Source organism: Hymenobacter sp. UV11 (assembly GCF_004684095.1).
Taxonomy (GTDB): Bacteria; Bacteroidota; Bacteroidia; order Cytophagales; family Hymenobacteraceae; genus Hymenobacter.
This window is the reverse complement of the sequence record NZ_SRII01000009.1, coordinates 1-56314: the sequence shown is the minus strand read 5'-3', so window position 1 is coordinate 56314 and position 56314 is coordinate 1. Positions and strand designations below refer to the sequence as shown.

The 56314-nt window shown below is 60.6% G+C and carries 56 protein-coding genes and 1 tRNA gene (1 of these 57 cut by a window edge); 28 read left to right on the top strand and 29 right to left on the bottom strand.

The annotated features are described in order from the left end of the window. The 6 genes from E4631_RS17660 to E4631_RS17635 all read left to right on the top strand — a co-directional run. Positions 1-912, top strand: partial view of a glycosyltransferase gene (locus tag E4631_RS17660; protein WP_133655592.1) — the 3' portion only. The gene continues 213 nt to the left of window position 1, outside the view; the window shows 912 of its 1125 coding nt (coding positions 214-1125); the start codon falls outside the window, past its left edge; its stop codon occupies positions 910-912. A 3-nt stretch (positions 913-915) separates the two neighbouring features. Continuing rightward, positions 916-1344 (top strand): GNAT family N-acetyltransferase, encoded by a 429-nt coding sequence (locus E4631_RS17655; protein ID WP_133655591.1) that lies wholly within the window; start codon positions 916-918, stop codon positions 1342-1344. 18 nt (positions 1345-1362) lie between these two features. Continuing rightward, entirely contained in the window at positions 1363-2130 is a 768-nt protein-coding gene (locus E4631_RS17650; protein WP_133655590.1) for a TatD family hydrolase, read from the top strand. Then, on the top strand, positions 2130-3227 hold the full coding sequence (locus E4631_RS17645; RefSeq protein WP_133655589.1) for an asparaginase: 1098 nt from the start codon (positions 2130-2132) through the stop codon (positions 3225-3227). Before E4631_RS17650 ends, E4631_RS17645 begins: the two co-directional genes overlap by 1 nt. Before the next feature lie 128 nt (positions 3228-3355). Continuing rightward, positions 3356-3443 (top strand) — tRNA-Ser (locus tag E4631_RS17640). Positions 3444-3821: 378 nt separating this feature from the next. Next, positions 3822-4436 carry a BLUF domain-containing protein gene (locus E4631_RS17635; RefSeq protein WP_133655588.1) on the top strand — a complete coding sequence of 205 codons (615 nt, stop codon included), beginning with the start codon at positions 3822-3824 and terminating at the stop codon, positions 4434-4436. 124 nt (positions 4437-4560) lie between these two features. Here the strand turns inward: E4631_RS17635 and E4631_RS17630 are convergent, their stop codons facing one another. The 6 genes from E4631_RS17630 to E4631_RS17605 all read right to left on the bottom strand — a co-directional run bounded on the left by E4631_RS17630 (position 4561) and on the right by E4631_RS17605 (position 9927). Next, positions 4561-5145, bottom strand: coding sequence for a TetR/AcrR family transcriptional regulator (locus E4631_RS17630; protein ID WP_133655587.1), 585 nt, complete (start codon positions 5143-5145; stop codon positions 4561-4563). A 73-nt stretch (positions 5146-5218) separates the two neighbouring features. Further along, positions 5219-5896 carry a cytochrome b/b6 domain-containing protein gene (locus E4631_RS17625; protein ID WP_133655586.1) on the bottom strand — a complete coding sequence of 226 codons (678 nt, stop codon included), beginning with the start codon at positions 5894-5896 and terminating at the stop codon, positions 5219-5221. Positions 5897-5957: 61 nt separating this feature from the next. Continuing rightward, positions 5958-7199, bottom strand: coding sequence for a pyridoxal phosphate-dependent aminotransferase (locus tag E4631_RS17620; RefSeq protein ID WP_133655585.1), 1242 nt, complete (start codon positions 7197-7199; stop codon positions 5958-5960). A gap of 82 nt (positions 7200-7281) precedes the next feature. Next, positions 7282-7911: a bifunctional nuclease family protein gene (locus tag E4631_RS17615; RefSeq protein WP_133655584.1), complete on the bottom strand. Its 630-nt coding sequence runs from the start codon at positions 7909-7911 to the stop codon at positions 7282-7284. Between the two features lie 191 nt (positions 7912-8102). Next, the gene (locus E4631_RS17610; RefSeq protein WP_133655583.1) at positions 8103-9080 is read right to left on the bottom strand and encodes an electron transfer flavoprotein subunit alpha/FixB family protein; all 978 of its coding nucleotides are present in this window, start codon (positions 9078-9080) and stop codon (positions 8103-8105) included. A 106-nt stretch (positions 9081-9186) separates the two neighbouring features. Next, the gene (locus E4631_RS17605) at positions 9187-9927 is read right to left on the bottom strand and encodes an electron transfer flavoprotein subunit beta/FixA family protein (protein ID WP_133655582.1); all 741 of its coding nucleotides are present in this window, start codon (positions 9925-9927) and stop codon (positions 9187-9189) included. Positions 9928-10075: 148 nt separating this feature from the next. Between E4631_RS17605 and E4631_RS17600 the strand changes: the two genes are divergently transcribed. Continuing rightward, on the top strand, positions 10076-10411 hold the full coding sequence (locus tag E4631_RS17600; protein WP_133655581.1) for a tetratricopeptide repeat protein: 336 nt from the start codon (positions 10076-10078) through the stop codon (positions 10409-10411). A gap of 67 nt (positions 10412-10478) precedes the next feature. Here E4631_RS17600 and E4631_RS17595 read toward each other — a convergent pair whose 3' ends face one another. Next, positions 10479-11174, bottom strand: coding sequence for a DUF4369 domain-containing protein (locus E4631_RS17595; RefSeq protein WP_133655580.1), 696 nt, complete (start codon positions 11172-11174; stop codon positions 10479-10481). 114 nt (positions 11175-11288) lie between these two features. Here E4631_RS17595 and E4631_RS17590 point away from each other — a divergent pair, with 114 nt between their 5' ends. From E4631_RS17590 to E4631_RS17570, 5 genes are all read left to right on the top strand, one after another. Further along, entirely contained in the window at positions 11289-11972 is a 684-nt protein-coding gene (locus E4631_RS17590) for a response regulator transcription factor (RefSeq protein WP_133655579.1), read from the top strand. Between the two features lie 59 nt (positions 11973-12031). Further along, positions 12032-13411, top strand: coding sequence for a HAMP domain-containing sensor histidine kinase (locus tag E4631_RS17585; protein WP_133655578.1), 1380 nt, complete (start codon positions 12032-12034; stop codon positions 13409-13411). A gap of 739 nt (positions 13412-14150) precedes the next feature. Then, positions 14151-15449: a TolC family protein gene (locus E4631_RS17580; RefSeq protein ID WP_166647925.1), complete on the top strand. Its 1299-nt coding sequence runs from the start codon at positions 14151-14153 to the stop codon at positions 15447-15449. An 81-nt stretch (positions 15450-15530) separates the two neighbouring features. Beyond that, positions 15531-16634 carry an efflux RND transporter periplasmic adaptor subunit gene (locus E4631_RS17575; protein WP_133655576.1) on the top strand — a complete coding sequence of 368 codons (1104 nt, stop codon included), beginning with the start codon at positions 15531-15533 and terminating at the stop codon, positions 16632-16634. A 166-nt stretch (positions 16635-16800) separates the two neighbouring features. Continuing rightward, complete coding sequence (locus E4631_RS17570; protein ID WP_133655575.1) at positions 16801-19953, top strand: efflux RND transporter permease subunit; 3153 nt, start codon at positions 16801-16803, stop codon at positions 19951-19953. 133 nt (positions 19954-20086) lie between these two features. On the opposite strand, the gene E4631_RS17565 is transcribed toward E4631_RS17570, so the two are convergent. From E4631_RS17565 to E4631_RS17540, 6 genes are all read right to left on the bottom strand, one after another. Next, positions 20087-21025, bottom strand: a complete 939-nt coding sequence (locus E4631_RS17565) for an alpha/beta hydrolase (RefSeq protein ID WP_133655574.1) — start codon at positions 21023-21025, stop codon at positions 20087-20089. Continuing rightward, on the bottom strand, positions 21025-21684 hold the full coding sequence (locus E4631_RS17560) for a pseudouridine synthase (RefSeq protein WP_133655573.1): 660 nt from the start codon (positions 21682-21684) through the stop codon (positions 21025-21027). Before E4631_RS17560 ends, E4631_RS17565 begins: the two co-directional genes overlap by 1 nt. Positions 21685-21693: 9 nt before the next feature. Beyond that, on the bottom strand, positions 21694-22059 hold the full coding sequence (locus E4631_RS17555) for a hypothetical protein (RefSeq protein WP_133655572.1): 366 nt from the start codon (positions 22057-22059) through the stop codon (positions 21694-21696). Positions 22060-22341: 282 nt separating this feature from the next. Beyond that, entirely contained in the window at positions 22342-24420 is a 2079-nt protein-coding gene (locus E4631_RS17550) for a VWA domain-containing protein (RefSeq protein WP_240735030.1), read from the bottom strand. Positions 24421-24639: 219 nt separating this feature from the next. Beyond that, the gene (locus E4631_RS26285) at positions 24640-24867 is read right to left on the bottom strand and encodes a winged helix-turn-helix domain-containing protein (RefSeq protein WP_205704260.1); all 228 of its coding nucleotides are present in this window, start codon (positions 24865-24867) and stop codon (positions 24640-24642) included. A gap of 131 nt (positions 24868-24998) precedes the next feature. Continuing rightward, complete coding sequence (locus E4631_RS17540; protein WP_133657082.1) at positions 24999-25538, bottom strand: YiiX family permuted papain-like enzyme; 540 nt, start codon at positions 25536-25538, stop codon at positions 24999-25001. 155 nt (positions 25539-25693) lie between these two features. Here E4631_RS17540 and E4631_RS17535 point away from each other — a divergent pair, with 155 nt between their 5' ends. Continuing rightward, positions 25694-26173, top strand: a complete 480-nt coding sequence (locus E4631_RS17535) for a hypothetical protein (protein WP_133657083.1) — start codon at positions 25694-25696, stop codon at positions 26171-26173. Positions 26174-26199: 26 nt separating this feature from the next. Here E4631_RS17535 and fabG read toward each other — a convergent pair whose 3' ends face one another. Next, entirely contained in the window at positions 26200-26949 is a 750-nt protein-coding gene (fabG, locus tag E4631_RS17530) for a 3-oxoacyl-[acyl-carrier-protein] reductase (RefSeq protein ID WP_133657084.1), read from the bottom strand. A gap of 97 nt (positions 26950-27046) precedes the next feature. On the opposite strand from fabG, the gene E4631_RS17525 reads away from it, so the two are divergent. Next, complete coding sequence (locus E4631_RS17525) at positions 27047-28300, top strand: geranylgeranyl reductase family protein (protein WP_133657085.1); 1254 nt, start codon at positions 27047-27049, stop codon at positions 28298-28300. 34 nt (positions 28301-28334) lie between these two features. Here the strand turns inward: E4631_RS17525 and E4631_RS17520 are convergent, their stop codons facing one another. Both E4631_RS17520 and E4631_RS17515 read right to left on the bottom strand, forming a co-directional pair. Next, positions 28335-29147 carry an ABC transporter ATP-binding protein gene (locus E4631_RS17520; RefSeq protein WP_133657086.1) on the bottom strand — a complete coding sequence of 271 codons (813 nt, stop codon included), beginning with the start codon at positions 29145-29147 and terminating at the stop codon, positions 28335-28337. A 69-nt stretch (positions 29148-29216) separates the two neighbouring features. Next, on the bottom strand, positions 29217-29948 hold the full coding sequence (locus E4631_RS17515; protein WP_133657087.1) for an ABC transporter permease: 732 nt from the start codon (positions 29946-29948) through the stop codon (positions 29217-29219). Between the two features lie 97 nt (positions 29949-30045). Between E4631_RS17515 and E4631_RS17510 the strand changes: the two genes are divergently transcribed. Further along, positions 30046-30756: an SDR family oxidoreductase gene (locus E4631_RS17510; RefSeq protein ID WP_133657088.1), complete on the top strand. Its 711-nt coding sequence runs from the start codon at positions 30046-30048 to the stop codon at positions 30754-30756. Positions 30757-30837: 81 nt separating this feature from the next. Here E4631_RS17510 and E4631_RS17505 read toward each other — a convergent pair whose 3' ends face one another. Continuing rightward, entirely contained in the window at positions 30838-31605 is a 768-nt protein-coding gene (locus E4631_RS17505) for a DUF2807 domain-containing protein (RefSeq protein ID WP_166648039.1), read from the bottom strand. Positions 31606-31639: 34 nt separating this feature from the next. On the opposite strand from E4631_RS17505, the gene E4631_RS17500 reads away from it, so the two are divergent. The 5 genes from E4631_RS17500 to E4631_RS17480 all read left to right on the top strand — a co-directional run bounded on the left by E4631_RS17500 (position 31640) and on the right by E4631_RS17480 (position 36951). Further along, entirely contained in the window at positions 31640-32335 is a 696-nt protein-coding gene (locus E4631_RS17500) for an SDR family oxidoreductase (RefSeq protein WP_133657090.1), read from the top strand. A gap of 128 nt (positions 32336-32463) precedes the next feature. Then, entirely contained in the window at positions 32464-33399 is a 936-nt protein-coding gene (gene gldA, locus E4631_RS17495) for a gliding motility-associated ABC transporter ATP-binding subunit GldA (RefSeq protein ID WP_240735026.1), read from the top strand. A gap of 117 nt (positions 33400-33516) precedes the next feature. Next, positions 33517-34242, top strand: a complete 726-nt coding sequence (gene gldF / locus E4631_RS17490) for a gliding motility-associated ABC transporter permease subunit GldF (RefSeq protein WP_133657091.1) — start codon at positions 33517-33519, stop codon at positions 34240-34242. Between the two features lie 2 nt (positions 34243-34244). Beyond that, complete coding sequence (gldG, locus tag E4631_RS17485; protein ID WP_133657092.1) at positions 34245-35969, top strand: gliding motility-associated ABC transporter substrate-binding protein GldG; 1725 nt, start codon at positions 34245-34247, stop codon at positions 35967-35969. A 73-nt stretch (positions 35970-36042) separates the two neighbouring features. Continuing rightward, the gene (locus tag E4631_RS17480; RefSeq protein ID WP_135318619.1) at positions 36043-36951 is read left to right on the top strand and encodes a hypothetical protein; all 909 of its coding nucleotides are present in this window, start codon (positions 36043-36045) and stop codon (positions 36949-36951) included. A 77-nt stretch (positions 36952-37028) separates the two neighbouring features. On the opposite strand, the gene E4631_RS17475 is transcribed toward E4631_RS17480, so the two are convergent. Both E4631_RS17475 and E4631_RS17470 read right to left on the bottom strand, forming a co-directional pair. Continuing rightward, the gene (locus E4631_RS17475; RefSeq protein ID WP_133657094.1) at positions 37029-38450 is read right to left on the bottom strand and encodes a M48 family metalloprotease; all 1422 of its coding nucleotides are present in this window, start codon (positions 38448-38450) and stop codon (positions 37029-37031) included. Positions 38451-38655: 205 nt separating this feature from the next. After that, positions 38656-39939: a redoxin family protein gene (locus E4631_RS17470; protein ID WP_133657095.1), complete on the bottom strand. Its 1284-nt coding sequence runs from the start codon at positions 39937-39939 to the stop codon at positions 38656-38658. Positions 39940-40165: 226 nt separating this feature from the next. Between E4631_RS17470 and E4631_RS17465 the strand changes: the two genes are divergently transcribed. The 5 genes from E4631_RS17465 (at position 40166) to E4631_RS17445 (ending at position 45956) form a co-directional block, all read left to right on the top strand. Continuing rightward, complete coding sequence (locus E4631_RS17465; RefSeq protein ID WP_133657096.1) at positions 40166-42445, top strand: aconitate hydratase; 2280 nt, start codon at positions 40166-40168, stop codon at positions 42443-42445. 280 nt (positions 42446-42725) lie between these two features. Then, positions 42726-43022, top strand: a complete 297-nt coding sequence (locus E4631_RS17460; protein ID WP_133657097.1) for a hypothetical protein — start codon at positions 42726-42728, stop codon at positions 43020-43022. A gap of 70 nt (positions 43023-43092) precedes the next feature. Then, entirely contained in the window at positions 43093-44028 is a 936-nt protein-coding gene (locus E4631_RS17455; protein WP_133657098.1) for a DMT family transporter, read from the top strand. Between the two features lie 121 nt (positions 44029-44149). After that, positions 44150-45139, top strand: a complete 990-nt coding sequence (locus E4631_RS17450; protein WP_133657099.1) for an aldo/keto reductase — start codon at positions 44150-44152, stop codon at positions 45137-45139. 91 nt (positions 45140-45230) lie between these two features. After that, a complete protein-coding gene (locus E4631_RS17445; RefSeq protein WP_133657100.1) occupies positions 45231-45956 on the top strand; it encodes a bifunctional 2-polyprenyl-6-hydroxyphenol methylase/3-demethylubiquinol 3-O-methyltransferase UbiG in 726 nt (241 codons plus the stop codon). 43 nt (positions 45957-45999) lie between these two features. On the opposite strand, the gene E4631_RS17440 is transcribed toward E4631_RS17445, so the two are convergent. After that, positions 46000-46410, bottom strand: a complete 411-nt coding sequence (locus E4631_RS17440; protein WP_205704259.1) for a hypothetical protein — start codon at positions 46408-46410, stop codon at positions 46000-46002. Between the two features lie 72 nt (positions 46411-46482). Here E4631_RS17440 and E4631_RS17435 point away from each other — a divergent pair, with 72 nt between their 5' ends. Then, a complete protein-coding gene (locus E4631_RS17435) occupies positions 46483-47178 on the top strand; it encodes a TIGR02117 family protein (RefSeq protein ID WP_133657101.1) in 696 nt (231 codons plus the stop codon). Between the two features lie 178 nt (positions 47179-47356). Here E4631_RS17435 and E4631_RS17430 read toward each other — a convergent pair whose 3' ends face one another. The 3 genes from E4631_RS17430 to E4631_RS17420 form a co-directional block, all read right to left on the bottom strand. Then, the gene (locus E4631_RS17430; RefSeq protein WP_133657102.1) at positions 47357-48055 is read right to left on the bottom strand and encodes an NAD-dependent deacylase; all 699 of its coding nucleotides are present in this window, start codon (positions 48053-48055) and stop codon (positions 47357-47359) included. A 158-nt stretch (positions 48056-48213) separates the two neighbouring features. After that, complete coding sequence (locus tag E4631_RS25980) at positions 48214-49059, bottom strand: hypothetical protein (RefSeq protein WP_166648040.1); 846 nt, start codon at positions 49057-49059, stop codon at positions 48214-48216. Between the two features lie 144 nt (positions 49060-49203). Then, complete coding sequence (locus E4631_RS17420; RefSeq protein ID WP_133657103.1) at positions 49204-50115, bottom strand: DUF58 domain-containing protein; 912 nt, start codon at positions 50113-50115, stop codon at positions 49204-49206. Between the two features lie 50 nt (positions 50116-50165). Here E4631_RS17420 and E4631_RS17415 point away from each other — a divergent pair, with 50 nt between their 5' ends. Beyond that, positions 50166-50549, top strand: coding sequence for a DUF4296 domain-containing protein (locus tag E4631_RS17415; RefSeq protein WP_166648041.1), 384 nt, complete (start codon positions 50166-50168; stop codon positions 50547-50549). A 10-nt stretch (positions 50550-50559) separates the two neighbouring features. On the opposite strand, the gene E4631_RS17410 is transcribed toward E4631_RS17415, so the two are convergent. From E4631_RS17410 to E4631_RS17385, 6 genes are all read right to left on the bottom strand, one after another. Continuing rightward, complete coding sequence (locus E4631_RS17410; RefSeq protein WP_133657105.1) at positions 50560-50892, bottom strand: tRNA-binding protein; 333 nt, start codon at positions 50890-50892, stop codon at positions 50560-50562. A 20-nt stretch (positions 50893-50912) separates the two neighbouring features. Next, positions 50913-51479 carry a DUF922 domain-containing protein gene (locus E4631_RS17405; protein WP_166648042.1) on the bottom strand — a complete coding sequence of 189 codons (567 nt, stop codon included), beginning with the start codon at positions 51477-51479 and terminating at the stop codon, positions 50913-50915. 103 nt (positions 51480-51582) lie between these two features. After that, positions 51583-52989 (bottom strand): MATE family efflux transporter, encoded by a 1407-nt coding sequence (locus tag E4631_RS17400; RefSeq protein WP_240735024.1) that lies wholly within the window; start codon positions 52987-52989, stop codon positions 51583-51585. Positions 52990-53153: 164 nt separating this feature from the next. Then, entirely contained in the window at positions 53154-54110 is a 957-nt protein-coding gene (gene egtD, locus E4631_RS17395) for an L-histidine N(alpha)-methyltransferase (RefSeq protein ID WP_133657108.1), read from the bottom strand. Between the two features lie 76 nt (positions 54111-54186). Beyond that, the gene (locus E4631_RS17390) at positions 54187-55137 is read right to left on the bottom strand and encodes a TerC family protein (RefSeq protein ID WP_133657109.1); all 951 of its coding nucleotides are present in this window, start codon (positions 55135-55137) and stop codon (positions 54187-54189) included. Positions 55138-55284: 147 nt separating this feature from the next. Further along, positions 55285-56058 (bottom strand): polyprenol monophosphomannose synthase, encoded by a 774-nt coding sequence (locus tag E4631_RS17385; protein WP_205704266.1) that lies wholly within the window; start codon positions 56056-56058, stop codon positions 55285-55287. 105 nt (positions 56059-56163) lie between these two features. Here E4631_RS17385 and E4631_RS27065 point away from each other — a divergent pair. Beyond that, the coding region (locus tag E4631_RS27065; protein WP_135318615.1) for a transposase family protein at positions 56164-56314 on the top strand (151 nt) is incomplete at its 3' end.

The following is a 56314-nucleotide window of genomic DNA, read 5'->3' as shown; positions in this document are numbered from 1 at the left end:
CCCCCCCAGTTGCTCGAAGTGCTGCTCGGCGACGACGCCAGCACCGACGCCACCCGCGCCGTAGCCGAGGCCGCCATGCTGGGGTTTGGGGGTGCTTTCCAGATAATTCCCATCACTGATACACTGGGTGCGGCGCGGGGCAAGGCCAATGTGCTAGCCCACCTGGCCCGCCGTGCCACTACTGATTATCTGCTCATTACCGACGCCGACATTGCCCTACCCCCCACCTGGGTGCCGAGTATGCTGGCCCATGCCGCGCCGGGCGTGGGTACCGTCACGGGCCTCACGGTGGTGCAGGGGCCGGGCTGGCTGGCTCGCTGCCAGGGCCTCGACTGGCTGCTCTCGCTGGCTTCCATGCAGGTGGCTACCGACGCGGGCCAGCCCATTACGGCGATGGGCAACAACATGCTCGTGACCCGCGCTGCCTACCGCGCCACCGGCGGCTACGAGGCGCTGCCCTTCTCTATCACCGAAGATTTTGCCTTGTTTGAAGCCGTGAACGCGCAGGGTTATGGCTTTCGGCAGCTGTTTGAGCCGGCCGTGCGGGCGGCCTCGCTGCCGGCCGGCTCGTGGGCGGCGCTGCTGCGACAGCGTCTGCGTTGGATGCGCGGCGCTGCGGCGCTGCCCCGCAAGGTGCAGGTGAGCTTGGTGCTGTTTAGCGGCTACTGGCTGGCGGTGGTGGGCCTGCTGTTGGCCAGCCGCCCAGCCTGGGCGCTGGGCGCGATGGCCCTCAAAATAGCCGCCCAGGGCCTTATGGCCGGGGTAGCCGCGCGCCGCGCCGGCCTACCCCCCCCGGCCGGGCTGGTGGTGGTTGGCTACGAATTTTTTTCGTTAGCGCTCCTCACCGACCTCACCCTCCGGCGCATGTTTGGGCCCAAAAGGGTTGATTGGAAAGGACGGGTTTATCAATAAGCCATGAATAATGAGCAAGTAATAAGTGCTATTCAGCCCATTTCTGCCGCGCAGACCTACGCCCTTCGCCACGCGGTGCTGTGGCCCGATAAGCCGCCGGCCTACGTGCAGCTACCCGATGATGCGGCCGGCCAGCACTTCGGCGCCTTCGTGGCGGGCGAGCTGCGGGCGGTAATTTCGCTATTTGTAACCCCTGCGGGGGAGGCGCGCTTCCGCAAGTTTGCCACCGACCCGGCCTGGCAGGGTAGGGGTCTGGGCACGGCGCTGCTACGCCACACAATGCAGGCGGCGCGGGCGCAGGGCGCGGTCATGATTTGGTGCGACGCCCGCCAGAATACCCTGCCGTTTTATCAGCGCTTTGGCCTAGCGCCCGAGGGCGACGTTTTTTACAAAGGCGACATTCCGTATCTACGTCTGCGCTGCTCGCTTTGAGGAGATAATTTGCTTATTATGAAGTTAATAGAAACCCACGCGCATCTGTATTCCGAGCAGTTCCGGCCCGACCAAGCCGAGGCGCTGCACCGCGCCGTGGCGGCGGGCGTCGGCACCATCTTAATGCCCAACGTGGACCACTCGACCATCGACGCCATGCTGGAGTTGGAGGCCAATGCCCCCGCCACCTGCCACGCCATGATGGGCCTGCACCCCTGCTCGGTGGGGCCAACGTTTGAAAAGGACCTGCAGGAAGTGTCCGACTGGCTAGCGCGGCGGCCCTTCGTGGCGGTGGGCGAATGCGGCATCGACCTCTACTGGGACAAGACCTACCTGCCGCAGCAGCAGGAAGCCCTGCGCGAGCAGCTGCGCTTGGCCAAGCAGTACAGGTTGCCCATCGTGCTGCACACCCGCAGCGCCTTCGAAGAGGCCTATGAGCTGGTGGCCGAAGCTCAGGACGGCACCCTGAGCGGCGTGTTCCACTGCTTCTCCGACGGCCTGGCCGAGGCCGAGCGCATCATCGCCCTGGGCTTTAAGCTAGGAATAGGGGGGGTAGCCACTTTCAAAAACGGCGGGCTGGACAAGGTGCTGCCGCACGTGGGCCTCGAGCACCTGGTGCTCGAAACCGACTGCCCCTACCTGGCCCCGGTGCCCTACCGCGGCAAGCGCAACGAGCCCGCCTACCTGCCGCTGGTGCTGCACCGCCTGGCCGCTCTGCTGGGCCAGGCGCCCGAGGCCGTGGCCGACGCCACCACGCGCACCGCCAACGCGTTATTCAACCTCTGATGCTTGACGCCCTACCCCTGCTCACGCTGCCCACCGCCGCCGAAGCTACCGACGCGGCGGCCCCGCGCCTGCTCATTCTGTACACCGGCGGCACGGTGGGCATGGCCGTGAATCGGCGGCAGGAGCTGGTGCCTATGCACTTCAGCAAGTTGGGCAAGCGCATGCCCGAGCTGCGCCAGCTGCCCTACCGCCTGGAGTTGCTGGCCTTTCCGCAGCCCATCGACAGCAGCAACGTCACGCCCGCCGACTGGCTCTGGCTAGCCGAGCTCATCGGCCTGCACTATGCTGATTTTGACGGCTTTATTATTCTGCACGGCACCGATACCATGGCCTATTCGGCCGCTGCGCTAAGCTTTTTGCTCGAATCCCTGGGCAAGCCTGTCATCTTTACCGGCGCGCAGGTGCCCGTGGGCCGCACCCGCACCGATGCCACCCGCAACCTGCTCACGGCCTTGGAGATAGCCGCCGCCCGCCACCCGCACGCCCACACCGTGCGCCTGCCCGAGGTGGGCGTATTTTTCAACGACGTACTCATTCGGGGTACCCGCGCCAAAAAGGTCGAAAGCCAGCAATTTGCCGCCTTCAAAAGCGAAAATTATCCGCCGCTGGTCCGCGCAGGCATCAACCTCGATTTCAACGACACTAATATCCGCCTGCTGCCCGCCGCCCGCCTCAAAGTCCACCAAAAGCTGGAGGAAAAAGTGGCCGTGCTGCGGCTGTTTCCGGGCATTACGGAGGGGGTAGTGGAGGCCGTGCTGAGCGTACCTGGCCTGCGCGGCTGCGTGCTCGAAACCTACGGCTCGGGTAACGCGCCCACCGCGCCGTGGTTTCTGGCCTGCCTCGAACGGGCCTATGCCCGAGGCGTTTACCTGCTCAACGTGAGCCAATGCGAGGAGGGTAGGGTAGTGCAAGGCCACTACGAAACCAGCGCCCGCCTCGCCGGCCTGGGCGTTATCGGCGGCGACGACATCACTACCGAAGCCGCCATCACCAAGCTCATGTTTGTGCTCGGCCTGGGCCTGAGCGAGGTCGAAACCCGGCAGCTGCTCAGCCACGACCTGCGCGGCGAGATTACGCTGAAAACAAGCGTAGGATAAACTCGCAGCTTGTCATTTTACCAGCTGCGAGTTTATCGGCGGCCGGCTAAAGCCTAACCTACTCAAGCAACGGCAAGCTAAAGCTTACCCTACACTGCGCTTTCTTCCCTATCTTTGCAGCCCCATTCAGAGAGGTGTCCGAGTGGTCGAAGGAGCACGCCTGGAAAGTGTGTATAGCCCAAAAGGTTATCGTGGGTTCGAATCCCATCCTCTCTGCTAAAAGCCCCGTTTCCGAGCTGGAAGCGGGGCTTTTGATTTGTCAGCGGACGGTTTAAGAGACAATCATTGCCTGTCTCACTCACGTGACCCTCACTAAATGCAAACTCTTATCCTCCGAGTGCCAGCTTTTGGCTGTGGCAGGCCGGAGTGCGTTCCTCAAGCGCTGCGAACAGTAAAATGAACGAATCGGTACCTGAATTAGGCCGATTTGATGGATTGCTAAATGCATTTATTCTGGTAGCTTTACGATTAAAAGCAATTAGTGAAAATATTTTTGCTGGTTTGCGTATCTACTCTCTCAAGAGAGGGGTAGTAATTACGTAAGTGATATGCCTGGGTAAAGCATGTTGCGCAGTTCAGCTGACCGTGGATAGTATGAAAGCTTTTGACAGCGATAGTCAGACCGAGCGCAGCCGTATTGTGGCGCGCGCCGTGGCCGTAACGGCCAACACGGCCCTGGCTCCCCAGCGCTACGAACGGCAGTTGCTAGACCGCTACCAACGGGGTGAACTCACTATTGACCAAGTTATTAGCTTGCTGGATGCTAGTACCTATCAGGTGCTTTATCATAGTGTGGCCGCGCAGCCGTTTGATGAAGCGCAATTGCAGGCCTTGCTTGAGCGTTCTCGTAACTTCAATGGGCGGCATAGCATAACGGGAATTCTGCTCTACAGTGACGGCCGGTTTGTGCAGCTGCTGGAAGGCGACGAGCAGCAGGTGCGCCAGCTCTACGCCCGCATTCAGCAAGACCCGCGGCATACCCAGGTGGTAACCGTGAGCGAAGGCCCCGGCCCGGCCCGCCGCTTTGCCGACTGGAGCATGGGCTTTGGGCGAGTGGCAGGGCTCGAAGTAGCCGAAGCCCTCGATTTGGTGGTGAGCCAGGAAACACTACCAGCACCGGAAGTAGCCGAGCCCTATTTGCTGGCGCTGCTCCAAGCCTTTGGCATTACTCCGGCCGCCACGCAGCTTGGGCAAGCAGAGAAGGGGTAGGGCGGCGGTTTAGCAGGACATTTCCGCGCTAGCAGAAAACCAATGAGCAGTTGCTGCAAAGCTGATTGGTTGCCATTGGATTGCCTTTAAACCGCTGTGCAGCAAGGGGGTAGGGGTAATAGTTTTACGGCTTTTCCAGCCCGCCAAGCAGCACCGTGATGATGTTGCTTTCGAGCTCTTCGGCCGTCAGGCCGCGGCCGGGGCGATACCACAGCTCTACCCAGCGCACCGCCGACAGCACCGTAAACAGCGCCACCGATACGTTTACCGGACGAAACTCGCCCGCCGCGATGCCCGCCTCAATCAGCGCGGCAAACCCCTTTTCGTAAGCCTTGCGCGCCTGCTTAAATTCGGTGAGGCGCGGCTCGGGCAGGTATTTCCAGTCGTGGTTGGCCACCGATACCGCCGCGCTATCCTCCACCATCAGGCGAATGTGCAGCTGCACTAGCGCTTTTATTTTTTCTCCGTACGGAATAGCCTGTGCGGCAGTATCTTGCAGCTGCGAGATGTACGTGTCCGAAATGCGAAAGCAGATGGTATCCAGCAGCTCGTCCTTCGACTTGATGTGGTTGTACATGCTCGCTGCCTCCATGCCCACCTGCCCGGCCAGGTCGCGCATCGACGTGCCACTGTAGCCCCGGTCTTTAAAAAGCTTGGCCGCTTCAGTCAAGATAAGCTCGCGCTTAACCGATTTTTTTATTTTGAGCATGGCGGGTGGGAAGAGAGAGGGGTAGCAACCACAAAGCTACTTCCTCGCACGCCAACCTAACTACCGTTCGTTACTAGTCTTGGGGACTTTGTTTGTCTGCCGGGCCACTTACCATGCGCGATACCAGCCCGTGGTCCTCGGTTATCTCTGCCCATACTACCCCTACCACGTGCAGTACAATGTAGCCGATAATCAGATACATCGTCACGTTGTGCGTTTCCTCTGCCGTGTGCTTGATGCTATTCAGAAAGGGAACGTCATCGGCAAAAATTAATATCAAACCGGTGACGACCATGATGGTGATAAACAGGTAAAAAGCCGCGTAGGTGAGCTTAGCCAGCAGGGCGTGGCGGGCGTCGGCGTGCTCGGCGGGGGCGGCTAGCTTATAGCGCCGGGCCGCCGCCATTAGCCGCGCTCCAAAGCGCCGGCCGGCCGGGTCGAGCGCCTGCATCACCGTCCAAAACAGCCAGAACGCTGCCAGCGTCACGCCCATCCACACGTGCCAGGTCCAGATGCGCTCGCTTATCACGTGCGCCACGGCGCGGCCCTGCTGCTGCGTCAGGCTACCCCCGCCCTTGGTAATGGCCTCCTGAAACTCCGGCACCGCGCTCCGGGCATTGACAATAACTTTCTGAAAAAGAATGGTCAGGAGCTGGCCCGATACCAGCGTAGCGTTGGCCCAGTGCCAAATGCGCATGCCTTTAGAGTAATCGTGGGTGGCAGTGGCGGGAGGAACAGCGATGGCTTGCATAAAAAAAGTGAGTGAGCGTAGTCAGACGTAATTCCCGCGGCTACTGTTACTTAAGAATAGCTTAAGAAAGCATTGCGGCGGTTTCCTGCACGGCAGCGGGCGCCAGGGTGCGGCCGGGGTAGGCCAGCAGGGCGTGCTCCAGGCAGGTGAGGGCCGCGTCAAGGTCGCGCAGGTTCAGGATGTAGGCCAGGCGCACTTGCTGCGTGCCCAAGCCGGGCGTTTGGTAGAAGCCATTGGCCGGCGAGAGCATCAGCGTTTCGTTCTGGTAGCTGAAATCGGTGAGCAGCCACTCGCCAAAGCGCTCGGCATCGTCTACGGGCAGCTCGGCCATCACGTAGAACGCGCCACCCGGCACGGGGCATTGCACGCCCGGCATAGCTTGCAGGCGGCGCACCGTGAGGTCGCGGCGGGCTTGGTACTCGGCCCGGTTCTCGTCGAAGTAGCTCTCGGGCAGCTCTACGGCGGCCTCGCCCAGCAGCATGCCCAGGCCGGGCGGGCTGATGCGCATCTGGGCAAAGCGGAAGGCCGTCTGAAATACATCCGCGTTGCGCGTCACCAGCGAGCCTACCCGCGCCCCGCAAGCGCTGTAGCGCTTCGAAATCGTATCCAGCACCACTACGTAGTCTTCGCCGCCCACTAGGTTGAGCGCGCTCGTAGCACGCGCGCCATCGTAGCAATATTCACGGTACGCCTCATCCGAAAGCAGAAAAAGCTGGTGGCGCTGGCACAGGCTTAGCAGCGCTTCCAGTTCGGCGCGGGTGTACACGTGGCCGGTAGGGTTGCTGGGGTTGCAGAGCAAGATAGCCTTGGTGCGCGGCGTAATTACGGCCTCGAAGTCCGCGAGGGGGGGTAGGGCAAAACCGTTGTCAATCGTGGCCGTTACGGGCACGATAGTTACGCCCGCCGCGATGGCAAAGGCCGAGTAGGTGCCATAAAACGGCTCCGGCACCACCAGCTCATCGCCGGGGTTCAGGCAGGTGAGCAGCGCAAACAGGATGGCCTCGCTGCCGGCCGTCGTCACCAATATCTCTTCCGTATCAACCTCAATGCCCGCGCGGTGGTAGTAGGCCTGGAGCTTCTGGCGGTAGCTGTCGGTGCCCGCCCCGTGGCTGTAGGCCAGCACCCGGATATCGGCTTTGCGCACGGCTTCAAACAAGCTGGGGGGGGTAGCGATATCGGGCTGGCCAATATTGAGGTGGTACACGTGCTTGCCCTGCTCCTTGGCAGTTTCAGCAAAGGGAGCTAGCTTACGAAAGGGTGAGGCGGGCATATCCTGCCCGCGTTGCGATACGGATAATGACATAACTTACAGAAAGTTGTAAAAATAGCGTAAGAAAAAGTCCCGGTCGAATAATCGGCCGGGACAGTTGCGGAGAGCGAGAAAATTAGCCGTTACGCTTATTTAGCTCGTCTCGAATCTTGGCGGCTTTTTCGTAGTCTTCTTTTTCGAGCGCCTGGGCAAGCATCTTGGTCAGCTCATCGAGCGATACCTGCCCGCTGGGCTCGGCGGCGGCGCGGGGTGCGGGGCGGGCCGCCTCGTCGGTGTCCTCGTCGTCGTCATCGCGGTCGTCATCATCTTCTTCCTCCTCGCCAGCCTCATCGAGGTCCGTCAGAATAATGCCCGCCTCACTCAGCACACTTTCTACCGTGAAAATGGGCACGCCAAAGCGTAGGCCAATGGCAATGGCATCGGAAGGACGAGCATCAATCTCAAACGTGGTAGCCCCGTCGGAGCACACGATGCGCGAGTAAAAGACGCCTTCTTTAAGGTCGGAGATAATCACTTCCAGAATGGCCACGTGCACGTGCTCGGCAAAAGCCTTGAACAGGTCGTGCGTGAGGGGCCGGTTGGGACTGATTTTTTCAATCTGAATGGCAATACTCTGCGCTTCAAACATGCCGATAATAATAGGCAGACGGCGGTTGCCATGCTTTTCGCCCAGAATAAGGGCAAACGAGCCGGACTGTGATTGCGAAGAGGAGAGGCCCAGAATTTCGAGCGGGATTTTTTTCAAGGGTCGCGGGGGCGTTTCGGGTCCTGGAAACGGATAATGGGTAGTCTTTACGACAAATAAAGCAACAACGGCCGGAAATAGCTTACTAAATGCGTCGTGATTGGTCGGAAATTCACAAAAAAACGTCATGCGACGCCTGCCGCATGACGTTGATAGTGAGAATAGTAACTGGCAGCGGCGCCAGCGCTCACCTAGCCGAGTTCTTTTACGGCCGCCGTCAGCTTGGGCAGCACGTCAAACACGTCGCCCACAATGCCGTAGTCGGCTGCCTTAAAGAACGGCGCCTCCGGGTCTTTGTTAATCACCACAATCACCTTCGACGAGTTGACGCCCGCCAAGTGCTGAATGGCGCCCGAAATGCCGCAGGCAATGTATAGGTTGGGCGAAACCGTGATGCCTGTTTGGCCCACGTGCTCGTGGTGAGGGCGCCAGTCCACATCGCTCACCGGCTTCGAGCAGGCCGTGGCCGCGCCCAGTGCCTTGGCCAGGTCCTCGATGAGGTTCCAGTTTTCGGGGCCTTTCATGCCCCTACCCCCCGATACCACCAGCGCCGCCTCGGGCAGCAAAATGCCGCCGGCCTGGTCCTGCATTACCACCTGCTTGGGTGCATCGGCAAAGTCGGCATCGCTAAGCTGAGCCGCAAAGGCCACTACCTCGGCCGTTTTGCCGGCTTCGTGCTGAGCCTCAATAGAGTTTTTCTTCACGGCGATAATCTTACGCTCGCCGTTCAGCACCACGTCCGAAAACGCCTTGCCCGAAAACGCGCCGCGCTTCACCGTAAACTGGCCGCCCTCGGTTTTGGGCAGCTCCACCACGTTGGTAGCCAGCGAAGCTTGCAGCCGGATGGACAAGCGCGAGCCCACAGCCGCACCGATGTTGCTGTTGGCCAGCACAATCACCTTGGCATCTTCCTGCTGGGCAGCGGTGGCAATGAGCTTGGTGTAGGCATTATTCACGAAGTCCTTGAGGCGCGGCTCCTTATCATAGAGCACCTTCGTGATGCCCTGCTCGCCAAGCTTGGCAAGGCTGGCGTCGGAGGCTTCGCCCACGGCCACGGCCGTAGCGCTGGTACCGAGCTGCGCGGCAAGCTGCGCACCGTAGGTAGCCACTTCGAGCGAAGATTTTTTCACTTCGCCCTTATCGCATTCAACTACTACTAAAACAGACATCTCTTTTAAGTTATGAGTTAAAAGTTATGAGTTATGAGTTGCCGGCTTGAGCTTGAGGTAGGCTGTTTGCCAACTCATAACTCACAACTTTTAACTCATAACTCCCTTAAATGACTTTGGCTTCGTTGCGGAGCAGCTTAATCAGGTCGCCAGCGTTGGCGGCGTCAATGAGCTTCACGCCCTGCTTCTTGGGGGGTAGGGCGAATTCCTTCACCTCGGTGCGGGGGGCGTCGCCGGTGGCGGGCACTACTTTCAGGGGCTTGGTGCGGGCCGTCATAATACCGCGCATGTTGGGGATGCGGGGCTCGCACATGGGCTGCTGGCACGAGGCCACGAAGGGGGTAGCAACCTGCACAATCTCCTTGCCGCCCTCAATTTCGCGCTCCAGCGTGGCGGTGTTGCCGCTCATATCCAGCTTCATAGCCGGCGCCACGGTCGGGATGCCGAGCAGCTCGCCTACCATGCCGTGCACCTGGAAGCCGTTGTAGTCAATGCTTTCCTTGCCCATCAAAATCACGTCGTAGCTGCCCTCTTTGGCGATGGCCGCAATCTGCTCGGCCACGAAAAAGGCATCTTTCGGCGCGGCGTTCACCCGGATGGCGTCGTCGGCTCCGATGGCCAGCGCCTTGCGAATATTAGGCTCCGTGTCGGCCTCGCCCACGTTGAGCACCGTCACGGTGCTGCCCACGTTGGCTTCCTTCAGTTCGATGGCGCGGGTGAGGGCATATTCGTCCCAGGGGTTAATCACGAACTGCACCCCGGCCTTATTAAACTCCTTGTTATCAGGGGTAAAGGTTATCTTGGTGGTCGTGTCGGGCACGTTAGAAATGCAAACTAGAAACTTCATGTAAGCAAGGGTAGGGTGAGAGGAGAATGCAAAAGTAGTCGGCTTGCATAACAGTTGCCAGGCCAAAAAAGGTCTTTCGACCCCGCTTACAACCAGAATGCGGCCTGAAAGTCGCAATTTTGCTTCAAAGATAGCCCAAACCCCGCCCATGGATGCCCCCAGCCGCTTACAACAATTGGTAGCTTTTTACGAAGCCGACCCCACCGACCCCTTCACGATTTACGCCCTGGCCACCGAGTACCGCGCGGCCGAGCCCCTGCGCGCCTGGGGATTTTACGAGAAGCTGCTGGCCGAGCACCCCGACTACGTAGGCACCTACTACCACGCCGGCAAGCTGCTCGAAGGCTTCGGCAAGAAGGATGAAGCCGAGCAGGTTTATCGCAAAGGCTTGGTAGTAAGCCGAAAAGCCGGCCAGCTGCACGCCGCCAGCGAGATTCAGCAGGCCCTCAACAGCTGCCTGGGCCTGGACTACGAGGACGAATAGAGGGTAGGGCACTGCTTACCGATAGCCGGCCCGCGGAAGGGATTTGTGCTAAATGAAGCTGGGCACCTCAGTTCTGATGGCCGTTTGCCTTGAGGCCTTGCAGTAGTTCGCCGTAAAACCGGCCGGGCGGGCTGTTCTTCAGCTCAGGGCTGAAAGCCCTATAGAGCGGCGCTACCTCTTCGTAGCGAGGTGGCGTTGTCATTCTAAGTTGGCCCAGTATTTCGAGGCTCGCCCAAGAAGTTGGGTTGGCTTTGATGAAGGCAAAAGCCATTTGGGTATATTCTTTATCAAGCACGGCATACTCGGTTTGAGTAGCCTTTTGCTGCCCTGCCACCTTTATTTTTTGATAAACAGGTTCCGTAGAGGCCAGCAATCGCTGGTAGGCCGCCAGCTGAGCACCGCCCGCAAGGTGGGCCTTCGGCAGCGAGTCGGGGCTGGTTACTGTTACCGGTTCGGGGCTGATAAATAAGGAAACACGCTCGGGTGACGAACGGGTGTATATATTATTTCGCATTCCTTCCCGCAAATGACCCTGGCGCTCCAGTACCAATTCGGCCGAGTGAGGCCAGCCATTGGAGCCCCGCAACTCAAACTGGCCGTTTTTCAGCGTGGCCGAATCCAGTACCTGCGGGCCGTATACCAGATAGATTTTGGCCGGGGCGCTGAGCTGGCCTACCTGGCCTTTTACTACGTAGGGGGTAGGGGCCTGGGCAAAAGCCAGCGTGGGAGCCAGCAGTAGTAAGCCGAGTACGTACTTTTTCATGGAGATGGAGTAAGATACGGGTAGGGGAAAGTAAGCAGCTAACGCCAGTGCCGGCAATATAGTATTGCACCGATAAATATAAGTCTGTGTGACCCCGCCGTTACTTTGTGGCCTATGTCAACCAAGATTTTACTAGTTGAGGATGAGCCTAAGGTCTCGGCTTTCATCCGGCGCGGGCTGGAAGAGGAGGGCTACGAGGTGGAGGTAGCCTACGACGGCACCTTTGGCCAGCGGCTGGCGCTGGGGAAAGAGTTCGACCTGGTTATCCTGGACGTTATCCTACCCGGCCAAAGCGGCTTGGAGGTGCTCAAAGCCGTGCGCGCTCAGGACCAGGAGCTACCCATTCTCATGCTCACCGCGCTGGGCACTACTCAAGACAAGCTTCTGGGCTTCGACGGTGGGGCCGACGACTACCTCATCAAGCCCTTCGATTTTGTGGAGCTGCTGGCGCGGGTGCGGGCGCTCACGCGCCGCCGCGACCGCCGCTCCACCAAAGGCAACCAGCTGAGCCTGGCCGACCTAACGGTAGATACTGCCGCCAAAACCGTGACCCGCGCCGGCCAGCCCATCAAGCTCACAGCCCGCGAGTTCAACCTGTTGGAGCTGCTGCTGCGCCACCAGGGCCGCGTGCTGAGCCGGGGCGAAATTGCGGAGCACACCTGGGAAGATTCCTTCGATACGGGCTCCAACGTGATTGACGTGTACGTGAATTACCTGCGCAATAAAGTGGACAAGGGATTTAGTAAAAAGCTGATTCATACGGTAGTAGGGATGGGCTACGTGCTGCGGGAAGAGTAGTCCTGCTGCCTCCTTCGCTGAGCTATGACTTTACCCGCTACTACTCGTTTTCTATTCGCGTGACTATTCGCAATCGGCTGACCTGGCTATTTTTGGGCGTAGTGGCCGTGTTGCTGTTTGCGGTGCTGGCCATTGTGTTTGTGTTGCAGTTCACCTCCTCGCAACGGGAATTTCAGCAGCGGCTGCGCGAGCGGGCGCAGGTAACGGGCTACATCTACCTCGAAAAAGACGAAATGCGCGCTAGTGCCTTTCGGGACTTCGAGAAAAAATACCTTCAGGCGCTCAGCAACGAGATTTTACAGGTCTACGACGCTACCGGCCAGGTGCGCTTCGTGGCCGAAGATGAGCGTGTGCGGCTACCCGATGCCATCCTGGCGCGCATCGTAACCAATAAGGAGTACTATTTTGAGCTGGGCCAGCGGCAGGCAGTCGGCATATTCTACCAAGATAATCAGGGCGATTATACCATCGTGGCCGCCGCCGAAAACGTGTATGGTCACCGCCGCCTGCAAAGCTTAGCCACCATTATGGCCGCGATTTTTGTGGTGAGCCTGCTCGTTATCTATGGGGTAGGGCGGGGCTTTGCGGGCCGGGCGCTGGCGCCCATCGCCGCCCTCAACGACCAGGTAGACCGCATCACGGCCCAGGACCTGCACCAGCGCGTAAACGAAGGCTTTTTGCGCACCAGCGAGCGCGACGACCTCACGCGCCTGGCCCGCACTTTCAATCGGCTGCTGGGCCGCCTCGAAGCTAGCTTCGAGGGGCAGCGCACGTTTGTGCGCAACGCCTCGCACGAGCTGCGCACGCCCCTCACGGCCAGCATTGGCGAGCTACAGGTGCTGCTGGCCCGCGAGCGCTCGGTGCAGGACCTGCGCGAAAGCGCAGCCTCGGTGCTGGGGGAGTTGCAGCAGCTCAAGAGCCTGATTAATAATTTGCTGGATATGGCGCAAGCCGAAGGTAATGTGCCCCTCGCCGACGAGGTACGCCTCGACGAGCTGCTGTGGGAAGTGCGCGAGGGCGTGGTGCCGGCCCAGCGCGCACGGGTGCAGGTAGACCTGGGCGACCTAGCTGAGCTGCCCGCCGACCCGGCCGCCTTTATAGTGCCCGGCCACCGCACCCTGCTGGTGCGGGCCCTGGGCAACCTGGTCGATAATGCCCTTAAGTACTCAGCCGCCGACCAAAAGGTGCTCCTGAGCCTGCGCTGCCAGCCGGGCGGGGGCTGCCTGGTGCGCGTGGCCGACGCGGGGGTAGGCATCACCCCCGAAGATTTGGCGCAGGTATTTCAGCCCTTCTTTCGGTCGGCGGCGGTGCGGGGGGTAGGGGGGCACGGGGTAGGGCTGCCGCTGGCCCAGCGCATTGCCAACCTGCACGGCGGCACGCTCACGCTGCGCTCGGAGCTCGGCCGGGGCACGGTAGCTGAGTTGACCTTCGGTAGCTAAGACGAAAAAAAGGAGGTTTTTTCAAAAAATTCATCTTTCTAATTCGTTTCTAATTAGCCTCTAATAAGGGCCTAATGTGGGTAGGAGAGCTTTGTAGTATCCTTTCATCGCTGCATTTGCCAGTCGCCACGCAGCTTCCTGCGGTGCTACGGCCGGCAGTTCTACCCCTTATGTCGTTTCCGAATTTTGCCTTTCAAACCCTGGCCGTAGCCGAGGAGCTGCGGTTAACCAGCGTGGCTACGCCTGGTGATGATGACCCTTTTGACCGTACTTGAATTTTTGCTGGATACTGTCGAGCACAGATTGCTTCCGAGCCGCAGAAGCCGCGGGCTATGGTGGTTACCCGTAGTGTCGGCATAGTCACACTGCTTTCGCGGCAGGTTTTACCGGCCGTGTCGGAGTGGGCGCGTAACAGTAAGCTGGCGCGGGAGTAGCACAAGTAACGCGTTATTTATGAGTCGTTAAGTAAACCCTCGCTTCCCATGGGCTGAGGCTTTCTAATGTGTTTCTAATGCGTCTCTAATCTGTTTCTAATTTCTTATAAATGAGGGTGTAATGAATATGCAGATAGGGTGAATGAAGTCCGCTTTCTTCCTGTTAGCTTTGCTCAAGTGCCTAGCGAGATTTTTAAAATAAAAAAGTGATTTCACAAAGATTTTTTGGTGCCATTCGTCGCTATCTGGTATCCTTTTCGGCGGCGGCCCCACTGGCCAGCCCAGGGCAAATTGTAAGAGCCGGTGTGTTGCTGGCAGGGTTAGGATTAGGTTTCGCACCGGCGGCCTCCGCGCAGCTATCGCCAGCTGATGCAAGCGCACTGCCCGTCGATACGGTACGCCTGACCCTACCCGATGCTGAGCAGCGCTTCGTGCAGAACAACCTGCAAGTGCTGGCCCAGCGCTACAACATCACGGCGGCCCAGGCGCTGGCTGTGCAGGCCCGCCTCATCGACAATCCCACCATCTTGCTGGACCAGAATGCCCTGCTGCAAGCCGTGCACCGGCGCACGCTCGACGATGGCAGTGGCACGGCCGGCAACCAGTTTGCTTTTCAGGCCCAGCAACTATTTGCGCTGGCCGGGCGGCGGCGGGCGGCGGGCAAGGCGGCCCAGCAAGCGGCCGTGGTCGAAACCTTTAACCTGGAAGACCTGGTGCGCAACCTGCGCTTTCAGCTGCGCACTACCTATTACGACGTCTATTTCCGGCAGCAGACGCTGCGCGTGTACGACAACGAGATTCCGTCGCTGCGCCACACCGTGGACCTCTACCAAAGCCAGTTTGAAAAAGGCAACATCGCGCTCAAGGAAGTTATTCGCTTGAAAGCCTTTTTGTTTACCCTGGAAAGTGAGCGCCTGGGCCTCGTGACCGAGCAGGCCAGTGCCCAGGCCGACCTGCATATTCTGCTGCGCGACTCGACGCGCTCGGCCTACCGGCCCGTGGTAAGACCCGGCCGGGTGCGGGACCTGTCGCTGGCCCCGTTTCCTGAGGCCCAGCTGACCGATACGGCGCTGGTGCGGCGCGCCGACCTGCTGGCCCGCCGCGCCGAGGTGCAACGCCAGAATCTGAACCTGAACCTGCAGCGCGCCGTGGCAACGCCTGACCTGGCCGTGGGCTACAACTACGACCGGTTTGGTTCTTATATCAATAATTACCAGTCCGTCACGCTGGGCTTGGCAGTGCCGATTTTTAACCGTAACCAGGGTAATATTCAGGCAGCTAAAGCCCAGATTAGCAATGCCCAGGCCCAGGCTGCCCAGCAGCAGCTGGTAGTGCGCCGTGAGGTGCACGAGGCCTACCAGGTAGCCCAGCGCCAGGATGAGCTGTACCAGCACACCAGCCGCGATACTACCCCCTTCGCCCGCCTCATCGACAACATCGAGCAGAGCTACACCAAGCGCCTGATAAGCGTGGTCGAATACCTGGACTTTTACGAAGCCTACAAAAACAACGTTATTCAGCTCAACACCTTGCGTGCCAACCGTATGCGTGCCTTTGAAAATGTTAACCTGGCCACTGGCCGTACGCTTTTACGGGCCGAATAAATCAGTCAGCAAGTATCCCACAGCGGGATAGCTGCTGACTGGTAATGGAGCACTGATAACTAGTATTTGCTAATCGAAAAAATGAACCGTCTTCCTTATTTTTTGCTGTTAACCCTGGGCCTGGGTGCCTGCTCCAAATCGCCGGAAACGGCTAATGCGGAGGAAACCAAAACCGCCAAGAAATTCTCGCTTTCAGACCAAACCCTGAAAGAGCTGGCCTTCGATACCGTGCGCCTGGAGCCGGTGCGCAGCGAGCAGTCGTTCTCGGGCCAGGTCGTTACCAACGGCGACAAGACCGCCAAGATATTTCCCCTGGTAGGAGGAATAGTAGAGAAGCTCAATGTGGAGCTGGGCGACCACGTCACCAAGGGCCAGGTGCTGGCCGTGGTGCGCTCGGGCGAAATCGCCGACGTGCAAAACCAGAACAGCACCGCCGGCACCGACGTGGCCATTGCCAGCAAAAACCTGAGCGTGGCCGAAGACCAGTTTAAAGCCGGCCTGGCGGCCGAGCGCGACGTGGTGCTGGCCCGCGAGGAGCTGCGCAAAGCCCAGAGCAACCTGGGCAAGACCAACAAGCAGCTCGGTATATACGGCGTGTCAAAAGACGGCTATTATACCATTAATGCGCCGATTTCGGGCTTCATCACCGATAAGAACGTGACGCAGGGCATGCAGTACACCAACGCCAACACCGACGCCGATGGGTTTTTTACCATCGCCGACCTCGACCAAGTGTGGGTGCTGGCCAACGTGTTTGAGGCCGACATTGCCAACGTGAAGCTGGGCTACCAGGCCGATATTACTACGCTTTCCTACCCCGATAAACATTTCAAAGGGGTAGTAGACAAGGTTTTCAACGTGCTCGACCCCGACAGCAAGGCCCTGAAAGTGCGCGTTCGCCTTCAAAACCCCGGCTACCTGCTCAAGCCCCAGATGTACGCCCAGGTACACATCCTCAACACCGAAAACCAGAAGGAGCTGGCCGTACCCGCCAACTCCGTGATTTTTGACAAAGACCAGCATTTTGTGCTCGTGTACAAGAGCCGCACTGAGGTGAATACCCGCCCCGTAACCGTGACCAAAACCGTGGGCGATATTAGCTACGTGAGTGGCCCCAGCCTGAAGGCCGGCGACGTTATCGTGACCAAAAACCAGCTGCTCGTGTACGACGAGCTGAATGATTGATTTTGAGGCCGTTTGTCATTGCGAGCGCAACGAAGTGAAGCGCGGCAATCTTTCCTGGTCGTTCACTTCATCAGGTTAATAATGCTAACGTGGAGAAAGGATTGCCGCGCTCCACTTCGTTGCGCTCGCAATGACGAACAATTGTAATTAACTCAGCAGTAGAGAAGTGAATAAATTCATCCAAGGCATTATTGCCTTTTCGCTCAAGAACCGGGGGTTTATCTTCCTGCTCACGCTGGCGGCGGTTATCGCCGGGGTAGTGAGCTACCGAAACACGCCCATCGAGGCGTTTCCGGACGTGACGAACACCGAAATCACCATCATCACGCAGTGGCCCGGCCGCTCGGCTGAGGAGATTGAGAAGTTCGTGACCGCGCCCATCGAAATAGCGCTCAACCCCGTGCAGAAGAAGACCAGCGTGCGCTCGACCACGCTCTTCGGCCTGTCGGTGGTGAAGGTGATTTTCGACGACGGCGTGGACGATGCCTTTGCCCGCGTGCAGGTCAACAACCTGCTGGCCGGGGCCGACCTTCCCGACGGCGCCGAGCCCGAGGTACAGCCGCCCTACGGCCCTACCGGCGAAATTTTTCGCTACACGCTGGCCAGCAAGGACAAAAGCACCCGCGAACTCAAAACCATTCAGGACTGGGTGGTGGAGCGCAACCTGAAGGCCGTGCCCGGCGTGGCCGACGTGAATAGCTTCGGCGGCGAGGTGAAAGCCTACGAAATATCGGTGGACCCCAGCAAGCTGCAGGACTTCGGCCTCACGCCGCTGGACCTCTACACCGCCGTGCAGCGCTCGAACATCAACGTGGGCGGCGACGTGATAAACGAAGGCCAGCAGAACTACGTGGTGCGCGGCATTGGCCTGCTGAATAATATTTCCGACATCAATAACACGGTGGTGAAAACCGTGAACGGCGCGCCCATCCTGGTGAAGGACGTGGCGCAGGTGCACGAGTCGGCTTTGCCCCGCTTGGGCAGGGTAGGGCGCGGCCTGAACGACGACATGGTCGAAGGCATCGTGGTGATGCGCAAGGGCGAAAACCCGTCCGAAGTCATCAAGCTGCTGCAAGCCAAAGTGGAGCTGCTGAACGACAAGATTCTGCCGCCCGACGTTAAAATCAGCACCTTCTACAACCGCCAGAACCTGATTGACTTCTCGACCGAAACGGTAATTCACAACCTCACCGAGGGCATGATTTTCGTGACGGTGATTGTGTTCCTGTTTATGGCCGATTGGCGCACTACGCTGATTGTGAGCATTATCATCCCGCTGGCGCTGCTATTTGCCTTCATTTGCCTGCGCCTGAAGGGCATGAGCGCCAACCTGCTCAGCATGGGTGCCATCGACTTCGGTATCATCATCGACGGCGCTGTGGTGATGGTAGAAGGACTCTTTGTGGCGCTCGACCACAAGGCCCACGAGGTGGGCATGGAGCGCTTCAACAAGCTCGCCAAGCTGGGCATCATCAAGAAAACCGGCCGCGACATGGGCAAGTCGATTTTCTTCGCCAAAGCTATCATTATCACCGCCTTGCTGCCGATTTTCTCCTTTGAGAAAGTGGAAGGCAAAGTATTCTCGCCGCTGGCCTGGACGCTGGGCTTTGCTCTGCTCGGCGCCTTGATTTTTACGCTGACGCTGGTGCCCGTTTTGGCTTCGATTCTGCTGCGCAAAAACGTGCGGGAGAAAGAAAACTTCCTGCTGCGCGCTATTAATAAGGGCGCCCGCAAGGTGTTTGTGTTCACCTACGCCCGCAAAACGGCCAGCCTCATCGTGGCCGCGGCCATCGTGGTGGCCGGCATCGGAATGTACCAGTTTTTGGGTACCGAGTTCCTGCCTGAGCTGAACGAAGGCTCGATTTACGTGCGGGCGCAGCTGCCGCTGAGCATCTCGCTCGACGCCTCCAACAAGCTCTGTAATGAGATGCGGCGCGTATTTATCAGCTTCCCCGAAGTGAGCGACGTGGTGAGCCAGACCGGCCGCCCCAACGATGGTACCGACCCCACGGGTTTCTACAACAACGAGTTCCTCGTCCAAATCAAGCACACCGATGAGGTGCAGAAAAACATGAAGCACAAGGAGTACCGCGAGGCCCTCATTGAGCGCATGAAGGAAAAGCTGGACCGCTTTCCGGGAGTAGATTTCAACTTCTCGCAGCCCATCACCGACAACGTGGAAGAAGCTGCCTCGGGTGTGAAGGGTAGTATCGCAGTCAAAATCTACGGCACCGACCTTAAACTAATGGAGGGCAAAGCCCGCCAGGTGTTCGAGGTGCTGCAGCACGTAGACGGCATCGACGACCTGGGCCTGCTGCGCAACATCGGCCAGCCCGAGCTGCACGCCGACCTCGACGAGCGCCGCATGGCCAGCTACGGCGTGAGTAAGAGCGACGCCAACGCCGTGCTCGAAATGGCCGTAGGTGGCAAGCAGGCCAGCCAGATGTACGAGGGCGAGCGCAAATTCCCCATCCGGGTGCGCTACGAGTCGCAGTTCCGGCAGAGCCCAACCGAAATTGCTGCCCTCATGGTGCCAACCCAGAGCGGCAAAACGGTGCCCCTGAGCGAAATAGCTGACATCAAGCAAGTAACCGGCCCCAGCCTGATTTACCGCGACGACAACACGCGCTTCTCGGCCGTCAAGTTCTCGGTGCGGGGTAGGGACCTGGGCTCGGCCATTGCCGAGGCGCAGGAAAAAGTGAACAAAGTAGTGGTGCTACCCAAAGGCTACTCCATGAAGTGGACCGGCGACTTCGAGAACCAGCGCCGCGCCTCGCAGCGCCTGGCGCAGGTGGTGCCCATTTCGCTGGCACTTATCTTCTTCATCCTGTTTATCCTGTTTGGCAACCTGAAAGATGCCGGCCTGGTGCTGCTCAACGTGCCGTTTGCCCTCATTGGCGGCATTGCGATGCTGCTCATCACGCACACCAACTTCTCGATTTCGGCCGGTATCGGCTTCATCGCGCTGTTTGGTATCTGTATCCAAAACGGCGTAATTCTCATCAGCGTGTTCAAGCAAAATATGCTGGCCAAGATGAGCCTCGACCGCAGCCTGGCCGAGGGGGTAGCCTCCCGCGTGCGCCCGGTAGTGATGACGGCCCTCATGGCCATTATCGGCCTCATGCCAGCCGCCCTCAGCACCGGCATCGGCTCAGAGACTTCGAAGCCGCTGGCCATCGTGGTTATCGGCGGCCTGCTCACCGGTACCATCCTGACGCTGTTCATCTTCCCCTTGATTTTCGAGCGCACCTACCGCGCCGAGCACACCCACTACACCGACGACCGGGCTACCCCGCCGGCGGCCGTGCTGGTGCACTAACGCCGAATTTTTGAGCATGACAGTCTAACAGAACGTCATGCTGAACAAAGTGCAGCATCTCGCTCGTGGTCGCCAAGGTTCGTAACCTGACGATTCGAGCGAGATGCTCCATTTGTTCAGCATGACGTTTTACCTAAGGTAGCGTAGCCAGAAACCGTCCCACTACCCCCTGCCACTGGCGCGGGTGCCTGTGCCAGTACGGCTCGTGCCCCGAGCCCACGAAGTCAACCCGCTGCTTGGGGCCGGCCAGGTGGGCAAAAATGGTATCGGTTTCGGCGCGCGTCACGCGCGGGTCGGCGGTGCCCCAGAGCAATAGGGTGGGGGTAGGCACGCGCCGGGCGTACTCCCCCGCATTCAGGCCAAAGGCCCAGTAGCCATTCTCCACACTGCCCCAGAATACCAGCAGGTTGGCCAGCGGGAAGGGGGGTAGGCGCATGGACACAAAGCGGTTGCGGGCCGTTTGGAGCATGCTGCCGTAGGGGCACTCCACGATGCTGGCGGCGGGGCGCAGGCCCAGCTCGCTCTCGGCCCGCAGGATGGCTACCGCGCCCATGCTCACGCCATAAAGCACCACCGGCGCGCCCGGCTGCCGGGCCTGCGTCCAGCGAAAAGCCGCCACCACATCGTCGGCCTCGCGGTAGCCGATGGTGGTCTGATAGCCCTCCGAGGCGCCGTTGCCGCTAAAGTCGAGCAGCAGCACCGCGTAGCCGAGCTGCCGAAAATACCCCGCCTCGGGCCGCAGCCGCGACCGGTCGCTAGTGTAGCCGTGGCAGAGAATGACCGTGCCGCGCGCGCCTGGCACCGGCCCGAACCAGGCAGCCAGCTGCCCGTTGGGGCTGCGCAAGGCCACGTCTTCATAAGGAAAGGCGGGCGTCGCCAGGTTAAGGGGCTTCGGGTTTTGCAAGCCCATGAGCATAATTCTAATTTTCTCGCTGGTGGACAGCTTTTCGGGGTTGCGAGTGCGCGGCCCGGCGTCGGTGGTGAAGTGCGTGAAGCGCCAGGCGTGGAGTGCCACCACCACATTAAGCACCACGAACACCAGGGCCAGCACCCATAGCAGCCGGCGCAGCACTAGGGGCGCTGCCGGCGCGGGCCGGGCCGGTAAGTGGGGGGTAGGGAAGTGGGCCGCGCTGGGCGCGGGTGGCGCACGTCGGCGCCGGCCAGCCCGCGCAGGTCGGCCACTTCTTCGGCCGTGAGGTCACGCCACTCGCCGGGCGCCAACCCGCTCAGCGACAAGCTGCCCAGGGCCTGGCGCACCAGGCGTAGGCAGGGCAGGCCCACGGCGGCGCACATCTTGCGCACCTGCCGGTTCATGCCCTGCGAGATGCTGATTTCGACCCAGCTCGTGGGGATGCTGGCCCGGTAGCGGATGGGCGGGTTGCGCGGCCACAGGTCGGCGGTGGCGTCCTCAGGCAGGGCGCGCGCCTCGGCGGGTAGCGTAAAGCCTTCCTTTATCTGCACGCCCTCGCGCAGCTGCTGCAGCGCCGCCTCAGTGGGGTAGCCCTCCACCTGCGCCCAGTAGGTTTTGGGCACCTTGTAGCGCGGGTCGCTGAGGCGGTGCTGCAGCTGCTTGTCGTCGGTGAGCAGCAGCAGGCCCTCGCTGTCAAAATCGAGCCGGCCCACCGGATACACGTTGGGCACCGCCACGAAGTCCTTAAGCGTGGTGCGGCCGTGCTCATCCGTAAACTGCGTGAGGACTTCGTAAGGCTTGTTGAGGAGGAGATAGCGCATATTTGAAACTTAGGTAGCTGATATTGAACGCGTTAATCGGATTTGGATGATGGCAACCCAATCCATATCTTGAGGGTCAATTTGAATTACGGAGAAATTAAAGCGTTGGCCTTCTAGCTCAACTCCCCGCGAATCATCAATCAATACATCAATACCAAAAGTCGGTGGGTGCTTGGTGCTCCTAACCCGAACATGCTTTGTGTGGTGGGTTTGATTGATGATGCCGTCTGGATGCAGCCCATATACCCAGAGCATCTTGCGAATGTGGAACGAGCTGCGGTAGGAGGTCGTGTAAATCCACACTTCCCATTTCTGTTGTCGGCAGAAAGCAACTAGTTCGCGTACGCCTTGCCGAAGCGGTTCAGTTTGAAACAAACTCTGAAAAAATGACTTGCTAACCCAAGTTGCAGACCAGCTTGCTGCGGGGGAAAGTTTCAGTTGGAGAGGCCGCCTGGCCGGTCCGCCGGCGCGAGCCGGCCGACCGGTTATCGTTGACAGCTGCGGCCCACGCAACGACAACCGGTCGGCCGGCTCGCGCCGGCGGACCGGGGAGCATACCTCGCAACTTGGGTTTGCTAGATGTTGCGAGTGGGAAGTCAAAATCATTGCGAACTAGTGTATTGTCCAAGTCAAAGGCCACGCGCATAGCTTTCTTACTTAAATACCGCCCTGGTACTTGCGCGTAGCCCACTCGGCCGCCAGCAGCGCCACCAGCGCGAAGAACAGCCACTTTAGATTTACTAAATCCTTCAAATCTTCCTCGCTGCTTAGCACCGGCTTAAAATCAGCTTTCTCAATATCCTGCGCCAGCTTATCCAGTTGCGAGGGGTAGTAGAGCTGCCCGCCGCTGCGGCGACTGAGCTGGGCCAGCAGGCGGTGGTCAGCCTTCGATTCCTGCGCTTCTAGAGGCTGATTTTGTACCAATAATTCGCCGCTGGCCTGCTGAGCCTGGCCGCCGAGCGTGGCCCGCGCCTGGTAGCGATAGAGGCCGGCCGGCAGCGGCCCCAGGTGCAGCGGCGAGCCATCGGCCGCGTTGGCAAACGTGACGGTGCGCGCCTTGCGGGCCGAATCGGTGAGCTTAAGGGTGATTTTCTGGTCGTAGATGCGCTCAAATACCGCGTTGTACGTCTCCGCGCCCAGCGTCACATCGTCTTGGGTGCCAAAAACATCTTGCGTGGGGTACACATCGAGACGCTTCTTATTAGCATTTTGGGTCAGCAGCTGCAGTGTGCGGCTGATGAGGCGGTCGTAGGCCTCAGGGTGGTCGTCGTGGGCAATGGCCTCGGCCAGGCGCCACTGCCAGGTGTTTTCGGCCAGCAGCGTGGCGGCGCGCGGGGTGGCACCGGCGCTGCCGAATACCAGCAGCGGCTTCTGGGTGGGCAGGCGGCCCACCTGCTGCCACAGCGCGGCCTCGGCCCCGGCACCCAGCCGCAGGTCGCCGAAAGGCACCGATACCGGCGGGTACTGTCCGAAGCGCCGGCGGCTCTCCTCATCGAGCGGCAGGCGCGCAAAGCCGGGGTTGGGCAGCGGCGTCACCTCATCGGTCTGCGCGCCGCGCGGCTGTACGCTCAGGCCGGCATTCAGCTGGTTATAGGCGTTGTAATCGGACTGCGCGCCCAGCACGTAGAGCACGGGCACCTTGGCGGCGCGCACCCGCGCCAGCAGTTCCTGGCCCAGGCCGCCGCGGGCCGGCAGCTGGTGCAGCACCGCCACGTCGAAGCTCGCCGAGGGGGGTAGGGGCTGGCCCACGCCGGCCACGGCCAGCGTCAAATCAAAGTTATTATTGGCCAGAATGGCGGCCCGCAGCGCCTTGAGGTCGGGGTGCGGTGCGGCGCCGGCCAGCAGCACACGCAGCTTGCCCTTCACGACTTCAATAAACGCCGTGCGCGTATTATTCAGGGCCGTAAACTCGCCGGCCTGGGGTAGCACGCGCACCTCGTAGCGGCGCTTGCCGGGCGCGGGCGCCGTGACCTGAAACGTGGTGCGTACCCGCCGCCGGCCGGGGGGTAGGGCCACCCGGCGGCTTTCCAGCACGCGGCCGCCCTCGCGCACCTCCACGGTGGCCGTGCCGCCAGCGTAGCCCTCGTAGCCGATTTCGGTTTCCAGGGGAAATTTATTGCCGCTGAAGGCTACCCGGTTGTACACCAGGTCGGTGAGGCGTAGGTCTTTTTTGGCAATGGTATCGCCGAGGGCCACGCTGAAAATCGGGAAATTGAACTCCGAGAACTGCGGCTCCTGGCCCTGGTTTACGAGGCCGTCGCTCACGAGCACCACGCCTGCCAGGTTGTGGTCGGCGTTGGCCTCTCGGCTATCGGCGAGCAGCTGGTTGAGGTCGGTGCGGCTGGCCGTGAAGCGCAGCGAATCGGGGTTGGCGCCGGGCCGGGTGAGCGTGCGGGTTTCTACCCGAAAGCCTTTGTCGCGCAAAGTCGCCGCCAGCCGGGGCAGGCCAGTGGTGAGTTGGTTAAGCGTCGCATTAGGCGTGAATAAACTGATGGATTGCGAATTATCCACGGCCAAAACTACCGTCGGCGCCTCGGTATGGGTAGTAGTCGTTTTGATAAACGGCGAGAGCAGCAGAAAGCACAGGAAGCTCACCACTACGAAGCGCAGCCCCGCCAGCGCGTAGTTGACGGCCCGGCTCCACGGCGAACGTGCCGAGTAGAGCAGCGCCGCGTAGCCCGCGCCCACAGCTAGGCACAGCAAAATAAACCAGGGAGAATAAGCAGTAGACAGCAAGAGCAGAAGCGCGCCTAGTAGCCAGCGCGAAGCAAGAAACGAAAAAAGCCCGCCAACCAGCACGCGCCCGCAAAGATGCGCGCCAGCCGCAGTAGCTGCGTGCTAACGGCCGCCGGCCCGTGTCGCGTTCGAAGTAGCGCGAACTTTGTCGTTCACGCCCCCGCGCCGTTACAACGATTGTCGTTCTGGGCCGCGAACTACAAAGTTCGCGCTACGGGGCTACGTAATCAGCTTAAATCCCACGCCGCGAATGTTGAGAATTTCCAGGCTGGGGTCTTGGGCCAGGCGCTTGCGCAGGCGCGACACGTACACGTCCATCGAGCGGGCGGCGAAAAAATCATCATTTCCCCAAAGCTGGCGCAGGCAGGCGCGGCGGTCGAGCACGCCGTTGCGGTGCTGGGCCAGCAGCAGCAGCAGGTCGTTTTCGCGGGCCGACAGCTGGGCCACGGCACTGCCCGGCCAGCCATAGCTCCTGCCGCAGCGGCCGAAACTCGTACTGGCCCAGCCCGGTGACTTCGGCGGCCGGGGCGGGGGTAGGGGGCTCTTGGCGGCGCAATGATTCGCGCTACTCTCCCGCCTCAACGACTCACAATAGTCACCAGCTCCGCGCTATTAAACACGCTAGCCGGCGAGATAACCGGCTCATCCAGCGGCAGCTGCCGGCCGTAGCGCTCGCGCAGCTTGGCATGTACGGCGGGATTGCGCAAGTCAAAGTCGCGCAGGTGCTGGAGCTGCCCCAGCTGCCGATGCAGCCCCCGGTCGTACACTTTCCAAATCAGCTCGGAGCAATAAATCTGCTTATCCGACCAGTTGAAGGCCAGGTCATAATCGCGCCCCAGCAGCGGCTGGCCGGCCGCCCGCAGCCGCGTCAGCATGGCCGGCGTGAGAGCCGTGGCCGCGTCGCGCAGCCGCTTCACCACGAAGTGCCCGCCCTGCCCCCGTGCCACCCAGCTACGGAGCGGCGTCAGCTTCACCGGCTGCACGGCTTCGAACACCTGCCACTCACCGTCCTTTTTATACAGCAGCCCGCAGTGGCTGTAGGGTGAGTGCGTAGCCAGCTGAATGGCCTGGCTTTGCGCCGATTGGGAGGTGTGAAAGATAAGGTCGCCTTCGTGCAGGGTAGTGACTAGTGGTGCAACGGCGGCCTTAGCTTAGCTCAATGATTGCCAGCGGTATAGTTTAGCGATTAAACGCGGATAAACAAATGGCGTAGCTACTAGCAGTAGTAGACCAAAAAGAGAGATGATTCGCCCAGGCATAGGTCACGTAGCAAATGTTCTTTTCGCAGGCTAAAGACAATTTAAGCACTTCAAAGGGCATAGCGTTGCTTTCGACCTTGTTTGGCTTGAACGCTATTTCACGGTTGCTTTGGCCAAGCAGTGCAGTAGCAGGGCCATCAAAGGGCTTACCTGATTACAGCATAATAGGAATCGAATTGTTGGTCAGTTTGGCCGGACTATTCTTGTTTCGCTGGCTGCATCGTAGAGTGCGCCGCGTTGCAACCAGCGAAGTGGGATTACAAATGCTAGATGGACCAGCTAAATCAGTGGCATGGTCGGATGTTTCTTCAGTACAGAAAAAGCTGTCTAACCTTCTAAGCGGCTTTTATTTAATAAGCTTATCAGATGGCAGCGATTTTTACACGCCTGTCGAGCGCGAGCCACCCAGCTTTTCTGCGCTCGGCCAATGGTTATCTGACGCACCGACTATGCTTGAACAGTTGAGTAGAAAGCACGGCGTTTGGGTTGACTAGGCCCAAACATCGCACTGGGTAATTTCTTATGTCAGCATGCCGCCATCCACCTGCAGCACCTGGCCGGTGATGTAAGCCGAATCATCCGAGGCCAGAAACGCCGTGGCCTTGGCCACGTCCTCGGGCGAGCCGCCGCGCTTGAGCGGGATAGCTTTGCGCCACTCGTCTACCTGCTTTTGATCGAGAGCGTTGGTCATCTCGGTTTCGATGAAGCCGGGGGCGATGGCGTTGCAGCGGATATTGCGCGAGCCTAGCTCCAGGGCCACCGACTTGGTGAAGCCGATGATGCCGGCCTTGCTGGCGGCGTAGTTGGCCTGCCCGGCGTTGCCCTTGATACCCACCACACTAGTCATGTTGATGATGCTGCCGGCCTTGGCGCGCATCATGGGCTTGGTGGCGGCTTTGGTAAGGTTGAAAACGGATTTGAGGTTAACGTTGAGCACGTTGTCCCACTGCGCCTCGCTCATGCGCATGAGCAGGCCGTCCTGGGTAATGCCCGCATTGTTTACCACAATATCGAGCTTGCCGAACTCGGCCACTACATCATCGACCAGCTTTTCGGCCTGGGTAAAGTCGGAGGCGTCGGAGCGGTAGCCCTTCACCTTAGTGCCGTGGGCGGCCAGCTCGGTTTCCAGCGCCTGGCCCTTCTCGACCGACGACAAATACGTGAACGCTACCTGCGCGCCCTGCTGAGCAAACAATGTGGCAATGGCGCGGCCAATGCCCTTCGAGGCCCCCGTGATGAGGGCTACTTTTCCGGCGAGAGTCTGATTCATGGGGCGAAAGTAGCGTAGGGTAAGGGTTAGCTTGCCGTTCTTTGAGCCGAAACAAGAGTTTTGCTGGATATACCGGCAAGCGAAAGCTTACCCTACAATGCCCGATATCTGTATTCTGGGCGCGGGACCGGGCGGGGCCCTGGCGGCGCTGCACCTGGCGCGCGCCGGCCAGCCCTGCCTGCTGCTGGACAAGGCAACCTTTCCGCGCGATAAAATTTGTGGCGATGCCCTCAGCGGCAAAGTGCTGGCCGAGCTGCGCCACCTGGGTGGCCCGCTCATGGGCCGCCTCGCTGCTGCCTCCCTGCCCAATGCCAGCAATGGCATCGATTTTTTCGCGCCCAACGGCCGGCAGCTCCACATTCCCTTCAAGCCGCAGCGCGACCCGGCCAGCCCGCCCGATGGCTACGTAGTCAAGCGCCTCGACTTCGACAACCTGCTCGTTGAAGAAGTGCGTCAGCAGCCGCTCATCGACTTTCGCGAGAACTGCGAGGTGGCCCGTACCGAGCGCACCGCCACCGGCTGGCTGCTCTTCGATAAGGAGGGTAAGGAGCTGGCGCAGTGCAGATTATTGCTCGTGGCCAACGGTGCGCAGTCGGCCTTTGTGCGGCAGGTGGTGGGCCGTGGCCTGGAGCCCGCCCACTACTGCGCCGGGCTGCGCGCCTACTACCGCGGCGTGGCTGGCCTCGACCCCAGCAACTTCGTAGAGCTGCACTTTCTGCCCGAATTGCTGCCCGGCTACCTCTGGATTTTCCCGCTGCCCAATGGCGAGGCCAACGTGGGGGTAGGCATGCTGAGCAAAGACGTGGCCCGCGGCCACGTCAACCTGCGCGAAAAATTTCTGCACCTACTGGCTACGCATCCGGCCTTCCGCGAGCGCTTTGCCCAGGCCGAGGGGGTAGGGCCGCTGCGTGGCTGGGGCCTGCCGCTGGGCTCCAAGCGCCGCGTTATTTCCGGCGACAACTACCTGCTGCTCGGCGATGCGGCCTCGCTCATCGACCCCTTCAGCGGCGAGGGCATCAGCCACGCCATGGTGAGTGGGCGCCACGCCGCCGACTGGGCCGGCCGGGCACTGGCGGCCGATGATTGCTCAGCCAAATTCCTGCAAGGCTACGATACCGCCGTGTACCGCCGCCTGGGCCAGGAGCTGCGTCTGAGCACCATTTTGCAGCGCCTGGTGCGCTGGCCCAGCATCTTCAACTTCGTGGCCAACCGCGCCATTCATAACCCCACGCTGGCCGAAACGCTGTCGCAGATGTTTCTGGATATTGACCTGCGGGAGCGCCTCAAGCAGCCCAAATTTTACGTACAGCTGCTGTTCGGTGGCCAAAAAAGAACCCCGCTCAAGTCCTGAGTGGGGTTCAATTAAAAAGGGGGGGTAGGGCCGGCTACAGGTCGGAGAGCGGCTCGGCGGCTAGGTGCTCCAGGCCGTGGGGGCCGTCTTCTTGCTCGACGCGCTTGGCGGCCCGCACCAGCGATGAGCTGAAGATAAACTCGCGCAGCTCAGGTACTTCGGCATTCAAAATCTCATCCTTGTTGCCGTCCCACAGCTTCTTGCCCTGGTGCAGGAAAATAATGTGGTCGCCAATGCCCACCACCGAGTTCATGTCGTGGGTGATGATGGCGGTGGTGATATTGTACTCGTGGGTGATTTCCGAAATCAATTCGTCAATCTTGATGCTCGTGGCCGGGTCGAGGCCCGAGTTAGGCTCGTCGCAAAACAGGTACTTGCAATTCGGCGCAATGGCGCGGGCAATGCCCACGCGCTTCTTCATACCGCCCGAAATCTCGGAGGGCATTTTGTTGGCCGCATTTTCGAGGCCCACGCGCTTGAGGCAAAACTCTACGCGGTCGCGGCGCTCTTCCTCGGTCATGTCGGGCGTCAGCATTTGCAGCGGAAACTCCACGTTTTTGGCCACCGTCATCGAGTCAAACAGCGCCGAGCCCTGAAACAGCATCCCGATTTTGCGCCGGATTTCCTGTCGAATGTCCACCTTGTTGTTCGTGTACACCGTGCCGTCAAACGTGATGGAGCCGATATCGGGCTTCATCAAACCCACAATGCACGAGAGTAGCACGCTTTTGCCCGTGCCCGAGCCGCCCAGCAGCAAGTTGCACTTGCCCGTTTCGAGCGTGCAGCTAATGCCTTTCAGCACCTGGTTGCCGTCGAATGATTTTTCGATGTTAGATATTTCAATCATTGCTTTTCGTTTTTTGCTTTCGCTAATTTCAAGTAGTACGCCCAATAAGCCTAACCCGAAAAACGAAATTTATAGGAGCACCGCAGCCAGCGCGTAGTCGGCCAGCAAGATGGCGATAATGGAATTGGTAACGGCGGCCGTGCTGGCAGCACCAACTTCCAGCGCGCCGCCTTCGGTGTAGAAGCCTTTATAGGCCGAAATGCCCGCTACTAGAAAGGCAAACACCACGGCCTTAATGAGCGCAAAAAAGATGTTATAGGGAATAAAATCGGTGCGAATGCCCTCAATATAATCTTGCGGAGCCATTACGCCCGATAGCGTGCCCGCCAGATAGCCGCCCAAAATGCTCAGCGCCATGGCCAGAATAACCAGGAGCGGAAACATGAACATGGCCGCCAGAATGCGGGGTAGGACGAGGTAAGAAGTGGAGTTGATTCCCATTACCTCCAGCGCCGAAATCTGCTCTGTGATGCGCATGGTGCCCAGGCCGCCCGCAATGGCCGAGCCCACCTTGCCCGCCAGCACAATGCTGGTGATGGTGGGCGCCAGTTCCAGAATCGTCATCTCGCGCACCATATAGCCGATGGTAGACTTCGGAATGAGCGGGTTGGTGAGGTTGTAGGCAATCTGAATGCAGGTTACGGCCCCGATAAAGGCCGACACAATGCCCACAATAAAGATAGAATTGACGCCGATAAGCGTTGCTTCCTCAAAAAAGCGCTTCCACAGTGTTTTAAACCGCTCGGCGCGGGCCACCATGTTGTAGAGAAATAGTACGAATGAGCCGAAAGTTTTTAGCATATAGGAAGTAAAAAAGAACGCCGAAAACCGGCCGGACCAGCCACAACCAGCTACGGCCGGGCATCTTTGCGCGTCTTACGTATAAAATCATAAAAGAGTGGCCTCAACAACGGAGTTAATTGTAATAACGGGGGGTAGCCAGGGTATCGGGCGCGCCTTGGTGCTGAGTTTTTTAGACGCCGGGTTTAACGTAGCTACCTGCGCCCGCCGGCCCGAAGATTTAGCAGCCCTGGCCGTCGAGTGTGCTAGTCCGGACCTATACACCCTGCCCGCCGACCTCAGCCAGCCCGCCGACTGCCAGCGCTTTGCCGCGTTTGTGTTGGCGCTGGGCCAGCCGCTGGGCGCGCTCATCAACAATGCCGGCGCTTACGTGCCCGGCCGCTTCCAGGACGAGCCCGCCGATGGCTCACGGCTGCGTGAGATGCTGAATGTGAACCTGCTAAGTGCCTACGACGTCACGCGCGCGCTGCTGCCCACGCTGCTGGGGCAGGGGAGGGGCCACATTTTCACCATCTGCTCCACGGCCAGCATCATGCCCTACCCCAACGGCGGCTCCTATGGCGTGGCCAAGTTTGCCCTGCTCGGCTACACCAAAACCCTGCGCGAGGAAGTGAAAGCCCAGGGCCTGCGCGTGACGGCCGTGCTGCCCGGCGCCACCCTCACCCGCAGCTGGGACGGGGTGGGCCTACCCCCCGAGCGCTTCATCGACCCCGCCGACGTGGCCCAGGCCGTGTTGGGCGCCTACCAGCTCTCGCCCCACGCCGTAGTTGAAGAGCTGCTAATCCGCCCGCAATTAGGTGATATTTAAGCAATGGGTGAATGGCGGAATGGGTGAATGAATGGTTGTGCTATTCACCCATTCCGCCATTCACTCATTCACCCATTGCCCCTACTCCTTCACTAAGTGGCTGGGGTTCTTACCCTGCGAATCGATATAGCTGGGGTTGCCGGAATAATAAAACGTGCCCGTGCCATCGAGAATGCCGCCCAGGTTTTGGTTGGCCCGCACATGGGCGTCGCCAATCCAGGAGGGGTAGGTGCGGTAGTAGCAGAAGCGCGTGATGAGGGCGCTGGCGAACAGAAACCCGTTGCTGCCCAGGTTGGGGTGAAAGTCCTCGGCGGTGCCCTGCAAGGTCATGTCGCCCGCGTCGTAAATGTCAATAAATAAATACACGCAGTTGACGTTCAGGTTGACGTCGCCGGTGCCCGACGAGTGCACAAACAGCGTATCCTGCCGAAACTGCCCGTCGGTGGTGACCAGGCCGTAGCCGCGCTGCTCCACGTCCTTGAGGTAGGGCAGGTGCAGGCGCACCTCGCGCGGCGTACTGTAGCTGCGCACCCAATTGCAGCGGCTGGTGTTGCGAATGAGCAGGCGCTTGGGGCCCTGGTATTCGAAGGTGATGTCGTCAATCACGTTTTCGCCGGCCCGCACCTCGGCGTAGGTCGCCGTGTCGGGCACAATGGTCACGTCCACGTTGTCATACAGCACCACATCGGTAAGGCCGCGCGTGATGGCGCGGCGCTGGGTGGTCACGGGGCCGTTGCTTTTGAGGCAGTCTGTGTTGTGGCCGGCGCCGCAGGCGGCCAGCGCCAGGCCGCCGGCCAGCAGGGCCGCTGCCCGGCGCAGCCCCGCCAGCGCGTTACTTTGTAGCAGCATTCGCAGTCGCATGCGTCAATTTTTACTTGAAAGTATGAACCTGAGTGGGAAAGTTGCCATCGTAACGGGCGTGAGCAGCGGCATCGGCCGCGCCACCGCCGAGGCTTTGCTGGCGCGCGGGGCCGCCGTGGCCGGCTGGGGCCGCACCGCGCCCGAGGGCCTGGACCACGACCGTTTCCAGTTCTTCGCCTGCGACGTGCGCGACGAGCACGCCGTGGCCGAAGCCTTCACCAACACCCAGCGCGAGCTGGGTCCCGGCATCCACATCCTGGTCAATAATGCGGGGGTAGGGCTGTTTGGTACTATCGACGGGTTCAAGTCGGAAGACTGGCACGCCATGTTCGATACCAACGTCAACGGCCTATTTTACTGCACCCGCGCCGTGCTGCCGGCTATGAAAAAGCAGCAGGAAGGCCACCTCATCAACGTAGCCTCGCTGGCCGCCACGGCCGGCACCGCCAACCTGGCCGGCTACTGCGCCACCAAATACGCCGTGCGCGGCTTCTCCGACGCGCTCTTCAAGGAGCTGCGGCCCGACGGTATCCGCGTCACCTGCGTGATGCCCGGCTCGGTCGAAACGCATTTCAACGGCGCTACCCCCGGCCAGGAGCCCGACCCGCACAAGATGCAGCCCGAAGACATTGCCGCCGCCATTGTGCACGCCCTGGAGGCGCCGGAGGCCACGATGGTATCGGAGATTCAGATGCGCCCGGCGAACGTGAAAAAGTAAGTCAACTCGTTTGTCATTGCGAGCGCAACGAAGTGGAGCGCGGCAATCTTTCCTTCACGAAAGGGGTAGTAATCCAGCAATGCGAACGATAAGGAAAGATTGCCGCGCTCCACTTCGTCGCGCTCGCAATGACAGACGATTTTGAAAGCCAAAAAATGGTTGAAGTAGAACACCTCATCAAAACCTACGGCGCCCAAAACGCCGTCGATGATATCAGCTTTCGGGCTGATAAGGGCGAAATCGTGGGCTTCCTCGGCCCAAACGGTGCGGGCAAGAGCACGACTATGAAAATCGCGCTTGGCTACCTGCCGCCCACGGCCGGTACGGTGCGCATCGGCGGCTTCGACGTGCAGCAGGACCCCCTGGCCGTGCGCCGCCGCGTGGGCTACCTGCCCGAGCACAATCCGCTCTACCTCGATATGTACGTGCACGAGTACCTCGAATTTATCGGCTCGGTGCACGGGCTGGGGGGTAGGGAACTGCGCCAGCGTGTGGCCCAGCTGGTGCAAAAAGTCGGCCTCACCCGCGAGCAGAACAAGCAAATTGGCGCGCTCAGCAAGGGCTACCGCCAGCGCGTGGGCCTGGCGCAGGCGCTGGTGCACGACCCCGAAGTGCTCATATTGGACGAGCCTACCACCGGCCTCGACCCCAACCAGATTGGCGAAATCCGCCAGCTCATCCGCGAGCTGGGCGCCGATAAAACGGTCATTTTCAGCACCCACATTTTGCCCGAAGTCACGGCGCTGTGCTCCCGCGTGGTCATCATCAGCCGCGGCAAGCTGGTAGCCGACGCCCCCGTGGCCGAGCTGGCCGCCCGCGCCGCCGGCGAAACCGTGCTCCGCGCCGAGTTTGAAGGCCCCGTAACCACTGCCCCGCTGGCCGCCCTACCCGGCGTCCGCGCCGTGGAGGCGGCCGGGCCGGGCGTGGTGCTCATCCGCACCGCGCCGGGCCGCGACGTGCGCGCCGCCGTGTCGCGCCTAGCCGTGGAGCAGGGCTGGCTGCTGCTGGGCCTACGGCAGGAGCAGCAGAGCCTGGAAACGGTGTTTGGGGAATTGACGAAATAAACCGTTTGTCATGCTGACGAAGGAAGCATCTTATCACCGCTGCCTGCGTCAGAATTAGTACACACGAGTGAAGCGAACGTGATAAGATGCTTCGCGAGCTCAGCATGACAGGAGTTAATGCTTACCATTCTCAGAAAAGAATTCAACGCCTTCCTTAACTCGCCGGTGGCCTACGTCGTCATCGGCGTGTTTTTGGTGGCGACCGGGCTGTTCGTGTGGGTCTTCCCCAACAGCAGCGTGCTCGACTACGGCTACGCCGACCTACAATCGCTGTTCAACCTGGCGCCGTGGCTGTTTTTGCTGCTGATTCCAGCCATCACCATGCGCACGTTTGCCGAGGAGAAGAAAGCCGGTACGATGGAGCTGCTGCTCACGCGCCCACTCACCGATGGGCAACTAGTGGGGGGTAAGTACCTGGCCTGCTTGCTGCTGGCGCTCTTTGCCCTGATACCCACGCTGATCTACTACTTCTCGGTGTATAAGCTGGGCTCGCCGCCCGGCAACATCGACTCGGCGGCCACGGTGGGCTCGTACCTGGGGCTGGCGCTGCTGGCGGCCGTGTTTGCGGCGCTGGGCGTGCTGGCCTCGGCCCTCACCCGCGACCAGATTATTGCCTTCGTGCTGGCCGTAGTGGCGTGCTTTCTGGTGTACACCGGCTTCGATTCGCTGGCCTCCATCCTGGAAGGCGCGCCGGCCTACTACGTGAGCCAGCTCGGCATCGCGGCGCACTACCGCGACCTCAGCAAGGGGCTCATCGACTCGCGCGACGTGCTCTATTTTCTCACCGTCATTGCCGTGGCCCTGCTGGGCACGCGGTTGGCCCTCCGCAGCCGGAACTGGTAAGCATGGAACCGACTTCAACCGCTCTCCCTACCCCCGCCACCTCGCGCAAGAGCCAGGATTTGCTGCGCTTTGCGCTGATTGTGGGCGCGCTATTCGTGCTCAATTTCGTGGCGCAGCGCTTCTTTTTTCGGCTCGACTTGACGGAAGAAAAGCGCTACACCATGTCGCCGGCCACCAAGGATTTGCTGGGTAATCTCAAGAAGCCCGTCACCATTACGGTGTACCTGGCCGGCGATTTTCCGCCCACGTTCCGCCGCCTGGAGCAGGGCGTGCGCGAAACGCTGACCGAGATGCAGGTGTACGCGGGCGGCAACCTCAACTTTGTCTTTATCGACCCCAGCGCGGCGCCCACCGAGGCGGGCCGCAACAAATTCTACGAGATTCTCTTCAAAAAAGGCCTGAAGCCGACCAACCTCGGCGCTAATGAAAACGGCAAGCGGGTCGAGAAAATCATCTTCCCCTGGGCCGTGGTGGAGGCCGGCGGCCAGAGCCGCAACGTGCTGCTGCTACGAGGTAGTCAGGTGGCCGCCCCTGAAGAGCGCCTCAACCAGAGCATTGAGGGCCTGGAGTATGAGCTGGCCAGCACCATTCGGCAGGTGGCGCCGCCCGGCGGGGCCAAGCGCCGGCTGGGCATCATCACGGGCCACGGCGAGCTGGCTAATGCCGACATGGCCGACATCCTCACCTCGTGGAGCCAGAACTACGACGTGTTTCGGGTGGACCTGAACCAGGTGAAGGACCTGCGCGGCAACCTCGATGCCGTGGTGGTGGCCAAGCCCACGGGGCCGTACTCGGAACTGGAAAAATTTCGACTCGACCAGTTTATCACCCACGGCGGGCGCGCCATGTTCTTCGTGGATGCCCTGCGCGTGGACCTCGACAGCGTGAGCCGCAACGGCGCCGCCCTGGCCACGCCCTACAACCTCAACCTCGACGACCTGCTGTTCCGCTACGGCGTGCGCCTGAATCCCGACCTATTGCTCGACCTCAACAGTGGCCAGATTCCGCTGGTAACGGGCATGACCGGCAACAAGCCCAAGATTGAGCCGCTGCCCTGGCAGCTCTACCCCCTCATCAACCGCTTTAGCCCCAGCCCGATAACGCGCAACCTCGACGCGGTGTACATGAAGTTTGTGGGCAACATCGACACGGTGAAGGCGGCCGGCGTGCGCAAAACCTCGCTCATGACCACCTCGCGCTATACCCGCGTGCTGCCCGCGCCGGTGCCCATCAACTTCAACGACGCGCGCCTGGAGCCCAACCCCAAGCTATACCAGAATAGCTACCAATCAGTGGGTTACCTGCTTGAAGGCAAGTTCCGCTCGCTCTTCGCCAACCGCGCTGTGCCGGGCACCACCACCTACCAGCCCGACCAAAACCCCAACGCCCAGCCCAGCAAAATCCTGGTGATTTCGGACGGCGACTTTCTGCGCAACGACGTGGACCCCAAGAGTGGCCGGCCGATGCGCCTGGGCTACGACCGCCTCTCCAGCACCGAGTTTGCCAACCGCGAGCTGATTCTGAACGCCACCGATTACATGCTCGACGAAACCGGCCTTATCGCCGTGCGCGGCAAGCAAATCACGCTACGCCCCCTCGACAAGGTGCAGCTCGCCGACAAGCGCCAGCAGTGGCAGTTGCTGAACCTAGGCGCGCCGCTGGTGCTGCTGGTCGCCTTTGGCGCGGTGCGGGCCTGGCGCCGCAAGCGCCGCTACGCGCGGTTTTAGCGTCAGCGCTGTGCGGTTCATCGCCCGCTAAGGGCTGCCGCGTAGCTTTGTGCTTTCTCCTACCCCCTTCGTTATGCGCCTGTCTCCGTCCTTGCTCCTTCTGCTTCCCGCCGCGTACCTAACGGCCTGTGCCTCCTCTCAGCCGGCCGCGCAGGGCGATGCCAGCAAGCAGACCGTGCTGGCTACCAACGCCACCAGCCACTACCTGGCCACGCCGCCCACCATCGACGGCTCGGCCAGCGAATGGACCGACTCGCTGCAGTACGACGCCAACAGCCACCTGCAGTACCAGGTGCTCAACGACGACCGCATGGTGTACGTGCGCCTCAAGGCCAACGACGCGCCTACCCAGGCCAAGCTCGTGTACCTGGGCACGGTGGTGTGGCTCGACTCGACGGGCCGCAACCAGCAGCAACTGGGCATTCGCTTTCCGCTGGCGGTTGATTTAAATTCCTTTAAGCCCTCGGCCGAGCGGCCGGCCGGCGCCATGGGCCCCACCGCCGCCGAGCGCCAGGCCGAGCACGTGGAGCGGCTGCGCACGGCCATCGCCGGCGACCACGAGATGGAGCTGCTCAACTACCGCGGCAGCAAGGAGCCCGTGCTCACCGATTCTGAGTCGAAGCTCGGTGTGAAGGCCGCCATTGGCCTCGACAGCCGCAACAACATCATCTATGAGTTGGCCGTGCCGCTGCGCCTCGTGTACCGGCGGGTGCCGGCGCTGGCCACCGGCCAGTCGGCCGCCATCGGCGTCTGGATTGCCGGCCAGAAGCCCAAACTGCCCGCCGGCAGCCAGTCGCAATCCGACATGAGCGTGGTGGGCCCGCAGGGCATGGGCGGTGGCTACGGCGGCGGCATGGGTGGCATGGGCGGCGGCTACGGGGGGCGTGGCGGCTACGGCGGCCGTGGCATGAGCCGCGGCAGCAGCGGCCCCAGCTTCCAGACCTTCACCCTCAAAACCAGCGCGCAGCTGGTGGGCAAGTAGTTACCAGAGTTGCGCACGCAAAAAGGGGGGTAGGGAGCACATGCTCCCTACCCCCCTTTTTTGGTTCCAAGGTTACCTTACTGCCCAATCACCTTGAACAGCATGCCGGCCGGTAGGCGGTCGGTGAGCTGCATGCCATTGAGGATGGCTTCCTCTTCGAGGCGCTTGCTGGGCACACCGTTGGCGGTGAGGGCCTGCGAGAGGGTAGCGGCGGTTTTGGCCTGCTTGATGTGCACGCGCTCGGCCTGGCGGTTGAGCTTGCTGGCCTCGGTGAGGCGCTGGTAGCCCTGGGCGGCGCTGGCAAACTGCGGCGCGTAGGTGCCGAAGGTGGCTGCCGTGGCCAGGCCTACGAAGGCAAACATCGACTTGCCATCCTGAATGATATAGGCTTGCACGTGGGCCGGCGTGGATTGCTGGTCTTGCGAAGCCTGCTGGTCGCCCTCAAACACGAGCGCCGGGAAGCCGTTGATGGTGGTGCGCTGCGCGTTGCCGGGCGTGATGCCAATCTTCTTGGCCAGCGTCTGGGCCGCCTCTTCGAGCGAGCTGCCGCCTACCCCCAGAAAAGCCAGCAGCGCCTTGCCATTAGGCTCGGACATTTGAAACTGCTCGGGCGAGTTCTGCGATTTCCAGCCCGAAGGAATCGGGAAGCGGAACTTCAAATCGGGGTGGTAAAACACGCTGCTTTCGACAAAGCCCTGGCGCGGGTCATCGCCAAACGGCAGCCCCTCAATCGAGCGCAGGTAGCTGTCGCGGTTCACCGTGAGCGTGCGCTTGCCGAGGCTCTGCTGGGCCTGGGCGGCCAGTTGCTTCACACGCTGGTAGCGGTCGGCCGAGTTGGGGTGGGTAGAGAGAAAGGTGGGCGTGCTGCTGCCACTCTGGGCCTCGGTGCGCTCCAGCGTCTGGAAAAAGTTGGCCATGTGCGAGGCGTCGTACCCCACTTTGGTCGAGTACTTTACGCCCAGCTGGTCGGCCTCGTTCTCGTCGCCTCGGCTGTACTTGAGGCTCACCAACTGCGCGGCAGGCTGCGCAATACGGCCCAGCAGGTTAGGCGACGCGATGGTGGCTACCCCCACCAAAATGCTGGATAAGATGGAGTTGCGCTGTTGCTTCTTGCCGTGCTGCGCCGTAATGTGGCCCAGCTCGTGCCCCAGCACGCCCGTAAACTGCGCCTCGTCATTGAAATACGCCATGATGCCGCGCGTGAAGTACACGTGCCCATCGGGGGTAGCAAAGGCATTGATAACCGGCGAATCGACGATAGTGAAGCCGTAGTCGCCGGGCCGGTCCGAGATGGCCGTCATGCGCTTGCCCTGCTGCGTGATGTATGCTTGCAGCTTGGGGCTATTGTAGAGGCCAAACTGCGCCAGCACCTGCGGGTCGGGCTGGGCGCCTTGCAGCGGCGCGGCGGGACGGTAGAGTTTGGTAGAAGTAGCACTGGCCAGCGGCAACAGCAGCAGCAAAGTGGCTGGGCGCAGGATGCGGCGGGAAAAGGTCGTCATGGTGGGAAAGTGAATGATTTTACGAACCGTAGTCCAATTGTCAGGCCAAACCTGCGCGCCGGCGGCGGCACGCACCGGTAGGCCTACGGTGGCCCTATGCTTGCGCCGTGGCTGCAAAGAGCCCGAAAAAAGCGCTACCATCCGGCTTGCGGATAGTGGCGCTTAAAACGAGGGGGTAGGGTGAAGGTTACGTGAGCAGCGCTCGCTACTCCTTCAGCAGCTTGTCCACGGTGCGGTTGAAATGCGCCTTCTCGTCCTCATAATACTGCCCCGTGCCCGGCCCCGAAAAGCCCGTCCGAATGCTGCGCACCACACCTTTCTTATCCAGAAAAATAGTAGTCGGAAAACCCAGAAACTTTGCCAGCTGCGGCAGCGACGCGGCCACCGAGTCTTTGTTGCTCACGCCCGCCACGGCCAGGTCGTAGCCGATGTTGTAGCGCTCTTTCATCTTGCGCAGGCGCGGGGCGGCCTTGTCGTAGTCGGCGCTGCGCTCGTAGCCCAGGCCGATAATCTCGACGCCGCGCGCCTTATTCTGCTCGTACCAGGGCGCGAGGTAAGTAGTCTCGTCCATGCAGTTGGGGCACCACGAGCCCAAAATTTGCACCACCACCACCTTGCCCTTGTATTTAGGGTCGGTAGGGGAGATACTACCCCCCTGCACGATGCTCGGAAACTTGAAGTTCAGCCGCGACTCGCCCTTTTTGAGGTAGGTCAGCGTGTCGGCGTCGGGCAGCTTGGCTTTGGGGTCGAGGACAGCCGTCCAGGTTTCGTGGCCCGACTTACCGGAGTAGTAGTCGCCGGTAAGACTGCTGGTTGTATCATCAGCGTTCAATTTTCCGGTGAATAAAAAGGCGTGGCTGCCATCGAATGTACTTAAGCGCATCGTCACGCCATCTGCCTGTCCAGCCAAGTAGCGGTAGTCGCCGGTCGTGGTTAGGAAGGTGCCAGTTACATCACTATTCGCTTGTTTGAAAATGCCAACTGCTGGATAAGTTTTGCCAGTTTCATCCTTAAATTCTGTCTTCCAAGTGCCAACGAAAGGCTCCCCTTTAGCCACAGCGCCAGAAAACAGCGGCTGCGCGCCCGCCGTTGCCACCAGCGGCACCCGATATGGCGTCTTGGCATCGTACTTCACCCAGGTGCCTTTCAGCTTGTCCTTGCCATCGGCGCGCACTACTAGCGCCGCGTCGAATACGTGCAGCTTGATGGTGGCTGAGTCGCCGGCCGCCGAAATCTCGTCGCAGCGCAGGCGCTCCTCGCCGTTCAGGCCCTTATTGATGAGGTAAACTACCGGCTTGCCGGCTTCCGTCTTCACCTCGAAGAGAAATGGAATTTTCTGGCCCTGCGCCGCTAGCTCGCCGCGCCAGGGGCCGGGCGTGAGCAGCGCGGCGGCCGACGTAGCGCCCGCGCCATCCTGGGCCGTATCGGTGGTAGATGATTGGCAGCCAGCCAGCAGCGCCGCGCTCAAAAGAAGGGGGTAGGCTTTCATGAAATAGCAACGTAGAAGCCCCAAAACTAGCGCCGCCCCCGTTTAGTTATCGCCCATGCTCTGCGTCTTCTGCGTAAACCTCTGCGACCTCTGCGGGAACCGCCGCCCACTCCGTAAGGAGAACCATCCCTTATCTGGACCCGTTCTAAGTATAGGCGTAAGCTACCAACTTGCCTACCGTGCGAGTTACTTTTGCGCGTAAGCTAATAACCCCACTCTCCCTCCTATGGCGTTTGACCTTGATATGATTCGGGCCGTGTACGCGGGCCTCGGCTCGCGCATCGAAGCTGCCCGCACGGCCGTTGGCCGCCCGCTCACACTCACCGAAAAAATCCTCTACGCCCACCTCTACGGTGGCAAAGTCGGCGAATCGTACCAGCGCGGCGTGAGCTACGTCGATTTTACCCCCGACCGCGTGGCCATGCAAGACGCCACCGCCCAGATGGCCCTGCTCCAGTTCATGCAGGCCGGCAAGCCTACCGCCGCCGTGCCCAGCACCGTGCACTGCGACCACCTCATTCAGGCCAAGGACGGCGCCACCGAAGACCTGGCCGTAGCCAACGACGAGAACCGCGAAGTCTATGATTTCCTGGCTTCGGTATCCAATAAATACGGCATCGGCTTCTGGAAGCCCGGCGCCGGCATTATTCACCAAGTGGTGCTCGAAAACTACGCCTTCCCCGGCGGCATGATGATTGGCACCGACTCGCACACTCCCAACGCGGGTGGCCTGGGCATGATTGCCATCGGCGTAGGCGGCGCCGATGCCGTAGACGTGATGGCTGGCATGCCCTGGGAGCTGAAATTCCCGAAGGTGATTGGCGTAAAGCTGACCGGCAAAATGAGCGGCTGGACCTCGGCCAAGGACGTGATTCTGCGCGTGGCCGGCATCCTGACCGTGAAGGGCGGCACTGGCGCCATCGTCGAGTATTTTGGTGAAGGCGCGGAAAGCCTGAGCTGCACCGGCAAAGGCACCATCTGCAACATGGGTGCGGAAATCGGAGCTACTACCTCGGTATTCGGCTACGATGAGAAGATGGGCGACTACCTGCGTAGCACCGAGCGCGCCGACATTGCCGATATGGCCCGCGGCGTAGCCCAGCACCTGCGCGCCGACGACGAGGTGTACGCCAACCCGGAGAATTTCTACGACCAGCTCATCGAAATCGACCTCAACACGCTGGAGCCCTACGTGAACGGCCCGTTCACGCCGGACGCCGCCTGGCCGATTTCAGAGTTTGCCGCCGCCGTAAAGGAGCACGGCTGGCCCGAGAAGCTGGAAGTGGGCCTAATTGGCTCGTGCACCAACTCTTCTTACGAAGACATTACCCGCGCCGCCAGCATTGCCAAGCAGGCCGTGGACAAAGGCTTGCACGTAGCCGCCGAGTTCACCATCACGCCCGGCTCGGAGCTGGTGCGCTACACGGTGGCCCGCGACGGCCTCCTCGACACGTTTGCCGAAATGGGGGGGGTAGTACTCGCCAACGCCTGCGGCCCGTGCATCGGCCAGTGGGCCCGCCACACCGACGACCCCAAGCGCCGTAACTCCATCATTACGAGCTTCAACCGCAATTTTGCCAAGCGCAACGACGGCAACCCAAACACCCACGCGTTCGTGGCTTCGCCCGAAATCGTGACGGCGTTTGCCATCGCCGGCAGCCTCACGTTCAACCCCCTCACCGACACGCTGCCCGGCAAAAACGGCAACGTGAAATTTGACGAGCCTACCGGCGTAGAATTGCCCCCGGCCGGTTTTGCGGTAGAAGACGCTGGTTTCCAGGCTCCCGCTGCCGATGGCAGCGGCGTGCAAGTGCTGGTAGATAAGAACTCGGACCGCCTGCAGCTCCTGGAGCCCTTCAAGGCCTGGGAAGGCACCGACATCATGGGCCTGCGGGTGCTCATCAAGGCCCTCGGCAAGTGCACCACCGACCACATCAGCATGGCCGGCCCGTGGCTGAAGTTTCGCGGCCACCTGGATAATATTTCCAACAACATGCTCATCGGCGCCACCAACGCCTACACCGGCGAAACTAACGCCGTGAAATCCAGCGGCATTCAGGGCGAGCCCTACGTGCCTGTACCGATGGCTGCCCGCACGCTCAAAAGCCTCGGTATCGGCAGCATCGTGGTTGGCGACGAGAACTACGGCGAAGGCAGCTCGCGCGAGCACGCCGCCATGGAGCCCCGCCACCTCGGCGTGCGCGCCGTGCTGGTGAAGTCGTTTGCCCGTATTCACGAAACCAACCTCAAGAAGCAGGGCATGCTGGGCCTCACCTTCGCCAACAAGAACGACTACGACCTCATCGAGGAAGACGACCAAATCGACATCCTCGGCCTCACGAGCTTCGCTCCCGGCCAGCCGCTGCAAGTGCGCCTACGCCACGCCGACGGCGACACCGACCTCATCACCGTCAACCACACCTACAACGAAGGCCAAATCGCCTGGTTCAAGGCTGGTTCGGCCCTGAATCTGATTAAGATGCAGGAGAGTGGGGTAGGCGCGTAAGCGACTATTTTGCTGAGTAAGTTAGCGGCCGCCTTGGGAAACCGGGGCGGCCGTTTTCTTTGTAAAAATCACTAATGAGGTACGTCGTTCTATTGCTTATTTTTTTCATATTTGCCCTTGCCAAGGTCAGAGCAATGAACATTGGGACAAAAAATATATTCCTAAAAGCTATCGGAAATTAATTGCGGAAGAAAACGCGTATTTAGCTCAAGTAAAAAAGACAGAGAAGCCGCCTCATGACTATTACCGTTTTGATACATATCGACTGACTGGCAAGTTTATGGGTAAGGAACGCCCAATTGACCCCGCTGTAATGCAGTCGATGAAGATTGTTTGTTGGGCATTCCCTGGTTATTTGCCAAAGCCAACGCAGTTAGATGGGTTAATTAAAAAGGAATTCCTTTTTAACTTAGAAGGAATAGAAGTGTGGATGCCAATCGAAAAAATGCTTGAGAAGCACATGTATCAAGAAATTAAAACTGGCCAAGACGTGACGCTTTATTGCTTGTTTTTGAATGACCACCGGCTGAACCGAAAGCTTTACAATACCTTAATGATATCCGAATTTAGAAAATAGAGTCACTGCTGTCATGAGCTACGCTGCGCTGATTTCTAGCCAAATAATAGCTGGTTTCTTCTGAAAATTAATGCATCTAACTACCCGCCCTGCCTTACCCCTCGCCGGGTTCCTCATCACGCTACTCGGGGCTATTTTATTCTCTACCAAAGCCATATTTGTCAAATTAGCTTTTGGCGATACGCATACCGATGCGCTGACGCTGCTCACGCTGCGAATGGTATTTGCGCTGCCTTTTTATGCGACGGTGGCCATTGTCGTGTCGGGTAAAAGGACGAACGTGCGCATGACGCGCTCGCAGTGGGGATTGGTAATTTTATTGGGAATGCTGGGCTATTACGTAAGCAGCCTGCTTGATTTTATGGGGCTGCAATACGTGTCGGCGGGCCTGGAGCGGCTGCTGCTATTTCTGTATCCCAGCTTCGTGGTTTTTATTAATGCCGTTATTTTCAAGCAGCGCATTACCCCTATTCAAAAATGGGCGCTGCTGCTTACGTACCTCGGCATTGCGATTGCCTACGTGGGCGAATTGACGCTTGATACGAGCCGGCAGGGAATTTATTGGGGCAGCTTTCTGGTATTTCTGTGCGCCATTACCTATTCGATGTACATAGCGGGCAGCGGGAAATTAATTCCGTTGGTTGGGGCCAATAAATTCACGGCCTACGCGATGCTGGCCGCTACGGCGGGCATATTCGCGCATTTCGCCCTGGTCGGTAATAGTCAGCTTTTGGTAGCCGGGCAAGGGCTGTGGGGCTACGGGCTGCTGCTGGCCGTGTTTTCGACCGTGCTACCCTCCTTTTTAATATCGCAGGGGCTGAAGCGAATTGGAGCGAATAACGTGGCTATTATCAGCGGTATCGGGCCGATTTCGACGATTGCGCAGGCGCATTTCTTTTTGCGCGAGCCAATTTTTGCGGCCCAGATTGGCGGAACTGTTTTGGTGGTGTGCGGGGTGCTGCTGCTGAGCTGGAAAAGGTCGGCCGTAGCCGTGGCAACCGCTTGATGACTTTTATTGATAGTGATTGGCAGGCGCGTGGCGCAACCTGTTTTCCTCGGTTGCCCGTGCAACCCGCGGCGAATTTTGGAGTTAGCAAGGCAGTACCATTTAGACTTCCCTACCCCCTATGAACCACCGCACCCTCGGCAAAACCGGCTTCTCCATCTCTGAAATTAGCCTCGGCACCTGGCAGGTGGGCGGCAAGTGGGGCGAGCCCTTCGACCACGCCAACGCCGACCGCATCCTGAACGCTGCCGTAGACGCGGGCATCAATTTCATCGACACCGCCGACGTGTATGGCGACGGCGAGAGCGAAAAGGCGGTGGGCCGCCTCGTGCGCAGCCGCGCCGGCGAGCGCATTTACGTGGCCACCAAGTGCGGCCGGCGCTTGCAGCCGCACACCAGCGATGCCTACCAGCCGGCCGCCCTGCGGGGCTTTGTGGAAGACAGCCTGCGCAACATGCAGCTCGACACCCTCGACCTGGTGCAGCTGCACTGCCCGCCCACCGACGTGTACTACCGCCCCGAGATTTTTGAGCTGTTCGACCGGCTCAAGGACGAGGGTAAAATCCTGAACCTGGGCGTGAGCGTGGAGAAGGTGGAAGAAGGCCTCAAAGCCATCGAATTTCCGAACGTGACTACGCTGCAAGTGATTTTCAATATGTTCCGGCAGCGGCCGGCCGAATTGCTGTTCAAGGAAGCCGCCCGGCGCGACGTGGGCCTGATAGTGCGGGTGCCGCTGGCCAGCGGCCTGCTCACGGGCAAATTTTCGGCCCAAACCACCTTTGCGCCCGACGACCACCGCAACTTCAACCGCGACGGTGCGGCCTTCGACAAGGGCGAAACCTTCGCGGGCGTAGACTACACTACCGGCCTGGCGGCGGTGGAGGAGCTGAAAAAGCTATTCCCCAGCCAGCCGCAGCTGGCCCCGCTGGCCCTGCGCTGGATACTGATGTTTCCGGAGGTGAGCTGCATTATCCCCGGCGCTTCCAAGCCCGAGCAGCTGCTTTCCAACCTGAAAACGGAAGAGCTGCCGCCGCTGACGCCGGAGCAGATGCACGCCGTGCGCGACATCTACGACCGCCTGATTGGGCCGCAGGTGCGGCAGCTGTGGTAGGGTAGGGGCATCCCTACCCCCTCCTGAGCGAGCAGAACCGCCGCTGATTACCTTTGCCAGTCCCACCTTAGCCAGAGGTTAACCTACCCGCATGGATTTAAAAGAGCTTGAAAACGGCGTTAATCCCGATGTGCACTGGTATTACCAGAGCAAAAAGCTGCCGCTGCTGCGCGCTGCACAACGGGCACTGGCAAGCGGTAAGCCGCTAACCGTCGTGGATATTGGCTCTGGCTCGGGCTTTTTTGCCTTGGAGCTGGAAAAGAAATACGGGGCGCAAATTGCCAAAGTATACTTGGTCGATACGGGCTACTCGGAGGAGGAAATGGCGCCGACGCGCGGGACCAAAATAGAAAAAGTGTATGCCATCCCGGCCCGCATTGAGAACGGCCTAGTGGTGCTGATGGACGTGCTGGAGCACCTCGAAAGTGACCTGGCTATGCTGCAAAGCGTGAAGGCGGCGTGCGTGGGGGACAATAATTCCTTCTTTATCACGGTGCCGGCGTTTCAGTCGCTATGGAGCGGCCACGACGTGTTCCTGGGCCATTACCGGCGCTACCAGATTCCGATGCTGCGCGACGTGCTGCGGCAGGCCGGCTTCCGCAAAATCAACAACTACTACCTCTACGGTGCGCTTTTTCCGCTGGTGTGGTCGATGCGTAAGCTTAGCAACCTGCGCAAAAAAGAGGCGGCCTCCAACATGCGGCCTCTCAACGCGCTCGTTAATAGGATGCTGTTGGCTCTCAACGCCTTGGAGATGAAAATATCGTCGGCCAATAAATTCTTCGGTGTGAGTTGCGTCGGCGAGGGTAAAATCTAAGCCCTACCCTCCTTCGCCGCCGCGAAGGGGGGGAGGGCCGCGCCTACAGCGTGGCTACTTGCGCGGCCCGTATCTCGCGCGGCTTTTGCACGAGGTAATAGTAGGTCAGAATACCCAGGCCAATGCCGAAGGGAATGATAGCCAGGTGCTTGCCATCGGTGAGGGTGCCGATGCGCACGGTGTCGAAGCCAAAGAACTCGCTGAGCATCCAGTAGGAGTTGGCCGAAATCCAGAAGACGATAGCCAGGTTGTGGGCCAACTCCGATTTGAGGTGGCGGGTACGCCAGGCAATGACGAGCGCAATGCCCAGGGTAGGCCCTATCATTAAGATACCCAGGGTTTTCCACACCATGCACCAGCTGATGTCCTTGACCAGCCAGAACAGGATGTGCGTGTTTTCCATTTGCCGGTACTTGGCCGGAATGGCGTAAATTTCTTCGACGGGCTGGGCCATGCGGGCGAAAGCGTAGGGTGCGGGTTACTTTTGGCAGAATCGCGTACTAGTCCGTAAAAGTACTTCCCGCTTATGTCGCCGCTTTTGCGCAAAACCTTGAAAATAACCGCCTGGTCGGTGGGCTCGGTAGTGGGCGCGGTGGCCGTGTACTACGGGGTAGCGCAGGTGCTATCACGCATTCCGGTGGCGGCCGAGGCCACCACGGAAGCTGCGACCGTGCCGTTTTTCATCCGCTCCAACGGCGTGCATACCGACCTGGTGATGCCCGTCAAAAGCGAGTTTATCGACTGGAGCCGGCAGCTGCCCTATGGCAACACGCAGGCCCACGACGCTACCTACGACTACGTGGGGGTAGGGTGGGGCGACAAAGGGTTTTACCTCGACACGCCCACCTGGGCCGAGCTCAAGCCCAGCACCGCCGTGCGGGCGGGATTCTGGCTGAGTACCACGCTCATACACGCCACCTTCTACCGCGCGGCCGACCTAGCGCCGGGCCCCAACTGCGTACCCCTGCACCTCACGCCCGCCCAGTACCGCCGGCTTATCGCCTACGTCGAAAAAAGCTTTCAGCGCGACGCGGCCGGTGATTTCAACTGGGTGCCGGGCCACAGCTACGCCGACCACGACGCCTTTTACGAGGCCAACAGCCGCTACAGCATCCTCAACACCTGCAATACGTGGTCAAACCGCGGCCTGAAAGTGTGCGGCCAAAAAGCCAGCCTCTGGACGCCATTTGACACCGGTATTCTGTATCAGTACGGGCGGTGAGGGGGTGAGGGGTGAGGTGGTGAGAGGTGAGCCAAAAAAACGTCATGCTGAGCTTGTCAAAGCATCTCGCGTGCAGCACTAAAATTAATCGTTCAACGAAGCAAGCAAGATGCTTCGACAAGCTCAGCATGACGTTCTTCTGCTCACTGCTCACTGCTCACTGCTCACTGCTCACTGCTCACTGCTCACTGCTCACTGCTAATTGCCTAAGCACCTGCGGCACGCCGATGCCGGCGGGCTCGACCACGTAGTGCACGCCGCGGCGGCCGCTTACTTCGGGCTGGTGCGGGTCGATGACGTACACCGGGCAGTCGTCGGGGGCGTAGTGCAGCAGGCCGGCGGCCGGGTACACTTGCAGCGACGTGCCCACCACGAGCAGCGCATCGGCGGTAGCCACAATTTCGGCGGCTTCTTCGATGGCGGGTACCATCTCGCCAAACCATACAATGTGCGGGCGCAGCTGGCCGCCGTCGGGCGCGAGGTCGCCCAGCGCAATGTCGCCGTCGCAGGCGTAAATGGTGTTTTCATCCTTTACCGAGCGCATTTCGCGCAGCATCCCGTGCAGGTGCAGCACCTGCGACGAGCCGGCGCGCTCGTGCAGGTCGTCCACGTTTTGGGTGATGATGCTCACCGTCCAGTCCGGCGCTTCCTCGAAGCCGGCCAGGGCCAGGTGCGCGGCGTTGGGCGCCACCTCGCGGGCCTGGGCGCGGCGCTTATTATAGAAATCAAGCACCAACGCTGGGTTGCGGGCAAAAGCCTCGGGCGTGGCCACATCTTCAATGCGGTGCTCTTCCCACAGCCCGTTGGTGTCGCGGAAGGTGCGGATACCGCTTTCGGCCGATACGCCGGCCCCGGTAAGTACTACTAAATGAGGCATGTTTTTGCTGATTATAGCGGAATATATTGTAAATAAAGAACGTCATTCCGAGCTTGCCGAGGAATCTCGCTCGTATCATGAAACGAAACCCGAACGGCGCGGGCGAGATTCCTCGGCAAGCTCAGAATGACGTTCTTTAACCTGCTTTTCTGCACAGTTCACTCACTGGCCAGCGAGGCGTAGCGCTGCTCGGCAAACGCCCGCAGGCGCTGAAAAGCGGCGTCTACTTCCTGCGCGTCCTCGCTGAGCAAGTTGCCATACACTACGCGGTCGGTGGCGCGCAGGGCGCGGCGCACCTCATCATTATTATCAAAATATTGAGTCAGCTCTTTGGTAGTAAGTGAGCTGAGGTTATTATTATCGAGGCTGGATAAGTAATTTTTCCACAGCGCCACCGTGCGCTCCACCACCGAAGCCGAGCGTGAAAGCGTGAAGCGCTCGGCGTTGCGGGCAAACTGCGCCAGAAAATACACGTGGTTTTTGCGGCGCTTGTAGCGGCCGTAGCGCTGCCGCCACCGCCGGCCATACAGGGCCCAGGCGCCGCCGCCCAGCGCCAGCAGCCCCGCCAGCCCCGCCAGCCAGAAGGGATAGTTGAACGCCGCGGCCAGCGGCAGCCAGCGGTAGCCACCGTGCAGGGTAGGCGGGCTGGCCGCCGTGCCGGATAGGGTAGGGGCCACGCGCCGCAGCTGCACCCGCGCCAGCGGTGGCAGCAGGTGCAGCGTATCGTGGGGGCCGCGCAGCACCAGCACCGGCAGCTGCAGCGCCTGCACCGGCGCCAGCGAAAACGTGCGCAGCCGATACACCACGCGGTCGAGGCTGCGGCCGTTTTCGGTGCGGGTGGGCAGCCAGCGCCGTCCGGCGTACTCAAATGGCCCAAAGGCGGCCAGCGAGTCGGGGAAAATTACTTCTTCGGCCGGGTCGTGCAGGTAGCTTAGCTCGTAGTTCAGGGGCTGGCCCACTTCCACTACGGCGCGTGAAAAGTGCCCCACCGGCCCGGTACCCACCGCCGCGCGGGCGGGAAGAATTAAACATGATAAATTATAAATTAAAAATATGGCCGTCAGACCTTTAATTTTTAATTTATCATGTTTAATAAACTCCAGAAGTGCTTGGGTAGGGTAATAAGATAGTAATTGCTTCATCGCCCCCTAGCCTTTGCGCTGCCGGAATAAGCCCACCAGCTGGGGCACAAAGTCCTCATCGGTGCGCAGCGTGATGAGGCCCACGCGCTGGCGGCGGCACAGCGTACGCAGTGCCTGCTGCCGCGCCTGCTGCTGGCCCGCGTGCTGCGCCCGAAAGGCCGGCGCCGAGGTATCGACCCAGCGTAGCAGACCGGTTTCGGCGTCGCGCAGGGGCACAATGCCCAGCGCCGGAAAGTCGGCCTCCTGCGGGGCCAGGAGCTGCACCACTACCAGGTCGTGCTGCCGGGCCAGCATGGTCAGCTCGCGCTCGTAGTTTTCGTCGATAAAATCGGAGATGAGCACCACCAGCGTGCGTCGTCGCAACAAGCTCAGCACCTGGCGAATGCCCACGCCTATTGCCGTGTGGCGCGACACGGGCACCAGCTCATACAGCCGCTGCAGCATGGCGTAGGCCGCCCGTAGGCCCTTGGCCGGCGGCAGGAATAGTTCTTTTTGGTCCGAAAAAGCCAGCAGACCCAGGGCAGAATCCTGGCGGGCGGCGCTCAGGGCCAGCACACCGGCCAGGTCGCGGCCCAGGTCGAGCTTGCGCGGGGTGCCGGCCGCACCGCCGCCCACGCGCTGCGAAGCGCTCACGTCAAGGGCCACCAGCACCTGCTGCTCGCGCTCTTCCTTGTAGGTTTTGACGAACGTGCCGTGGCCCTTGCTGCTCACGGCCCAGTCGATGGCCCGCACCTCGTCGCCGTATTGGTAGAGGCGCACATCGTCAAATTCCAGCCCGTTGCCCCGAAAAACCGACCGGAAATTGCCTTGCAGCTGCGCCTCCACCGCCTGGCGCATCCTGATTTCGAGGTGGCGCAGGCGGCGCACCAGCGCCGTGAGGCTGGCGGGCAGGCGGGCAGAGGCGGTGGCGGGGGGCATGGCAAATGGGGGTAGGAGGACGAAGCTACGGCGCAAGCGTATTTTTGGGGGTGAAATCGTCTTTGACTCAATTCGTGCTGGCGCTGGGCCTGCTGCTGGCGACCGGCTGCGCCCGCCCCGAGCAGGTGCCTACCCCCCCCAACTTGCTGCCCAAGGAAAAGATGACGAGCCTGCTCGTGCAAATTCACCTGCTCGAAGCCCGCGTCGAAACCAGCCGCCTACCCCCCGATTCGGCGCGGGCGCTGTTTCTGAGCCAGCAACGCGACCTGATGCTACGCAATGGCGTATCGCCAACCGACTCGGTGTTTGAGCGCAGCTATCGCTACTATGCCTCGCACGCCAAGGACCTGGACGGGATTTACGCGGGCGTTATCGACTCTTTGTCGCAGCGCGAGAAAAAAATGGACCCTACCCGCATGCCTCGCCCTAATTAGTGGCAAGCACCTAGTATACCCGGCTGCCGTTGGGCACGGGCGTGGCCACGGCCAGCAGCACCGTGTGGCCGTCGGCGTCGGGTGCGCCCAGCACCAGCACTTCGGACCGGAAGGGGCCAATTTGCTTGGGCGGGAAGTTGACCACGGCCACCACCTGCCGGCCCAGCAGCGTGGCCGGCGTGTAATGGTGCGTGAGCTGGGCGCTCGACTTTTTGAGGCCGATAGCAGGCCCAAAATCCAGCACCAGCCGGTAAGCCGGACGGCGCGCTTCGGCAAACTCGCGGGCCTCCACGATGGTGCCGACCCGCAGGTCTACTTGCTCAAAGTCAGCCCAGGAAATCATGCGGGAAGGGGGGTAGGATATCAGGCGTCTTTCTCGGCAAATTCGGCTAAATCCAGCAATTGCTGGCGCACCTGGGCTTCCCACTCGGCTTGGCGCGCGTGCTCCAGGCCGTGCCGGGTTTCGAGGTCGTAGTCGTCCTCGGCCTTTTGCCAAGCGGCGTAGGCGGCCTGGCTCACGCGGTCGAAGCGGTCGCCCAACTTGCTGCACGACAGCCGCATGGCGGCCAGCTGCTGGCGCAGGCGGCGCGCATATACCTCGGCAATATCGAAATGCAGCTGCTCGTGGCGCAGCAGCGCGGGTGTCATGGCGGCCGGGTCGCGCACCCACGATGCCGTGGGGTCGAAGCTGGCCTGTGCGGTGCCCATAAACACGTCGCCCCGGCAAATGGCGCCGGTATTAATATTGGCCGACGTGAGCGCCGCGTGGGTCTGGCCCGTCCGGGGCCGGCCCTTGAAATCACTGAGCTTGAGAGGCCGGCTGGCCGACCACCGAACAAAGCCGGCGGGCAGCTTCACAGTCGCCTGCGCCGCCGCCGGCCGCGCCGCCAGTAGCCCCAGCGCCAGGCAGTAGCCAAAAAAAATACGCATGAAAAAGCGGTTACAGATGCAGAAAATAGGCAAGGCTGCCGGGTAAACCCCCGGCCCTACCCCCCTCCGCAACGGCCAAGCTGGCCGGGCAAGTTCCGCGCGGCTAGCCCACTGGCTGGCCCAGTACCATAATTTCTTCCGCATCAACCAAGGCCTCCCCCGGCTGGCTGGGGCCAGCAATCGGCTGCCCAGGAGCCGTGCGGCGGCGGAAGCGCAGCAGTAGCACCACGGCCACGATGCTGAGACCCGTGAGCAGGCCCAGCCACACGCCCGGCGCGCCCAGCTGCAGGCCGAAGCCCAGGCCGTAGCCGAGGGGTAGGGCAATGGCCCAATAGGCCAGCAGCGCCACTACCGAGGGCACCTTCACATCTTCGAGGCCGCGCAGCGCGCCCAGGCCCACCACCTGCAGGCCATCCGACACCTGGAAGGCGGCCGCAATGGTCAGCAGCGTGGCCGCCTGCGCCACCACGGCCGGGTCAGTATTGTATAGGGGTGGAATAACGTACCGCAACCCTATCAGCAGCAGGCCCATCGCGCCCATAAAGCCAAAGGTCAGCCAATAGGCTGCAAAGCCCGCCTGCCGCGCGCTGGCCAGGTCGCCGCTGCCGCGCAGGTTGCCCACTCGAATAGTGGCCGCCGCCGCAATGCCCGTAGCCGCCATGTACGTCACCGAGGCCACGTTGATGGCAATCTGGTGGGCCGCCTGGGGCGTCACGCCAATCCAGCCAATCATCAGGTATGACATGCTGAACGCACCCACTTCCAGCATCATCTGCACCCCGATGGGTAGGCCCAGGGCCAGCTGCCCGCGCAGCTCGGCCAGGCCCGGCCGTAGCCAGGCCGCCGCCTGGGCGGGCCGGCGCGCGCGCAGCTTTTCGGCCCGCAGTACAAACTGCGCCATGAGTACCGCCATACCCAGGCGCGAAATCAGCGTGGCCCAGGCCGAACCCATCAGCCCCATTTTGGGCGCCCCGAAGTGCCCAAAAATGAGCGCGTAGCACAGCAGCGCGTTCAGCACGTTGGCCACGATGGAAAGCTGCATGGCCTGGCGCGTGAGTCCCAGCCCCTCAGCCCACTCCCGAAAGCCCTGAAACACCATCAGCGGCAGCAGCGACAGGCCCACCACCCGCACCCAAGGCGTGGCCAGTGTTACTACGTCGGCGGCCTGCCCCAGGTAGGGTAGGGCCAGCGGCAGCAGCTGGCTGAAGCCCGCCAGCAGCACACCCACCAGCGTATTCAGCCACACGGTGCCCACCAGCAGGCGGCCCAGCGCCTCGTGGTCGCCGCGCCCGTTGGCCGCCGCCACGCGCGGCACCGCTCCCATACTGATGCCCAGGCCCAGCACCAGCAGCAGCGACGTCGAGCTCACGCCCATGCCCACCGCATCGAGCGGCAGCTTGCCCAGGTGCCCCACCAGCACCGAGTCGGTAACGCCCACCAACACGTGGCCGAGCTGGCTCAGCACCACGGGGTAGGCCAGGAGAATAGTGGGGCGCAAGTGGGATTTCACGGGGTAAGAGGGATAGGTAACGTGTTTACTAAGAACGTCATGCTGAGCTTGTCGAAGCATCTCTGCCGCATCGTTAGGTCACTAATCCTAGCGGCGTGGTAGAGATGCTTCGACAAGCTCAGCATGACGTTCTACAGAATCTTAACGAATACAAAATTACGTCCCTACCCCGCCACGGCTAGCACCACGTCGGCAAAGTCGCCGGCCTCATCCTGGAAAACCTCGACCACCCGCAGGCCCGCCCCAGCCGACAATTCGGCTATCTGGAGTAGGGTAAATTTGTAGGAGCTTTCAGTCTGAATGGCTTCCCAGGCGGCGATTTCGAAGGTTTGGCCGGCTAGTGCGGCTACCCGCACGGTCTGGGCGCGGCGGCTCACCAGCCACGAGCGCATGGCCCCGGTACTGGGGTTGTAGTCGGGGAAGTGCTGCCAGGCATCGAGCTGAAAATCAGCCCCGACCTCAGCATTGAGCCGGTGCAGGAGGTTGAAGTTGAACGCAGCCGTGACGCCCTGCGCGTCGTCATACGCCGCCCGGATTCGGCGCGGGTCCTTGCGCAGGTCGAAGCCCACCAGCAGGCGGTCGGCCGCCGTGAGCGGCTGGGCCAGCTCGCGCAGAAAAACCACCTGCTCGGCCGGCGTAAAATTGCCAATATTCGAGCCCAGAAACAGCACCGCCTTGGCGCCCGGCCGGGTGGCCAGCGTGGTGAGTGCGGCGCCGTATTCGGCGGCCAGCGGCTCGGTGGGCAGGGTAGGGAGCTCGTGGCGCAGCGTGGCCGCCAGCTCATCGAGCGCCGAAGGCGAGATATCAACCGGCACGTAGGAGAGCGCCACTGGCTGATTCTGCAATTCGCGCAGCAAGAGCTTGGTTTTCAGGCCGTCGCCGGCACCTAGCTCTACCACGGCCAGCGGCTGCCCGGCGCCCGCGCCCGCCGCCAGCGCCCGCCCAATGGCCGCGCCCTGCGCCTGAAAGATGGCCAGTTCGGTGCGGGTAGGGTAGTACTCGGGCAGCCCCATTATCTGCTGAAACAGCCGGCTGCCCGTAGCATCGTAAAAGTATTTGGACGACAGCGTTTTGGGCGTTTGGCTAAAACCCTGGGCCAGGTGTTCGGCGAGGTGATTCAAATTCGTTGTTTGTTATTCGTTGTTTGTTTTTCGAGTTCTTGGCTCTTTGGCAGTGCCCAAATCAGGAGCTTAAAGACTAGGAGCCAGGAACTTCTCTTTTGGGCCACAGCAGCGACGCCCCCACGGAGCCCAGCAGCAGCAGCCCCACTATGCCCAGCGAAACCGGCATGGGTAGCTCCAGGTTAAAGCGCTCGCGCAAAATATCCTCGGCCAACAGCTTACCCCCAATGAAAATCAGGATGAAAGCCAGCCCATAGTTGAGGTAATGAAACAGCCGCATGAGGCTGGCCAGCGCGAAATACAGCGCCCGCAGCCCCAGCAGCGCAAACACGTTGGAGGTGTAGACCACGAACGTATCGCGTGTGATAGCCAGGATGGCCGGGATAGAATCGGCCGCAAAAACCACATCGGTGGTCTCAATCATCACCAGCACCACCAGCAGGGGGGTAGCAAAGCGCACGCCCTCGCGCCGCGTAAAAAACTTGCCGCCGTCTAGCTGCCGCGTAATGGGCAGGTGCCGGCTCAAAAACCGCACGATGGGGTTGTTATCGGGGTCAATCTCGGGGTCGCCGCCGCCGCTGAGGGCCATGCGCGCGCCGGTGTACATCAGGAAAAACCCCAGAATGTAAAGCAAAAAGTGGAACTTGGCCAGCAGCGCCGCGCCCGCCACAATGAAGATGCCGCGTAGCACCAGCGCCCCCAGCACGCCCCAGAACAGGATGCGGTGCTGGTACTCGGCCGGCACCTTGAAGTAGGTGAAAATGAGCAGAAACACAAACAGGTTATCCACGCTCAGCGCCTTCTCGATAAGGTAGCCCGTCAGCCACTGCAAGCCGGCTTCGTGGCCCATCGTGCGGTACACGAAGTAGTTGAACGTTAGCGAAAGCGTAATCCAGAACGCGCTCCAGCCCAGCGCCTCGCCCAGCTTTACGGCGTGCGCCCGGCGATTGAGTACCAGCAAATCGAGCAGCAAAAGCCCGACTACCAGTAGGTTAAATAAAATCCAAAATAGCGGGCTGTTTTCCATCCGGTGGCGCTGTGCTTACCCGATACGCAAAAACAGGGGGTAGGGTAGTGTGCGGTAAGCTTTAGCTTGCCGGGGAGTGTAGGGTAAGCTTTAGCTTGCCGTTATCAGGCACGGGTGGTGAGCGACTGGCAAACGGCAGGCTAAAGCCTACCCTACGCTAACGCTGGGCTGCCCCTGCGGCGCCTCGTTGGTACGGCGCGGGGGGTGAATCCAGCTGCTCAGCTTCATTTGCACCACGCCAAACAGCGCCTCTTTAAAAATGCCTTTCGACATTTTCGACTGGCCGCGGGTGCGGTCGGTGAAGATGATGGGCACTTCCTTGATGCGAAAGCCCAGGCAGTAGGCCAGCCACTTCATCTCAATCTGGAAGGCGTAGCCCACGAAGTGAATCTTGCTCAGGTCGATGGCCCGCAGCACCCGCGCCGAGTAGCACTTGAAGCCCGCCGTGGCATCGTGAATGGGCATGCCAGTGACGAACCGCACGTATTTGGAGGCGAAATACGACATCAGCACCCGGTTCATGGGCCAGTTTACCACGTTCACGCCGTCGCTGTAGCGCGAGCCGATGGCCAGGTCGTAGCCCTGCACGGCGCAGGCCTCGCGTAGACGCAGCAGGTCCTGCGGGTTGTGCGAAAAGTCGGCGTCCATCTCAAACACGTACTCGTAGCCCCGCGCCAGCGCCCAGCGAAAGCCAAAAATATAGGCCGTGCCCAGGCCCTGCTTGCCCGTCCGCTCTTCCAGAAACAGCCGGTCCGCAAACTCAGGCATAAGCCCGCGCACTACCGCGCCCGTGCCGTCGGGCGAGCCGTCGTCAATTACCAGCACGTGGAAATCCTTCGGCAGCGCCAATACGGCCCGCAGAATAAGCTCCACATTTTCCCGCTCGTTGTACGTCGGAATCAAGACCAGTCCGGCGGCCATTGTACTCATAGCTTACAAAGATACGGAGGGCAGGGATTGGGTTGCGTGGCTTCGCAATTAACAGCAGGGCAAAAGCACCAAAAGGTAAGTTAGCGACCTTTGGGGATGGAAGAAGAAGTAGCGGATTTCTTTTGGCAGGTAACGGACTATCGGGTGGAGGGGCGCTGTCTACACGAGCTAAGCGATATTATTTGGCTGGTGCTGTGCGGCTTACTGGCTGATTGCGAAGATTTTGAGCAGATTTATGATTACGCCT

Coding starts and splice junctions, on each gene's coding strand:
- E4631_RS17390 (WP_133657109.1), bottom strand. CDS start 55,137: ATGGAAAACAGCCCGCTATTTTGGATTTTATTTAACCTACTGGTAGTC.
- E4631_RS17605 (WP_133655582.1), bottom strand. CDS start 9,927: ATGAAGTTTCTAGTTTGCATTTCTAACGTGCCCGACACGACCACCAAG.
- E4631_RS17405 (WP_166648042.1), bottom strand. CDS start 51,479: ATGCGTATTTTTTTTGGCTACTGCCTGGCGCTGGGGCTACTGGCGGCG.
- E4631_RS17635 (WP_133655588.1), top strand. CDS start 3,822: ATGAAAGCTTTTGACAGCGATAGTCAGACCGAGCGCAGCCGTATTGTG.
- E4631_RS17500 (WP_133657090.1), top strand. CDS start 31,640: ATGAACCTGAGTGGGAAAGTTGCCATCGTAACGGGCGTGAGCAGCGGC.
- E4631_RS17470 (WP_133657095.1), bottom strand. CDS start 39,939: ATGAAAGCCTACCCCCTTCTTTTGAGCGCGGCGCTGCTGGCTGGCTGC.
- E4631_RS17655 (WP_133655591.1), top strand. CDS start 916: ATGAATAATGAGCAAGTAATAAGTGCTATTCAGCCCATTTCTGCCGCG.
- E4631_RS17480 (WP_135318619.1), top strand. CDS start 36,043: ATGCGCCTGTCTCCGTCCTTGCTCCTTCTGCTTCCCGCCGCGTACCTA.
- E4631_RS17575 (WP_133655576.1), top strand. CDS start 15,531: ATGAACCGTCTTCCTTATTTTTTGCTGTTAACCCTGGGCCTGGGTGCC.
- gldA (WP_240735026.1), top strand. CDS start 32,464: ATGACAGACGATTTTGAAAGCCAAAAAATGGTTGAAGTAGAACACCTC.
- E4631_RS17505 (WP_166648039.1), bottom strand. CDS start 31,605: ATGCTGCTACAAAGTAACGCGCTGGCGGGGCTGCGCCGGGCAGCGGCC.
- E4631_RS17595 (WP_133655580.1), bottom strand. CDS start 11,174: ATGAAAAAGTACGTACTCGGCTTACTACTGCTGGCTCCCACGCTGGCT.
- E4631_RS17630 (WP_133655587.1), bottom strand. CDS start 5,145: ATGCTCAAAATAAAAAAATCGGTTAAGCGCGAGCTTATCTTGACTGAA.
- E4631_RS17520 (WP_133657086.1), bottom strand. CDS start 29,147: ATGATTGAAATATCTAACATCGAAAAATCATTCGACGGCAACCAGGTG.
- E4631_RS17645 (WP_133655589.1), top strand. CDS start 2,130: ATGCTTGACGCCCTACCCCTGCTCACGCTGCCCACCGCCGCCGAAGCT.
- E4631_RS17560 (WP_133655573.1), bottom strand. CDS start 21,684: ATGCGCTATCTCCTCCTCAACAAGCCTTACGAAGTCCTCACGCAGTTT.
- E4631_RS17385 (WP_205704266.1), bottom strand. CDS start 56,058: ATGGCCGCCGGACTGGTCTTGATTCCGACGTACAACGAGCGGGAAAAT.
- E4631_RS17460 (WP_133657097.1), top strand. CDS start 42,726: ATGGGTAAGGAACGCCCAATTGACCCCGCTGTAATGCAGTCGATGAAG.
- E4631_RS17410 (WP_133657105.1), bottom strand. CDS start 50,892: ATGATTTCCTGGGCTGACTTTGAGCAAGTAGACCTGCGGGTCGGCACC.
- E4631_RS17590 (WP_133655579.1), top strand. CDS start 11,289: ATGTCAACCAAGATTTTACTAGTTGAGGATGAGCCTAAGGTCTCGGCT.
- E4631_RS17610 (WP_133655583.1), bottom strand. CDS start 9,080: ATGTCTGTTTTAGTAGTAGTTGAATGCGATAAGGGCGAAGTGAAAAAA.
- E4631_RS17525 (WP_133657085.1), top strand. CDS start 27,047: ATGCCCGATATCTGTATTCTGGGCGCGGGACCGGGCGGGGCCCTGGCG.
- E4631_RS17455 (WP_133657098.1), top strand. CDS start 43,093: ATGCATCTAACTACCCGCCCTGCCTTACCCCTCGCCGGGTTCCTCATC.
- E4631_RS17445 (WP_133657100.1), top strand. CDS start 45,231: ATGGATTTAAAAGAGCTTGAAAACGGCGTTAATCCCGATGTGCACTGG.
- E4631_RS17535 (WP_133657083.1), top strand. CDS start 25,694: ATGTTCTTTTCGCAGGCTAAAGACAATTTAAGCACTTCAAAGGGCATA.
- E4631_RS17465 (WP_133657096.1), top strand. CDS start 40,166: ATGGCGTTTGACCTTGATATGATTCGGGCCGTGTACGCGGGCCTCGGC.
- gldF (WP_133657091.1), top strand. CDS start 33,517: ATGCTTACCATTCTCAGAAAAGAATTCAACGCCTTCCTTAACTCGCCG.
- E4631_RS17515 (WP_133657087.1), bottom strand. CDS start 29,948: ATGCTAAAAACTTTCGGCTCATTCGTACTATTTCTCTACAACATGGTG.
- E4631_RS17420 (WP_133657103.1), bottom strand. CDS start 50,115: ATGCCCCCCGCCACCGCCTCTGCCCGCCTGCCCGCCAGCCTCACGGCG.
- E4631_RS17450 (WP_133657099.1), top strand. CDS start 44,150: ATGAACCACCGCACCCTCGGCAAAACCGGCTTCTCCATCTCTGAAATT.
- fabG (WP_133657084.1), bottom strand. CDS start 26,949: ATGAATCAGACTCTCGCCGGAAAAGTAGCCCTCATCACGGGGGCCTCG.
- E4631_RS17625 (WP_133655586.1), bottom strand. CDS start 5,896: ATGCAAGCCATCGCTGTTCCTCCCGCCACTGCCACCCACGATTACTCT.
- gldG (WP_133657092.1), top strand. CDS start 34,245: ATGGAACCGACTTCAACCGCTCTCCCTACCCCCGCCACCTCGCGCAAG.
- E4631_RS17600 (WP_133655581.1), top strand. CDS start 10,076: ATGGATGCCCCCAGCCGCTTACAACAATTGGTAGCTTTTTACGAAGCC.
- E4631_RS17440 (WP_205704259.1), bottom strand. CDS start 46,410: ATGGCCCAGCCCGTCGAAGAAATTTACGCCATTCCGGCCAAGTACCGG.
- E4631_RS17430 (WP_133657102.1), bottom strand. CDS start 48,055: ATGCCTCATTTAGTAGTACTTACCGGGGCCGGCGTATCGGCCGAAAGC.
- E4631_RS17475 (WP_133657094.1), bottom strand. CDS start 38,450: ATGACGACCTTTTCCCGCCGCATCCTGCGCCCAGCCACTTTGCTGCTG.
- E4631_RS17650 (WP_133655590.1), top strand. CDS start 1,363: ATGAAGTTAATAGAAACCCACGCGCATCTGTATTCCGAGCAGTTCCGG.
- E4631_RS17620 (WP_133655585.1), bottom strand. CDS start 7,199: ATGTCATTATCCGTATCGCAACGCGGGCAGGATATGCCCGCCTCACCC.
- E4631_RS17435 (WP_133657101.1), top strand. CDS start 46,483: ATGTCGCCGCTTTTGCGCAAAACCTTGAAAATAACCGCCTGGTCGGTG.